The sequence below is a fragment of the Sediminicola sp. 1XM1-17 genome, assembly GCF_037203765.1.
Lineage (GTDB): Bacteria > Bacteroidota > Bacteroidia > Flavobacteriales > Flavobacteriaceae > Sediminicola.
The window spans coordinates 57,672-115,342 of record NZ_JBBCAS010000009.1; the positions used below are offsets into that span (position 1 = coordinate 57,672).

At 41.0% G+C, this 57,671-nt stretch carries 61 protein-coding genes (1 of these 61 only partly in view); 35 read left to right on the plus strand and 26 right to left on the minus strand.

The window, feature by feature from the left end:
* The first annotated feature begins 14 nt into the window (after positions 1-14).
* A complete protein-coding gene (locus tag WAA86_RS13540) occupies positions 15-143 on the plus strand; it encodes a 30S ribosomal protein THX (RefSeq protein ID WP_337301550.1) in 129 nt (42 codons plus the stop codon).
* Position 144: 1 nt separating this feature from the next.
* On the opposite strand, the gene WAA86_RS13545 is transcribed toward WAA86_RS13540, so the two are convergent.
* From WAA86_RS13545 to WAA86_RS13560, 4 genes are all read right to left on the minus strand, one after another.
* Positions 145-516: a hypothetical protein gene (locus tag WAA86_RS13545; protein WP_337301551.1), complete on the minus strand. Its 372-nt coding sequence runs from the start codon at positions 514-516 to the stop codon at positions 145-147.
* Positions 517-568: 52 nt separating this feature from the next.
* Positions 569-1,330: a peroxide stress protein YaaA gene (gene yaaA, locus WAA86_RS13550; RefSeq protein ID WP_337301552.1), complete on the minus strand. Its 762-nt coding sequence runs from the start codon at positions 1,328-1,330 to the stop codon at positions 569-571.
* A gap of 105 nt (positions 1,331-1,435) precedes the next feature.
* On the minus strand, positions 1,436-2,467 hold the full coding sequence (locus WAA86_RS13555) for an RluA family pseudouridine synthase (protein WP_337301553.1): 1,032 nt from the start codon (positions 2,465-2,467) through the stop codon (positions 1,436-1,438).
* Between the two features lie 3 nt (positions 2,468-2,470).
* A complete protein-coding gene (locus WAA86_RS13560) occupies positions 2,471-3,070 on the minus strand; it encodes a PASTA domain-containing protein (protein WP_337301554.1) in 600 nt (199 codons plus the stop codon).
* A gap of 143 nt (positions 3,071-3,213) precedes the next feature.
* Between WAA86_RS13560 and WAA86_RS13565 the strand changes: the two genes are divergently transcribed.
* The 5 genes from WAA86_RS13565 to WAA86_RS13585 all read left to right on the plus strand — a co-directional run bounded on the left by WAA86_RS13565 (position 3,214) and on the right by WAA86_RS13585 (position 9,034).
* Positions 3,214-4,194: a D-alanine--D-alanine ligase gene (locus WAA86_RS13565; protein WP_337301555.1), complete on the plus strand. Its 981-nt coding sequence runs from the start codon at positions 3,214-3,216 to the stop codon at positions 4,192-4,194.
* Positions 4,195-4,224: 30 nt separating this feature from the next.
* Positions 4,225-4,683: a pantetheine-phosphate adenylyltransferase gene (coaD, locus tag WAA86_RS13570; protein WP_337301556.1), complete on the plus strand. Its 459-nt coding sequence runs from the start codon at positions 4,225-4,227 to the stop codon at positions 4,681-4,683.
* A gap of 276 nt (positions 4,684-4,959) precedes the next feature.
* Positions 4,960-6,810, plus strand: a complete 1,851-nt coding sequence (locus WAA86_RS13575) for a PAS domain-containing sensor histidine kinase (protein WP_337301557.1) — start codon at positions 4,960-4,962, stop codon at positions 6,808-6,810.
* On the plus strand, positions 6,797-7,201 hold the full coding sequence (locus WAA86_RS13580) for a response regulator (RefSeq protein WP_337301558.1): 405 nt from the start codon (positions 6,797-6,799) through the stop codon (positions 7,199-7,201). Before WAA86_RS13575 ends, WAA86_RS13580 begins: the two co-directional genes overlap by 14 nt.
* 69 nt (positions 7,202-7,270) lie before the next feature.
* The gene (locus WAA86_RS13585; RefSeq protein WP_337301559.1) at positions 7,271-9,034 is read left to right on the plus strand and encodes a M14 family metallopeptidase; all 1,764 of its coding nucleotides are present in this window, start codon (positions 7,271-7,273) and stop codon (positions 9,032-9,034) included.
* Here the strand turns inward: WAA86_RS13585 and WAA86_RS13590 are convergent, their stop codons facing one another.
* On the minus strand, positions 9,035-9,622 hold the full coding sequence (locus WAA86_RS13590) for an NUDIX hydrolase (RefSeq protein ID WP_337301560.1): 588 nt from the start codon (positions 9,620-9,622) through the stop codon (positions 9,035-9,037).
* 7 nt (positions 9,623-9,629) lie between these two features.
* Here WAA86_RS13590 and pyrE point away from each other — a divergent pair, with 7 nt between their 5' ends.
* Both pyrE and WAA86_RS13600 read left to right on the plus strand, forming a co-directional pair.
* Complete coding sequence (pyrE, locus tag WAA86_RS13595) at positions 9,630-10,271, plus strand: orotate phosphoribosyltransferase (RefSeq protein WP_337301561.1); 642 nt, start codon at positions 9,630-9,632, stop codon at positions 10,269-10,271.
* Between the two features lie 6 nt (positions 10,272-10,277).
* On the plus strand, positions 10,278-10,670 hold the full coding sequence (locus WAA86_RS13600; protein ID WP_337301562.1) for an SRPBCC family protein: 393 nt from the start codon (positions 10,278-10,280) through the stop codon (positions 10,668-10,670).
* Here WAA86_RS13600 and WAA86_RS13605 read toward each other — a convergent pair.
* The gene (locus tag WAA86_RS13605) at positions 10,667-11,407 is read right to left on the minus strand and encodes a biotin--[acetyl-CoA-carboxylase] ligase (RefSeq protein WP_337301563.1); all 741 of its coding nucleotides are present in this window, start codon (positions 11,405-11,407) and stop codon (positions 10,667-10,669) included. The two genes, WAA86_RS13600 and WAA86_RS13605, sit on opposite strands and share 4 nt — an antisense overlap.
* Before the next feature lie 93 nt (positions 11,408-11,500).
* Here WAA86_RS13605 and rsfS point away from each other — a divergent pair, with 93 nt between their 5' ends.
* From rsfS to WAA86_RS13635, 6 genes are all read left to right on the plus strand, one after another.
* The gene (gene rsfS, locus WAA86_RS13610; RefSeq protein WP_337301564.1) at positions 11,501-11,878 is read left to right on the plus strand and encodes a ribosome silencing factor; all 378 of its coding nucleotides are present in this window, start codon (positions 11,501-11,503) and stop codon (positions 11,876-11,878) included.
* Positions 11,879-11,887: 9 nt separating this feature from the next.
* The gene (gene ftsH / locus WAA86_RS13615; RefSeq protein ID WP_337301565.1) at positions 11,888-13,870 is read left to right on the plus strand and encodes an ATP-dependent zinc metalloprotease FtsH; all 1,983 of its coding nucleotides are present in this window, start codon (positions 11,888-11,890) and stop codon (positions 13,868-13,870) included.
* 71 nt (positions 13,871-13,941) lie between these two features.
* Positions 13,942-14,553, plus strand: a complete 612-nt coding sequence (locus tag WAA86_RS13620; RefSeq protein ID WP_337301566.1) for an LUD domain-containing protein — start codon at positions 13,942-13,944, stop codon at positions 14,551-14,553.
* 3 nt (positions 14,554-14,556) lie between these two features.
* The gene (locus WAA86_RS13625; protein WP_337301567.1) at positions 14,557-15,360 is read left to right on the plus strand and encodes a phosphatidate cytidylyltransferase; all 804 of its coding nucleotides are present in this window, start codon (positions 14,557-14,559) and stop codon (positions 15,358-15,360) included.
* Positions 15,350-16,018, plus strand: coding sequence for a phosphatidylserine decarboxylase family protein (locus WAA86_RS13630; RefSeq protein ID WP_337301568.1), 669 nt, complete (start codon positions 15,350-15,352; stop codon positions 16,016-16,018). The genes WAA86_RS13625 and WAA86_RS13630 overlap by 11 nt, the downstream gene beginning before the upstream one ends.
* On the plus strand, positions 16,008-16,289 hold the full coding sequence (locus WAA86_RS13635) for an acyl-CoA-binding protein (RefSeq protein WP_337301569.1): 282 nt from the start codon (positions 16,008-16,010) through the stop codon (positions 16,287-16,289). Before WAA86_RS13630 ends, WAA86_RS13635 begins: the two co-directional genes overlap by 11 nt.
* 5 nt (positions 16,290-16,294) lie before the next feature.
* On the opposite strand, the gene WAA86_RS13640 is transcribed toward WAA86_RS13635, so the two are convergent.
* From WAA86_RS13640 to WAA86_RS13650, 3 genes are all read right to left on the minus strand, one after another.
* Positions 16,295-17,563 carry a sterol desaturase family protein gene (locus WAA86_RS13640; RefSeq protein WP_337301570.1) on the minus strand — a complete coding sequence of 423 codons (1,269 nt, stop codon included), beginning with the start codon at positions 17,561-17,563 and terminating at the stop codon, positions 16,295-16,297.
* A gap of 80 nt (positions 17,564-17,643) precedes the next feature.
* The gene (locus WAA86_RS13645; protein WP_337301571.1) at positions 17,644-18,345 is read right to left on the minus strand and encodes a response regulator transcription factor; all 702 of its coding nucleotides are present in this window, start codon (positions 18,343-18,345) and stop codon (positions 17,644-17,646) included.
* Positions 18,329-19,609: a sensor histidine kinase gene (locus WAA86_RS13650; protein ID WP_337301572.1), complete on the minus strand. Its 1,281-nt coding sequence runs from the start codon at positions 19,607-19,609 to the stop codon at positions 18,329-18,331. The genes WAA86_RS13645 and WAA86_RS13650 overlap by 17 nt, the downstream gene beginning before the upstream one ends.
* A gap of 279 nt (positions 19,610-19,888) precedes the next feature.
* On the opposite strand from WAA86_RS13650, the gene WAA86_RS13655 reads away from it, so the two are divergent.
* The gene (locus tag WAA86_RS13655) at positions 19,889-20,329 is read left to right on the plus strand and encodes a doxx family protein (RefSeq protein WP_337301573.1); all 441 of its coding nucleotides are present in this window, start codon (positions 19,889-19,891) and stop codon (positions 20,327-20,329) included.
* Positions 20,330-20,383: 54 nt separating this feature from the next.
* Here the strand turns inward: WAA86_RS13655 and WAA86_RS13660 are convergent, their stop codons facing one another.
* From WAA86_RS13660 to WAA86_RS13675, 4 genes are all read right to left on the minus strand, one after another.
* Positions 20,384-21,949: an SDR family oxidoreductase gene (locus tag WAA86_RS13660; RefSeq protein ID WP_337301574.1), complete on the minus strand. Its 1,566-nt coding sequence runs from the start codon at positions 21,947-21,949 to the stop codon at positions 20,384-20,386.
* 174 nt (positions 21,950-22,123) lie between these two features.
* Complete coding sequence (locus WAA86_RS13665; protein WP_337301575.1) at positions 22,124-22,717, minus strand: hypothetical protein; 594 nt, start codon at positions 22,715-22,717, stop codon at positions 22,124-22,126.
* A gap of 150 nt (positions 22,718-22,867) precedes the next feature.
* Positions 22,868-23,941, minus strand: a complete 1,074-nt coding sequence (locus WAA86_RS13670; protein ID WP_337301576.1) for an L-dopachrome tautomerase-related protein — start codon at positions 23,939-23,941, stop codon at positions 22,868-22,870.
* 163 nt (positions 23,942-24,104) lie between these two features.
* Positions 24,105-26,735, minus strand: a complete 2,631-nt coding sequence (locus tag WAA86_RS13675) for a valine--tRNA ligase (RefSeq protein ID WP_337301577.1) — start codon at positions 26,733-26,735, stop codon at positions 24,105-24,107.
* 196 nt (positions 26,736-26,931) lie between these two features.
* On the opposite strand from WAA86_RS13675, the gene WAA86_RS13680 reads away from it, so the two are divergent.
* Positions 26,932-27,309, plus strand: coding sequence for a DUF1573 domain-containing protein (locus tag WAA86_RS13680; protein ID WP_337301578.1), 378 nt, complete (start codon positions 26,932-26,934; stop codon positions 27,307-27,309).
* A 45-nt stretch (positions 27,310-27,354) separates the two neighbouring features.
* On the opposite strand, the gene WAA86_RS13685 is transcribed toward WAA86_RS13680, so the two are convergent.
* Positions 27,355-28,614 carry an aspartyl protease family protein gene (locus WAA86_RS13685; protein ID WP_337301579.1) on the minus strand — a complete coding sequence of 420 codons (1,260 nt, stop codon included), beginning with the start codon at positions 28,612-28,614 and terminating at the stop codon, positions 27,355-27,357.
* 226 nt (positions 28,615-28,840) lie between these two features.
* Here WAA86_RS13685 and WAA86_RS13690 point away from each other — a divergent pair, with 226 nt between their 5' ends.
* From WAA86_RS13690 to WAA86_RS13730, 9 genes are all read left to right on the plus strand, one after another.
* Complete coding sequence (locus tag WAA86_RS13690) at positions 28,841-30,031, plus strand: pyridoxal phosphate-dependent aminotransferase (RefSeq protein WP_337301580.1); 1,191 nt, start codon at positions 28,841-28,843, stop codon at positions 30,029-30,031.
* Positions 30,031-31,047 (plus strand): UDP-N-acetylmuramate dehydrogenase, encoded by a 1,017-nt coding sequence (gene murB, locus WAA86_RS13695; protein ID WP_337301581.1) that lies wholly within the window; start codon positions 30,031-30,033, stop codon positions 31,045-31,047. The genes WAA86_RS13690 and murB overlap by 1 nt, the downstream gene beginning before the upstream one ends.
* A 210-nt stretch (positions 31,048-31,257) precedes the next feature.
* Entirely contained in the window at positions 31,258-31,824 is a 567-nt protein-coding gene (locus WAA86_RS13700; RefSeq protein WP_337301582.1) for an RNA polymerase sigma factor, read from the plus strand.
* Positions 31,821-32,579, plus strand: coding sequence for an anti-sigma factor (locus WAA86_RS13705; protein ID WP_337301583.1), 759 nt, complete (start codon positions 31,821-31,823; stop codon positions 32,577-32,579). The genes WAA86_RS13700 and WAA86_RS13705 overlap by 4 nt, the downstream gene beginning before the upstream one ends.
* A 76-nt stretch (positions 32,580-32,655) precedes the next feature.
* Positions 32,656-32,865, plus strand: a complete 210-nt coding sequence (locus WAA86_RS13710; protein ID WP_337301584.1) for a membrane or secreted protein — start codon at positions 32,656-32,658, stop codon at positions 32,863-32,865.
* A gap of 31 nt (positions 32,866-32,896) precedes the next feature.
* The gene (locus WAA86_RS13715) at positions 32,897-33,463 is read left to right on the plus strand and encodes an RNA polymerase sigma factor (protein ID WP_337301585.1); all 567 of its coding nucleotides are present in this window, start codon (positions 32,897-32,899) and stop codon (positions 33,461-33,463) included.
* A gap of 130 nt (positions 33,464-33,593) precedes the next feature.
* Entirely contained in the window at positions 33,594-34,469 is an 876-nt protein-coding gene (lipA, locus tag WAA86_RS13720; RefSeq protein ID WP_337301586.1) for a lipoyl synthase, read from the plus strand.
* A 53-nt stretch (positions 34,470-34,522) separates the two neighbouring features.
* Complete coding sequence (gap, locus tag WAA86_RS13725) at positions 34,523-35,533, plus strand: type I glyceraldehyde-3-phosphate dehydrogenase (RefSeq protein WP_337301587.1); 1,011 nt, start codon at positions 34,523-34,525, stop codon at positions 35,531-35,533.
* The gene (locus WAA86_RS13730) at positions 35,530-37,755 is read left to right on the plus strand and encodes a tetratricopeptide repeat-containing hybrid sensor histidine kinase/response regulator (RefSeq protein ID WP_337301588.1); all 2,226 of its coding nucleotides are present in this window, start codon (positions 35,530-35,532) and stop codon (positions 37,753-37,755) included. Before gap ends, WAA86_RS13730 begins: the two co-directional genes overlap by 4 nt.
* Here WAA86_RS13730 and lpxK read toward each other — a convergent pair.
* Positions 37,750-38,742 (minus strand): tetraacyldisaccharide 4'-kinase, encoded by a 993-nt coding sequence (gene lpxK, locus WAA86_RS13735; protein WP_337301589.1) that lies wholly within the window; start codon positions 38,740-38,742, stop codon positions 37,750-37,752. The two genes, WAA86_RS13730 and lpxK, sit on opposite strands and share 6 nt — an antisense overlap.
* 49 nt (positions 38,743-38,791) lie before the next feature.
* Between lpxK and WAA86_RS13740 the strand changes: the two genes are divergently transcribed.
* The gene (locus WAA86_RS13740; protein ID WP_337301590.1) at positions 38,792-39,886 is read left to right on the plus strand and encodes a Nif3-like dinuclear metal center hexameric protein; all 1,095 of its coding nucleotides are present in this window, start codon (positions 38,792-38,794) and stop codon (positions 39,884-39,886) included.
* A gap of 3 nt (positions 39,887-39,889) precedes the next feature.
* On the plus strand, positions 39,890-40,669 hold the full coding sequence (locus WAA86_RS13745; protein WP_337301591.1) for a zinc ribbon domain-containing protein: 780 nt from the start codon (positions 39,890-39,892) through the stop codon (positions 40,667-40,669).
* 70 nt (positions 40,670-40,739) lie between these two features.
* Here the strand turns inward: WAA86_RS13745 and WAA86_RS13750 are convergent, their stop codons facing one another.
* Positions 40,740-42,080: an FAD-dependent oxidoreductase gene (locus WAA86_RS13750; protein ID WP_337301592.1), complete on the minus strand. Its 1,341-nt coding sequence runs from the start codon at positions 42,078-42,080 to the stop codon at positions 40,740-40,742.
* A gap of 159 nt (positions 42,081-42,239) precedes the next feature.
* Here WAA86_RS13750 and WAA86_RS13755 point away from each other — a divergent pair, with 159 nt between their 5' ends.
* The 4 genes from WAA86_RS13755 to WAA86_RS13770 are packed head-to-tail and all read left to right on the plus strand — an operon-like array spanning position 42,240 to position 45,871.
* The gene (locus tag WAA86_RS13755; RefSeq protein ID WP_337301593.1) at positions 42,240-42,884 is read left to right on the plus strand and encodes a flavin reductase family protein; all 645 of its coding nucleotides are present in this window, start codon (positions 42,240-42,242) and stop codon (positions 42,882-42,884) included.
* Entirely contained in the window at positions 42,874-43,008 is a 135-nt protein-coding gene (locus WAA86_RS13760; protein ID WP_337301594.1) for a DUF2256 domain-containing protein, read from the plus strand. Before WAA86_RS13755 ends, WAA86_RS13760 begins: the two co-directional genes overlap by 11 nt.
* A gap of 6 nt (positions 43,009-43,014) precedes the next feature.
* Positions 43,015-44,316, plus strand: a complete 1,302-nt coding sequence (locus tag WAA86_RS13765) for a DASH family cryptochrome (RefSeq protein ID WP_337301595.1) — start codon at positions 43,015-43,017, stop codon at positions 44,314-44,316.
* Positions 44,317-44,338: 22 nt separating this feature from the next.
* The gene (locus WAA86_RS13770; protein WP_337301596.1) at positions 44,339-45,871 is read left to right on the plus strand and encodes a cryptochrome/photolyase family protein; all 1,533 of its coding nucleotides are present in this window, start codon (positions 44,339-44,341) and stop codon (positions 45,869-45,871) included.
* A 147-nt stretch (positions 45,872-46,018) separates the two neighbouring features.
* Here the strand turns inward: WAA86_RS13770 and WAA86_RS13775 are convergent, their stop codons facing one another.
* Positions 46,019-46,567, minus strand: coding sequence for a ClpP family protease (locus WAA86_RS13775; protein ID WP_337301597.1), 549 nt, complete (start codon positions 46,565-46,567; stop codon positions 46,019-46,021).
* A 121-nt stretch (positions 46,568-46,688) separates the two neighbouring features.
* Here WAA86_RS13775 and WAA86_RS13780 point away from each other — a divergent pair, with 121 nt between their 5' ends.
* Positions 46,689-47,369, plus strand: coding sequence for a hypothetical protein (locus tag WAA86_RS13780; protein ID WP_337301598.1), 681 nt, complete (start codon positions 46,689-46,691; stop codon positions 47,367-47,369).
* Positions 47,370-47,378: 9 nt separating this feature from the next.
* Here WAA86_RS13780 and WAA86_RS13785 read toward each other — a convergent pair whose 3' ends face one another.
* From WAA86_RS13785 to WAA86_RS13795, 3 genes are all read right to left on the minus strand, one after another.
* Positions 47,379-48,524 carry an MFS transporter gene (locus WAA86_RS13785; RefSeq protein ID WP_337301599.1) on the minus strand — a complete coding sequence of 382 codons (1,146 nt, stop codon included), beginning with the start codon at positions 48,522-48,524 and terminating at the stop codon, positions 47,379-47,381.
* Between the two features lie 31 nt (positions 48,525-48,555).
* The gene (kynU, locus tag WAA86_RS13790) at positions 48,556-49,824 is read right to left on the minus strand and encodes a kynureninase (protein ID WP_337301600.1); all 1,269 of its coding nucleotides are present in this window, start codon (positions 49,822-49,824) and stop codon (positions 48,556-48,558) included.
* Between the two features lie 67 nt (positions 49,825-49,891).
* Positions 49,892-50,362 (minus strand): GNAT family N-acetyltransferase, encoded by a 471-nt coding sequence (locus WAA86_RS13795; RefSeq protein ID WP_337301601.1) that lies wholly within the window; start codon positions 50,360-50,362, stop codon positions 49,892-49,894.
* Between the two features lie 87 nt (positions 50,363-50,449).
* Between WAA86_RS13795 and WAA86_RS13800 the strand changes: the two genes are divergently transcribed.
* Positions 50,450-51,091, plus strand: coding sequence for an O-methyltransferase (locus WAA86_RS13800; RefSeq protein ID WP_337301602.1), 642 nt, complete (start codon positions 50,450-50,452; stop codon positions 51,089-51,091).
* Here WAA86_RS13800 and WAA86_RS13805 read toward each other — a convergent pair.
* The 6 genes from WAA86_RS13805 to WAA86_RS13830 form a co-directional block, all read right to left on the minus strand.
* On the minus strand, positions 51,054-51,629 hold the full coding sequence (locus tag WAA86_RS13805; protein WP_337301603.1) for a phosphatase PAP2 family protein: 576 nt from the start codon (positions 51,627-51,629) through the stop codon (positions 51,054-51,056). The two genes, WAA86_RS13800 and WAA86_RS13805, sit on opposite strands and share 38 nt — an antisense overlap.
* 8 nt (positions 51,630-51,637) lie before the next feature.
* Positions 51,638-51,919: a Sec-independent protein translocase subunit TatA/TatB gene (locus WAA86_RS13810; protein WP_337301604.1), complete on the minus strand. Its 282-nt coding sequence runs from the start codon at positions 51,917-51,919 to the stop codon at positions 51,638-51,640.
* 185 nt (positions 51,920-52,104) lie between these two features.
* Positions 52,105-54,414: a M1 family metallopeptidase gene (locus WAA86_RS13815; RefSeq protein ID WP_337301605.1), complete on the minus strand. Its 2,310-nt coding sequence runs from the start codon at positions 54,412-54,414 to the stop codon at positions 52,105-52,107.
* Between the two features lie 61 nt (positions 54,415-54,475).
* Positions 54,476-54,988 carry a DUF6702 family protein gene (locus WAA86_RS13820; protein ID WP_337301606.1) on the minus strand — a complete coding sequence of 171 codons (513 nt, stop codon included), beginning with the start codon at positions 54,986-54,988 and terminating at the stop codon, positions 54,476-54,478.
* Between the two features lie 62 nt (positions 54,989-55,050).
* Positions 55,051-55,794, minus strand: a complete 744-nt coding sequence (locus tag WAA86_RS13825; RefSeq protein ID WP_337301607.1) for a carboxypeptidase-like regulatory domain-containing protein — start codon at positions 55,792-55,794, stop codon at positions 55,051-55,053.
* 25 nt (positions 55,795-55,819) lie between these two features.
* Complete coding sequence (locus WAA86_RS13830; protein ID WP_337301608.1) at positions 55,820-56,572, minus strand: carboxypeptidase-like regulatory domain-containing protein; 753 nt, start codon at positions 56,570-56,572, stop codon at positions 55,820-55,822.
* Between the two features lie 190 nt (positions 56,573-56,762).
* Here WAA86_RS13830 and pepE point away from each other — a divergent pair, with 190 nt between their 5' ends.
* Together pepE and WAA86_RS13840 are read left to right on the plus strand one after the other, a co-directional pair.
* A complete protein-coding gene (pepE, locus tag WAA86_RS13835; RefSeq protein WP_337301609.1) occupies positions 56,763-57,455 on the plus strand; it encodes a dipeptidase PepE in 693 nt (230 codons plus the stop codon).
* A 125-nt stretch (positions 57,456-57,580) separates the two neighbouring features.
* On the plus strand, positions 57,581-57,671 hold the 5' portion of the coding sequence (locus tag WAA86_RS13840; RefSeq protein WP_337301610.1) for a beta strand repeat-containing protein. It continues 3,569 nt past the right edge of the window; 91 of the gene's 3,660 nt are visible here — the first part of the coding sequence; its start codon is at positions 57,581-57,583; its stop codon lies off the right edge, out of view.

Sequence of the window (57,671 nt, forward strand, 5' to 3'; positions counted from 1 at the left end):
AAAATAAATGAATTATGGGTAAAGGTGATATCAAATCCAAAAGAGGTAAAATTTCAAATAATTCCTATGGGGCCAGAAGAAAACGCAAAATTAAAAAACGCCCAACCGTTGAGGAAAAAATCAAAATTGACAAAAAGAAATAACCTAGTCGACCACGAACTTCAACTGTACTTCTCCAGATTCCAACACATTGAGTTCATAAGTATAAAAACCAGGTGAAAGCGGAGTCTCCCCAACAAAATCGATCGGTTGAAGAATAAAAACACCTTCTTCTCCCGAGGTTATCTTAATATAGTCATAGGTGTAGGCTGTTTCATATTCCAAATAATCGGAAAACCCATTGGGCGCCACATTCTCATGGATCTTGTCCTCTCCACCGACCTGTACAGAATCAAAATTTATAGCACTTACGTTCTTTACCCTGATATTGGCCATGGTAACGGAGTCATCCCTATCACTACAACCCAAACAAACCAACACAACAAGTAATACCGCTGAAATTACTTTCCCCATCATTTGATCATTTAAAAATTAGTATCAAATAATAAACGTTTTTTGGAAGGATATATTATCGTACAAAAACGGGTTCTTGAACATTTTCGGTGAACTGCTCACTATAGGCATAACCATCTACATTGAATGCCTTGATATCTTCCAGAGTCTCAGCATTGTTGTCTACAATAAAGCGCACCATGGATCCTCTTGCCTTTTTGGCAAAAAAGCTGATCACCTTGAGTTTGTCATTCTTCCAATCCTTAAAAATAGGAGTAATCACGGGGACCTTGAGGGCCTTTTTATCCAAGGCACTGAAATATTCGTTACTGGCCAGATTCACAAACAGTTCATTGTCCACCAATTCTTCGTTCAGGTGAGCCGTCAGCTGTTTTTTCCAAAAATCATAAAGGTTTTTCTTGCTCCCTACTTTTAATTGGGTGCCCATTTCCAAACGATAAGGCTGCATCAGGTCCAACGGTTTTAAAATACCATATTGTCCGGATAGAATTCTAAGCTTATCCTGTAAATCCTGCAGCTTCCCTTCTGGAAGTGAATAGGCATCCATACCGAGATAAACGTCCCCACTGAAGGCATAGATTGCAGGTCTTGCATTTTCCTTGGTAAATGGAATACTGAATTTTTGGTTCCTTTCCCAGTTCAATTCGGCAAGATTATCCGAAATATCCATTAATTTGGATAAGGCTTTTGGCTTTTTTTTCGCCAATACCGCATTCAGTGTTTCGGCTTCCTTCAAAAAGACTGGTTGCGTAAATTTATCCGTGGGCAATTCACTTTCAAAATCGAGCGATTTTGCTGGTGATACTACAATTTTCATTCCTTGCTTAAATTAAAATTCCTAAACGAACGGTAAAAATAGGGTCTTCCCTCTAAGGAAGCACCGTAATCCAAATGGACTTTTCAATGATATTATCGATGAAATTTATTCTTCCTGGCTATGCTTGGCATATTGACGCCATTTATCTATACAATTTGCCATATCCTCTGGAATCTCAGAGTCGAAACGCATAAATTCTCCTGACACGGGATGAACAAAACCAAGGGTCTTGGCATGAAGTGCCTGCCTTGGCAAAATCTTAAATGCATTGTCAACAAACTGCTTGTATTTGGTAAAGGTGGTTCCCTTTAATATTTTCTCGCCCCCATAACGCTCATCGTTGAACAGGGTGTGTCCAATATACTTTAAATGTACCCTGATCTGATGGGTCCTTCCCGTTTCCAGCTTGCAGGAGATGACCGTAACATAGCCCAAACGCTCCAACACCTTGTAATGGGTCACCGCTTCCTTACCTTGATCGCCCTCAGGAAAAACTTCCATCTGGAGTCGGTTTTTAGGGTTTCTGGCAATATGGCCTTCAATAGTACCACTTTCATCCTCCACATTTCCCCAAACCAGTGCAATGTACTCCCTTTCCGAGGTTTTGTCATGAAACTGTTTGGCCAAATGCGTCATAGCGGCCTCTGTTTTGGCCACCACCAAGAGTCCGGAAGTATCTTTGTCTATACGGTGTACCAGCCCAGGCCTTTCATCACTGTTCAAGGGCAAGGACTCAATGTGGTGCAGCAGTGCATTGATCAAAGTCCCGGAATAATTTCCGTGACCGGGATGCACCACCATTCCCGGAGGTTTGTTCACTACCAAGAGTACTTCATCCTCATAAACGATTTCTAACGGGATATCTTCGGGGGTCAATAAAAACTCATAAGGCGGATGCTCGAACATTACGCGTACCTCATCCCCAGCCTTTACCTTGTAATTGGACTTTACAATGGAATCATTTACCCAGATATGCCCTTCTTTGGCAGCTTGTTGGATTTTGTTCCTCGTGGCATTTTCAATAAAATTCATTAGAAATTTATCTACCCTTAGCGGAACCTGTCCTTTTCCGGCGACAAATTTATAATGTTCAAATAACTCATCATCATTCAATTCTGGCCCATGTACCTCTTCCATATGTTATTCTTCAAATTCTTCAGATTCATCTTTTATGATTGCCCTTTCTGGTATTTCTCCCCTTCCACAGACAAGCTCAATTTTGGAAGTCTTTGGCAATTGGTCCCCTGGCTTGATGTATTTCCCTTTAAATCTTATCTCATAGACCATATCCTTACCCAATTCCTCGATATAGGTGATACGTTGCACATCAAGACCTACTGCCCTTAATTTAGAGGTAGCATTACGGATGGAATTTTGGATAATATCAGGAACTGTGACCTTGTTGTAGCCAGAAGGGTTTACGGTAACGTAAATTTTCCTGTTGTACTTCACCTTGTTACCAGCTGGAGGATCTTGTTCTATAATGGAAAATCTTGGGTATTCCGGATCGTAATTCGCCGAATCCAACACTTCATATCTTAGATTGTTCTGCTCAATCACATTTCTCATTTCAGAAACCGACAGTTTTGACAGATCGGGAACAGTGACGAATTCACCGTGATTGGTTGAACTTTTCAACCACTGCATGATTCCAAAGACCAACACCACTGAAACCAATACGGCCAACGCCAGTTGTTTAAGAAAAACCTTACTTCCCAAAAAACGGAAAAAACCCATCATAATTTATTTAATAATCCCAACAAATATATGAAACCCAAAGCTTTTTTCTTTACTTTAAAAAAATGATATTTGTTTTGTTGGCCTAAGTGTATATTGACTCAAGAAATACACCTATCCATCATAAAAAGCATAGCACAATAAAGATGAAAAAGAACATAGCCATTATCATGGGCGGGTATTCCAGCGAATATAAAATATCCCTTAAGAGTGGAGGGGTTGTCTATACATATTTGGACAAGGATAAATTCAATGCCTATCCCATCCACATCAGCAAGGACAAATGGGTGCACATAAATGAAAATCAAGATGAATATCCCATCAACAGGAATGATTTCACCTTGGACATGCCTACCGGCAAAGTGGTGTTCGATTGTGTTTTTAACGCCATTCACGGTACCCCAGGGGAAGATGGATTGATGCAGGGTTATTTTAAATTGATGGGAATCCCACAAACTTCTTGTGATTATTACCAGGCCGCGCTGACCTTTAACAAAAGGGACCTTTTGAGCGTCCTGAAACCTTATGGCATCAAATCTGCCATATCATATTACCTCAATTTGGGAGATCCGATCAATGAAGATGAAATTGTCAAAAAAGTTGGTCTACCCTGTTTTGTAAAGGCGAACAAGGCCGGTAGTAGCTTTGGAATTTCCAAAGTTTACAGCAAGGAAGACCTTTCCGAAGCCATAACAAAAGCATACAAGGAGGATGATGAGATCATCATTGAAAGTTTCCTTGATGGGACTGAAGTTTCCGTAGGTGTCATCACCTATAAAGGAGAGACCAAGGTTTTGCCCATTACAGAGATCGTTACGGAGAACGACTTTTTTGATTACGAGGCCAAATACGAAGGCAAATCCAAAGAAATAACGCCTGCCAGAATTTCCAAGGAACAGGAAAAGAAGGTGACGGAAGCGGCAAAGCGCGCTTATGAAGTCCTTAAAATGAAGGGATTCTCCAGAAGTGAATTCATCTTTGTGGGGGACAAACCTTTTATGTTGGAAATGAATACAACACCGGGCCTCACAGAAGAAAGTATATTGCCACAACAGGCCAGAGCCGCAGGGATATCCTTGCCCGAGCTCTTTGAGAGCGCTATCATGGAGGCCCTTAAAGAAAAATAAGTACCTTTAAACATTGCAAAACCAACCCTAATGAGACGCGCCATATTCCCAGGTTCCTTTGATCCACTTACCCTAGGCCATTATGACATCATACATAGGGGGATCACCCTTTTTGATGAACTTGTTATAGCTATAGGTATCAATGCCGACAAAAAGTATATGTTCAGCTTGGAAGAAAGAACACAATTCATAAAAGAAGCATTTAAGGATGAGCCAAAGATAAAGGTAATGACCTATGAGGGCTTAACGGTGGACTTCTGTCGAAAAATAGATGCCAGCTTTATTTTACGTGGGCTACGGAACCCCGGTGATTTTGAATTTGAAAAAGCTATTGCGCATACCAATCGTAAACTCTCCGAAATTGAGACCGTTTTTCTATTGACATCTTCCGGCAAATCCTATATAAGTTCTTCCATAGTAAGGGATGTGATCAGAAACGGTGGGGATTATACCGGTTTGGTACCAGATAGTGTTAGGGTCAGCAAATAATCCAAACCTAAAAATATTGACCGCCTTAAAAAAGGGCCTGTTGGAGTCTTTTTTTTAGATGTTATCTCTAGTTGAATACTGTGGATATCAGCCCAATTGCAAACCTAATACCACTGAACCACAAGTAGGAATATGTAGTATTTTCCTGCAAATCATCGATCTTTCAAGACAGTACACCTTAGAATTAGGTGCCAACACCACTAGTTTGGTCCGATTCACAACAAACTCTTAGTCAAGACGTAAAATCCGTTTACTTTAGTAAGAAATTTCAACTACATGCTGCGGGAGTCCCAAGTTCAATCCAATAATTACCTCATAAAGCAATTGCCTGGTGCAACGGTTTTTGTGAACACCAAGTTCGAGGTAGTTCATGCTTCGGATAAATGGATATCTTATTTTGATTTCAATCCTTCCACAGTTTTTGGCAAAACCCTGCACCAACTATTTTCAAGCGTAGGTCTAGGATGGCAAAAAGCACTTGATGGATGCCTTTTGGGAAATCACAGCGAGGCTCATGTAGAGCGAATTATAGACAAGGACAACACAGAACGCTGGTTCGAATGGTCCAATATCCCGTGGTATGATGACAAGGAAAATGTCATTGGTGTTATACTGAGCACCGAGGATGTCACCGAAAGGATTTTGAACGAATTGAAGCTGGAAAAACTCGAAGTGCTCTTCAAGGAAAAATCTGAAATTGGAAAAATTGGCCACTGGGAATACGATGCCGAAAAAAATGAACTTCTTTGGTGCAATATTACCAAGGCCATCCACGAGGTACCCATGGATTACATTCCTTCCATTGAGAAGGGCCACACCTTTTACAAGGAAGGCTATAGGGGAGAAACCATTGCCAATATGGTCCGTAAGGCCGTAAGCACAGGAGAACAGGTAAGTGGCCGAATTCCATTGGTAACCGCAAAGGGCAAAGAGATATGGGTGTTGGCTGCGGGCCAACCTATACAAAAAAATGGTGTTTTCATTGGTCTTATTGGAACATGCCAGGATATCACGGAAATAGTAACTGCAGAGGCAAAGACCAAAGAAAGCGAAGAACTCCTTCGTACCGTATTGGACAATCTGCCCCTTAACGTATACATTAAAGATCTAGAATCCCGAAAAATATTGGTCAATCAATCGGAATGCGAATACCTGGGAGCGAAAGATCCCAAAGAACTGTTGGGCAAGAGTGATTTTGACCTTTATGATAAAAAGATTGCACAAATTTCAAGAAACGAGGATCTAAAGGTCCTCAACACCATGAAACCAATCATTGGCAAGGAAACGGTTAATATCACCAAAGATGGCAAGGCCACCTATTTTCTGACCTCAAAAATTCCCTTGAAGGGACCCGATGGGAAAGCAAATGCTTTGGTTGGATTCAGTTTGGATATTTCCAAACTAAAGCAAAAAGAAGAAGAACTAAGGGATCTGATCAATGTGACTTCCCTACAGAATAAAAAACTGATCAATTTTGCCCATATCGTTTCCCATAACCTCAGATCTCACACCGCCAATTTTTCCATGTTATTGGATTTTTTGGTCAATGAGACCGATGAAGAGGAAAAGCTTAAAATAGTCAATATGTTGACCGACGCCTCAGACAATCTATTGGAAACCTTGGACAATTTAAATGAAGTGGTGGCCATTAACACCAATGTCAACCTGGGCAAACACCCGATCCATTTAAACTCAAAAATAGAGGGAGTTCAGCAAAATCTTCTGGCATTTTTAAAAAACAACAACGCCACCATAATCAATAACATCTCAGATGACATATATGTAAGGGCCATACCTGCTTATCTGGATAGCATTTTGATGAATTTTATGACCAATGCCGTCAAATACAAGGACCCCGACAGGTCCCCGGTTATTACGTTGACAGCAAAAAGAAACCAAGATTATATGGTCCTGAGTATAACTGACAATGGGCTTGGCATCGATCTTAAAAAATATGGCAGCAAACTATTTGGCATGTACAAAACATTCCACAATAATACCGATGCCAGAGGAATAGGCCTATATATCACAAAGAATCAGGTAGAGGCCATGAATGGAAAAATAATTACCACTAGTGAGGTTGGCGTAGGCACCACTTTTAACATACATTTCAATGAAAAAAATTAATTCTGTCTGCATCATAGACGATGATCGAATTGTAGTATTTGGTATCAAAAAAATGCTTGGATCTGTAGTAGATTGTGAAAACATCTTCACTTATGGCAATGGAATGCTCGCCTTGGAAGGCATTCGGGAAATGATCAGGGAAAACAAGGAGATTCCGAGTATAATTTTCTTGGATATCAACATGCCCATTATGGATGGATGGCAGTTCTTGGAAGAATTTATAACCTTAAAATTGGACAAAAAAGTTTTCATAAACATTGTCACCTCCTCTATAGACCCCTCGGACAAACAAAAGTCGGAAACCTTTAAATCAAGGACACACCACACCATAGAATACAAGACCAAACCTATTCGCAGAAATGAAATTGAAGAAATAACAAATGCCGCTTAGCCTTTAAACTTATAATTTGCTTAATTTTGGCAGGACATTGCTGATGATGTCCGTTATTAATTCAAATAAATGAGATATTTTTTAGTCTTTTCTATCCTTTGCCTCCTACTTTCCTGTGATAAAAAAATAGAAGACAAAATAGCGGAATATCCCACACCATTTGAAAAATCGAATGGCAACCAAACCGCTACCTACCAAGAGGTCATAGATTTTTACATGCAATTGGCCAAAGAGTTTCCGGCCATCAATGTTCAGACCATAGGGGAGACCGATAGTGGCAAACCACTGCATATTGTAACCTATAATATGGACAGTGATTTCAATTTTGCAAAGATTGGCAAGGACAAGACCATCATATTGATCAACAATGGCATCCACCCTGGAGAAAGTGATGGGATCGATGCTACCATGAACTTGTTCCGAGATTTGGCCGTGGAAAAAATAGATCCTCCAAAAAATACGGTCATTACCACCATACCCATTTATAATATAGACGGTGCCCTAAACAGGAACTCCACAACACGCGCCAATCAAAATGGTCCGGAGGTCTATGGCTTTAGAGGGAATGCCCAAAATTATGATCTCAACAGGGATTTTATCAAATCGGATACCAAAAACGCTATAACCTTTGCAGAAATTTTTCATTTGGTCAAACCGGATATCTTTATAGATAACCATGTAAGCAATGGTGCTGACTATCAATACACCCTTACCCATCTATTTACCCAGCACAATAAGCTTGGCGGAGATATAGGGAGGTATTTGAACATGGAACTGAGACCCAAGCTAGAAAAATCTCTGGCAGCATCAAACTGGGATATTACTCCATATGTAAACGTGTTCAATGAAGTACCTGAAAAAGGTTTTTCACAATTTATGGATTCGCCCAGGTATTCCACCGGTTACACAACCTTATGGAACACCCTTGGAATGATGGTCGAAACCCATATGCTCAAACCCTACAAAAAAAGGGTGGAGGGCACTTACCAACTCATGGTCAAGATGATAGAAATAGCAGATTCGGATACCGAAAAAATAAAGGAAATAAGAGAGTTGGCATTTTCCAAACAACTGGAAATGAACTCTTATCCCTTGCAATGGGAAATAGACACTACCAAATTTAGGACCTTAAATTTCAAAGGTTTTGAAGCGGACACCCTTATTAGTGAGGTCACTGGATTTCCCCGCTTAAAATACGACAGAAACAGACCTTTTACAAAAGCAGTGACCTACCGGGACCGTTACAAACCCACAGTAATTGTAGAGGTCCCCAAAGCCTATATCATAAAGAAAGGCTGGACAAAAGTAGTTGACCTTCTTGCCAAAAACCAGATTGACTATAAAACCCTGCAACAGGACACCACCCTATCGGTAGAATCCTATAAAATCGCCGCCTATAACACCTATGAGCGCCCTTATGAAGGTCATTATCCACATTATGGGACAACAATCACAAAAAAATTGGATACCATTACCTTTTCTCAGGGAGATTATCTGGTCCCCACTAACCAACCAGGCATGAGGTATCTATTGGAAACCTTGGAGCCCGAAGCAGCTGATTCCTTTTTCAACTGGAACTTCTTTGATGCTATTTTAAGCAGAAAAGAAGGATTTTCCCCTTACGTTTTTGAAGATGAAGCCCTAAAAATGTTACGGGAGAACCCAGCTTTGAATGCGGAATTTCAGCTCAGGAAGGAAATGGAACCAGATTTTGCACAAAATTGGTATGCACAACTGGATTGGCTATTTACCCATTCCAAATATTATGAAGCCGCGCATATGCAATATCCGGTGTACCGCTTGTTAAAGGACAGCGGAATTGTGACCAAATAGTTAATCCTCGAAAAGTATTTTGATATTGGTATAAGAGTTCTGAAGGGCCTTTTTAATTTTTTCGGGCCCCTTCCATTTAACTTTTACGATACCTTCATCGGCCTGGCCAATCAGTGGTCCTTTATAGGCCGTACGCATGGCGTACCAATGAACCTCCTTTAGTTTATATGTACCGTTTCTTTTAAATACATGGTAGGTGGTCCTAAGAAAGTTCTCGATTTTCAGTCCACTTACCCCTGTTTCTTCCTCAACCTCGCGAATGGCGGCATCTGGCAAGGTTTCACCCTTATCTACCTTTCCTTTCGGCAGATCCCACTTATCATTCCTGTAAATAAAAAGCACTTTCCCCTCCTTATTGGTCACAACCCCTCCTGCTGCTACTACCAGAGGTATTTTTTTGGTGAACTTTTTAAGGATTTCCTCGTGATTGGGATGATAGATATAAGCTTCGCTTATTTTATTTTTTGCCAACGCATCAATGGCCTCTTTAACAGATTTGCCATTCAGCAAAAAATATTTGCTGTTGGCTGTTTCTGATAGTTTATTTGTTAAAATAAGAGCAGACTCATTAACAAAAACTTTATACATTTGCGTCATGGTTTTAAATAAAGACACCGCAAAAAAAACAGCAGAGCTTTTGATGCAAATTAATGCAATAAAGTTGACACCTGAAAATCCATTTACATGGGCTTCTGGTTGGAAATCTCCAATCTACTGCGATAATAGAATAATTCTGTCCTATCCCGCCATCAGAAATTATGTCAGGGATGAAATGGCCAAACAAGTAGAAAACCTGTATGGAAAACCAGATGTGATAGCAGGTGTGGCTACTGGCGCCATAGGTATTGGAATGCTGGTGGCAGAATCTTTGGGACTTCCTTTTATATATGTAAGACCGGAGCCGAAATCGCACGGGAGACAAAACCAAATTGAGGGTTATTTGGAACCCAATCAGAATGTTGTCGTGATTGAAGACCTCATCAGCACTGGAAAAAGCAGTCTAAATGCCGTGGACGCCCTTAAGGAAAGTGGTGCCAACGTGAAGGGTATGATAGCCATTTTTACCTATGGTTTTTCTGTGGCCACGGAAAACTTTAAAAAGAAAGCCATTGAGCTCCATACACTGAGCGATTACGACCATCTGATCAAACAGGCCTCAGATACCAATTATATCAAAGAAGCACAAATGAATACCCTTCTCGCATGGAAAAACAATCCAGCGGAATGGAAAATATAACATGATATGCATATAGAAACTCCAAAAAAAACAATAGCAAAAAGCGACAAAGAAGTCTATGATTTTTTGCTGGATATCAAAAACTTTGAAAAGCTGATGCCCGAAAACATCAGTAAGTTTGAAGTCTTGGGAGAGGATAAATTTCTATTTGCCTTAAAGGGCATGCCCGAAATAGTATTGAAACTAAAGGACAAAAACCCTCATAACAAGGTGATCCTTGGTGCTGCCAGCGACAAACTTCCATTCACGTTGACCGCCGATATCATCGCTATTTCAGCCAATGAGAGCGATGTTGTCCTAAGTTTTGAGGGTGAATTCAATGCCATGATGGCCATGATGATAAAAACCCCAATCACCAATTTTATGGGGACCTTATCCGATAACCTTCGCAAAATTTAATACATCAATTTAATTTCCTTTAGATCAAATTCTTTCTTGATATCGTCCTCTAAGGTCACGATAAGCTTGCCCTCCAGGGAAACATCGGTGATAAAACCCATAAACAGCTCATCGTCCTGATTTTTAAAGGTGGAAGGCTTGTCTTTTCTAAAAAGCACCTTTTTATACTGTTCCAGAAGGGAATCTCTCATTAACGTCCTTTTGGACTTCAAAAGTGCAAATGTTTCCTCCATGGTTTTCATGATGGACAGCAACAGCTCATCCAATTCCAAATTTTTACCCAAAATCAACTTCAAAGAAGACACATTGGGAAGATTGTTAAAATTAATTTGGTTCACATTTAGCCCAATACCTATGACCGAAGCCTGAATTTTATCGCCGGAAAGAATATTTTCAATAAGGATGCCAGCAATTTTGTGATGACCTGACAGAATGTCGTTTGGCCATTTTATACTAAGATCGGGTACCTGGAGCTTCTTTAACTGCTCATAAAGCGCCATGGATACCAAAACATTGATCATAAATTGGTGTGCAACCTCAAACCCTTCATACCTCTTCAACACGCTAAAAGTCAGGTTTTTACCGGGTTCAGCCTCCCAAGTCGTCCCCATTTGCCCCCTCCCCTTGGTCTGTTCGTGGGCCACGACAACTGTAAAGTCTTTCACCATAACTTCTGCCAATAGTTCCTTTAAGTACGCATTTGTGGATTCCGTGGCATTAAGTTTGATTATATTCATTTGTTAGATGTTGTTATCATGCACAATCTTATGTTAAAAACAATAGCTAAAAAAACAAAAAAATAATAACTTTGTAGAATATAAAATTTTTGAATGCAGAATAGTAAAGTTAGTCAAGATGAATTAATCACTTCAATTTTATTCGGAATAGAAGAAGTTAAAGGAAACCATATAAACATCCTCGATCTTAGAGAAATTGAGAACACAGTTTGTGACTACTTTATAATTTGTGATGGTACTTCCAATACGCATGTCAATGCGATCGTCAACTCAATCCAAAAAACTGTTAGTAAAGCCTTGAAGGATAAGCCTTGGCATGTTGAAGGTTCCGACAATTCGGAGTGGATCCTAATGGACTACGTCAATGTTGTGGTACATGTCTTCCAAAAGCAAACCAGGGAATACTATGATATTGAAGGTTTATGGGGCGATGCGAAAGTAACCGCTATTGAAAGTAGTTTTAATAAGTAAAAAAAAAGAATGGCTAAAGAAAATAATACAAGTCCCAAAAAACCAAAATTCAGCTCATGGTGGATTTATGGGTTAATTGCTATGCTGCTGATTGGTTTCCAATTTTTTGGAAGCGGCAATTTCAACAGCACCAAAAAAACTACCTCTTCTGAACTCCAAGAATACCTGAGGAACGGCGATATTTCCAAAATTCTGATCATCACCAACACCCGTCAGGCCAAAGTCTTCCTTACCGAAGAGGCTATGAAAAAGGATGTTCACAAGGATGTGGCAGAGAAATCATTTGCACTTACCCAAGGCGTGACCCCACAATACATCTTGGATTATGGGGATTTGCAGAACTTTGAGAATGAAATAAAAAATATCAAAAAGGAAAATAACCTGGACACCATTGTGGATTACGATACGGAATCCAATGTGTTGGGAGATTTGCTTTTGACCCTTTTACCTTTTGTACTGATCATTGGTATCTGGATCTACCTGATGCGAAGGATGTCCGGTGGCGCAGGTGGAGGTGCAGGTGGCCAAATATTCAATATTGGAAAATCCAAGGCCAAGCTTTTCGACGAAAAAACGGACACGAGAACCTCTTTTAAAGATGTTGCCGGTCTTGAAGGTGCAAAGGAAGAAGTGGAAGAAATTGTGGAATTCCTTAGAAATCCAGACAAATATACCTCTTTAGGTGGTAAGATCCCGAAAGGAGCCCTTCTTGTAGGACCTCCAGGGACAGGAAAGACCTTATTGGCCAAAGCCGTTGCAGGTGAAGCCAAAGTACCTTTCTTTTCCTTGTCCGGATCGGATTTCGTTGAAATGTTTGTAGGAGTTGGTGCCTCTAGGGTACGAGACCTATTCAAACAGGCCAAGGACAAATCCCCAGCAATCATATTTATCGATGAGATAGACGCCATAGGTAGGGCTAGGGGAAAAAACAACTTTACCGGATCCAACGATGAAAGGGAAAATACCTTGAACCAGCTATTGACAGAAATGGATGGATTTGGCACCAATACAAACGTGATCGTATTGGCAGCGACCAACCGTGCCGATGTCTTGGACAAGGCACTGATGAGAGCAGGTAGGTTCGACAGGCAAATCTATGTAGACTTACCGGACATCAATGAGCGCAAGGAGATCTTTGAGGTACACCTTAGACCGATCAAAACCGCCGAAACACTGGACCTTGATTTTCTGGCAAGACAAACACCAGGATTCTCTGGTGCGGACATAGCCAATGTATGTAACGAAGCCGCTCTTATTGCTGCGCGAAAAGAGAAAAAAGCTGTTACCAAACAAGATTTCTTGGATGCCGTAGATAGGATCGTTGGTGGTCTGGAAAAGAAAAACAAGATCATCACGCCAGGAGAAAAGAAGACAATAGCCTACCATGAAGCTGGACATGCTACAGTAAGCTGGATGTTGGAGCACGCAGCTCCCCTGGTAAAAGTTACCATTGTCCCCAGGGGTCAATCCTTGGGTGCCGCATGGTACCTGCCGGAAGAGCGCCTTATCGTGAGACCGGACCAGATGAAGGATGAAATGTGCGCCACCTTGGGAGGAAGGGCCGCAGAAAAGGTAATGTTCGACAAGATATCCACAGGAGCTCTGAGTGACCTCGAAAAAGTAACCAAACAGGCAAGGGCCATGGTCACTATTTATGGACTGAACGATGAGATTGGAAACTTGACCTATTACGATTCCTCCGGTCAGAATGAATACGGTTTTTCAAAACCCTATAGCGAGGATACTGCTCAGAAAATCGACAGGGAAATTTCCAAATTGATCGAGGAACAGTATGCAAGAGCCGTAGAACTTCTTTCTAAAAACAAAGACAAACTTACCGAATTGGCAGAACGACTTTTGGAAAAAGAAGTTATCTTTAAAGACGATTTGGAAAAGATATTTGGCAAACGTCCATTTGACAAAGAGTTTGATGAAAAAGGCCAAGAGAAAATCAATAAAGAAGAATTACCAAAAGAAGAATTAGAATCTTAGCAACAAAAGACGTGTTATTACACGTCTTTTGCTTTACTTTATGCCATAAATTGAAGATCGTATAAATAACTATGGGTCTATTTGATAAACTATTTGGGGGTGGAAAGAAAAAGGCTTCAAAGGAAACTGCTGAGACCAGAGGGCTACACATGCCCGACCTCAATATTCCCGTAGACGAAAAATTCACGATCCACTTCAAAAAGAACGGCGGCAAATTTTTATACTGCGATTCATTTTCCGAAATAGCAGAGACCCTGGACCATATCATTATCGAAAACCAATGGCAAGATCAAGCCTTCTTTTCCATGGATGATAGATTGGAAGCCAAATTTTCAAAACAAGGTCTTATATTTACCAAAAGCCCAAAAAAGAGTACGGTGTTTTTCACCACTTGCGAACAGCTAATCGCCCAAAATGGTTCCATTTTAGTCTGTTCAAACCAACTGAAAGAATACAAATTACACGATTTACCAGAAAATTTTATTGTTTTTGCCACGACCAGCCAATTGGTAGATTCCATTGGCGAAGGCCTAAAAAACATTAAGAGAAAATATAAAAACAGCATTCCGGCCAATATTACGACCATAAAACATTTTCAGTCCAACATAGAGGACAAAGATGATTTCCTCTCTTACGGAAGTAGTTCAAAAAATTTATATCTTTTACTTCTGGAAGACCTTTAAACTATGAGAGAAATCCTTAGGCGCCTTATAACGGGTGTCGTTTATGTCTTTTTACTCCTATCCGCTATTTTTCTTAGCACGGATGCTTTCGACTTTTTGTTCATGGCATTCGGATTGGCATGTCTCCACGAATACAAGCGCATTGTAAAATTAAAGGGGTACTATGTCTATATGGCCTATTTGGTCTTATGGTGGGCCTATATTTACATTATCAAGGATAAAGTACTCATCAATATTTTGATGTTACTGACAATTACCATTAATTTTGCACTACTGGTATTTCTTTTCAGCAAAAAAGAAACATTGTTCAATACTTTGCAAAAATTTCTATTTGGCTTATTTTATATAGGTGGTGGTTGCATATTTTTGACCATGATCCCATATAAAGATGACGAGTTCGCCCAATTTTTGATCATGGGAATATTCATCCTGATCTGGGTAAACGATTCTTTTGCCTATCTAGTGGGAAGGAGCATAGGAAGAACAAAACTATACCCAGCGGTGTCACCGAAAAAAACCATAGAGGGTACATTGGGAGGTCTTGTTTTTGCATTGGTCGCCGCTTATATCATGGCACCATATGAAACCAACCTTTCCTTACAGGAATGGTTGATTTTAGCAGTGGTCATCGTGGTAACCGGAAGTTTGGGGGATTTAATAGAATCCAAATTCAAAAGAAGTGCAGGGGTCAAGGACAGTGGCGCCATTTTGCCGGGTCATGGAGGCATGCTGGATAGGCTGGACAGTTTGGTCTACGCCGCTCCATTTGCTTATTTAACGTTAAATATCTTTTCATATGTTTCATAAAGAAGGTCAAAAAATTATCTTGTTTACATTTCTGATAGTTGCTACAATCAGTCTTTTGGCCCATTTTTTTATTGATATTACCTGGGCTCGGGTAAGTATTCAAATCTTTGCCCTCTTTGTTTTGGTAATGATCCTACAGTTTTTCAGAAACCCAAAAAGACGGGTCATTAAAAATTTTGATGAGATATTGGCGCCTGTAGACGGTAAGGTGGTCGTTATTGAAGAAGTTGAGGAAACAGAGTATTTCAAAGAAAAAAGGAAGCAGGTTTCCATTTTTATGTCTCCCATCAATGTCCATGTCACAAGATATCCCGTGAGTGGAGTGGTCAAATACTCCAAGTACCACCCGGGAAAATATCTGGTCGCTTGGCACCCAAAGGCAAGTACCGAAAATGAACGCACAACAGTTGTTATAAAAACTCCAAAATTCGGGGATATCCTATACCGACAAATAGCGGGAGCCATGGCAAAAAGAATTGTAAATTATGCCGTTGAAGGAGACAGTGTTCGCCAAGGTGAGGATGGTGGATTCATTAAATTTGGTTCTAGGGTAGATTTGTTCTTACCTTTAGATTGTCCAATTACGGTAAAATTGAACCAGAAGGTAGTTGGAGCCAAAACTTGCATTGCCATACTTAAAAGCCAGGATGACGAGTGATAAATTAAATATGAAATTTTCTGAAGCAGTTGCCTTCGTGAACCAGTTTACAGAACCCCTCCCCGCTGATCTTCTGCTAAAATTGTATGCGTATTACCGCATAGCCAATGAGAATTTCAACCATCCCGGAAGCAGCACCCCACTTATCAATGCGTTCAAGGCCAATGCCTTGATCCAAGCCAAGGACATCAAGCCAAAGCAGGCCATGAAACTTTATATCGCCCTTGTGGACAAAGAGCTTCGAAACAAGTCACAAAGCGCCAAAAAATAAAGGGTTTATGCCATCACCTGGGTTTCCGACCCCTCCCCTTCCAGAAATGTGAAGTATATTCCACAAAATATGGTGATCAGAAAATATACGACCATGACTACATTGCCAAATGGCAAAAAGCTGTCCAGCCCAAACCAGTCTCCCAGATAGTACATGGTTCCAAGTCCTAGGAGACCTCTACCCATTTCTACATATACGGCAATTTTACTTCTGTCCATCAAGGATGAGTAACCGTAAATACCAACAAACACAAAGGCACCAAACCATAACAGTCCATCAAAACCAATATCTGAATAGCTGTAGAACATGTACATCAACAATAATACACTGAACAACATCTGAAAAATCACATACGCTTTTAGACTCCGGGATGCCACGGTATCATACCTTTTAAATTGATAAACATCCTCTATAATGGTCATAGGATATTTTTCTTGTACATCCTTGGGCCTCCATCCGGTCGGCATAAACCAGATTCTGAGTTTATCCCCATATTTTTTCGTTCTCCATGCATCCTTGAGCATGTTCCAAAAGTGTTGAAAGTTAATATGTACCGGATTCCAAGTAGCTGCTTGTTTCAAAATCCCAAACTGGGGAGGAACATCGTCCAACTCTTCTTGAAAAGTCCCGAACATCCTATCCCATATGCACAAAATCTGCCCAAGGTTCTTATCAATGTATTCCGGATTGATGGCATGGTGAACCCTATGCTGGGACGGTGTAACCAATACCTTTTCTACCCATCCCATTTTACCAATATGCTTGGTATGGTACCAAAATTGGGCAAATAAATGAACAGGGGCCAAAATGGCGATTACTTCATAAGGGACTCCCAATAATGCCGCGGGCAACAACAGTATTGAAAAGTAACCGATCAAATTTGAAATGGGCTGCCGAAGGGCACAGGCAAGATTAAACTCCTCACTACTGTGATGGATAACATGTTGGTTCCAAAAAATGTTGACCCTGTGACTTAACCTATGGTTCCAATAGCCGGCAAAGTCCATTACCACAAAGGCAATTACCCAAACCAGCCAAGTTGCTTTGATCTCTGTCAAAGCCAAATGTTCCAATAAAAATGGATAACTGACTACAATAAATGCCAGGCCAAGGGAATCCTTTATGATATTGGTGAGACCGGAACTGATACTGGAAACGGTATCGAGGGTTTTGTGCATTTGCTTTTTTATGAAATACCCATAGGAGATCTCAACTACCAACAAAAGGATAAAAAAGGGAATTGCATAAAGTAATGCATTTGCATATGTTTCCATGACAGGATGTTAATTCAAACTCCTTAAATATAATAAATCCTATTTAACCTTTATGAAATACATCAAGAGGAAACCCATTCTCAAGGTACCGATACTTTTAAAATAAAACCTTGACCGTGAACATTGTCAATTTTTATATTCGGGTCCTTGCTGAGATACCCCCTTAAATGGGAAACAAAGACATTCAAACTCTTTCTATTGAAGTAATCATTCTTTCCCCATAAACGTATTAGAATATCTTTATGGGTACAGAGTTGGTTTATATTCTGAACCAGATAAACCAAGAGCTCATTCTCCCTCCCAGTTAAAGATATTACCTCCTTATCATAAATTAGTTCTTGGTTGATGCTGTTCAATTGATATTTGCCAATGTCGTACTTTTTACTTTCAACGGCCACAACCGGTTTTTTCCCAAGTCTTGACAATAGGCTATGGATTCGCACCACCAGCTCTTCCTCATCAATTGGTTTTTTAAGATAGTCTACAGCACCCAGTGCAAACCCTTTCAAAACATCAATTTTTAAGGATCTCGCCGTTAAAAATAAAAATGGCAGGTCCGGGACCGACAATTGGATCTTCTCGGCCAGGGTAAACCCATCCATTTCTGGCATCATCACATCCAAGATGGCCAGATCGAAATGGTTGGTTTCAGCATGCATTAATCCTTCCTTCCCGGACTTCGCCCAGGTGAGCTCAAACCCCTTCATTTTTAGATACTCAGTGAGCAAATATCCCAATGACGGGTCATCTTCAACCAACAATAAACTATATTCTTTTTCCATTTTTCCTGAACGGGATTAGTAGGGAAATGGTAGTTCCCGAACCTATTTCACTTTCTACTTTGATTTTACCTTTGTGACTATGAACCACATGTTTCACGTAATGCAACCCAAGTCCATAACCTTTGACCGTATGAAGATTTCCTTGGGTGACCCTATAATATTTATTAAAAATCCGCTGTTGGTCCTTTTTGCTCAAACCTATTCCATTATCCGTAATACTGATGACCAGATGGTTTTTAACTTTTTTTGCTCTTAGGTGAATTATGGGGTTTTCAGAGTACTTTTTGGCATTTTCAAACAAATTGATGATCGTATTTTCAAGATGGGAGACCGCAGCAAACAGTGGATACTCCCCTGCCTCCAGTTCATATGTAAATTGAAGCGGCTCCAAAGCTCCCAATGTATGAAACTCGTCACATAAGTCTTGTAAGATTGGCCGGAAATCGACCTTCTCAAAAACCAGTACCTTTTTATTGTTCTCCATACTGCCCAACTCCAAGACCTTGTCTATATGAACCTTCAAGCGCTCTACCTGCTGTCTGATTATTGCGACTATGGGTTTGTGCTTCCCATCCAAATCGTCTTCCAATATTTTGGTTGCCAGTCCTATGGAGAAAACCGGAGTCTTCAGTTCATGGGTAAGATTATTTATAAATTCGTTGGTTGTGGTGATAAGCTTGCCCTGCCAATAAAAGGAGCGCAGCACCCAAATAACCACCACAATTATGGCAAATATGAATATAAGACTAGGAATGGTGAGGCCATTCAATTGAAACAGGAAGTAGGTGTTGATATCTTTAAACTGCAGTTCCAATACCAAGCCTTTTCCCATGAGGCCAGGTAGGTAACCTTCCAAGGCTATGGGATAGGAATTCAATTTATCCCCCTTCTGAAAAACCACGGGAGATGACAGGTAGTCCGTGGAATCCCTAGAAAACAACTGATAGGAAAAATCGGCAGCGATACCATTCACCGCCAATCGATCAATTAAGAAGTCATTCAAAAAATGACCCGTGGCACTTTGTACACTGTCCAGGCTCAGGTTAAAATAAGTATCGTCCTTGGTGAGCGACTTCCCGATCAAAAATGTCAGTTCATTTTCTTCAGACAAGTCTTTTTTAATGGCCTGACCGGCCGTGCCCATATTCTTGTTGAACTGCACCTTTGCCAGATTTAGTCCAATCTTCAAATATTGGTACTGGACAATAAACAAGCCCAGAACTGCTATTACAAATACAATGATATGTAGTTTTCGCCTTTTCAATTTAAATATTGAAAATAACACAAAATTGGACTATTCCACCTTCCTTAATGATTTATTAATCCTATTAACTTTTCATTAATCTTCTTTACCTATCATTAATCCCTTCCTAAGCTTAAACGGGCTAACTTGGACAACAGTTAATTCCAATTCAATTTTATTGCAAGTTCATTCATAAATAATTAGTCATCAAAAGCTAACCTGAACAAGGTTAGCTTTTAATTATTGGCAATTACACAGAAAGAGGGCTTCCCTCCCATTGTTAAAAAAGAGTATCAATCCGTGAGAGCGATTTATTTACATATAACCAATAAAATATCCAAGGAACAGATTCTCGCAATCAGCATTGGGATGGTCTATATATGGTTTGGCTCTTTGAAATTCTTTTCAGCTCTGAGTCCGGCCGAAGATTTGGCAATCCACACCATTGCCCGTATTACCCACAACCTTGTACCCTCATCGATCGCCATTTTTGCTTTGGCTTTTTGGGAAGTTCTTATAGGGCTTCTCCTAATTTCGAACCTATACCGTAGAACTATCATTTCCATGGCCTTGATCCACATGGGCATGACATTTACCCCTTTCCTTTTCTTTCCGGAACTCACCTTTAACAATAGCATATTTGTCCCCACCTTATTAGGTCAGTATATTGTAAAGAATATTGTGATTATTGGGGCATTGCTCAGCTTGATGCCCGAGAAAAACGAGACTATAGGCCGATAGCCGCAGAGACCATCTTAGAGCCAAGCCCTATCCATATGTCTTGATCCCAGGAAACTACCAGTCGATTGGGCGGTAATCCTTTAAGAATTTTCCGGTCCAGTGCTTTCCGGTATTGATCCCATCTATCAGGGGATCCAAAACCCTTGCTGCCCCGTCAACGATATCCAAAGGAGGCTGAAAATCATGAAGCTCCACTTTTCTTTTGGACAGTTCCACCGGATCCTCATCTGTGACCCAACCTGTATCTACCGCATTCATATAAACCCCGTCTTTGGCAAAATCGAGGGCAGAGGTATGAGTCATCATGTTTAAGGCGGCTTTGGCCATATTGGTATGTGGATGACGGTCTTCCTTATAGAAACGATGGAACTTGCCTTCCATGGCCGAAACGTTAATGATATGCTTTTTACCTGTGTTTTCCTGGCGCATTAACCGTGATAATCGGTTGCACAAAACAAATGGTGCTATCGCATTTACCAATTGCACCTCTATCATTTCCGGGGTTTCGATCTCCCCCAATTTCAATCGCCAGCTATTGGTCTTGCGCAAATCTACCTGTTGTAGATCGGCATCAAACTCCCCTTCTGGAAATACTTCCTTGGAGGAAAGTGAATTGTCAAAACTATAGGGAATCTGTGATAATTTGGCGGAAGCTCTAATTCCTATTCCAGGTTCCGGGGCATGCCAGTTTACTGGAAGAGCGTTATTTTGTTCGGTAGATGTGCCTTTGCCCAATGATTTTAATTCCTGTAGACAGTAATTATGATCAGAAAGCACCTCTTGGGCAAATTGAGGCAATTGCGCTATGGGCAATTCCTCATTTTTTATAAGATGCTGGTAAAAGCCTGCGGGCCTTCTAACAGTTTGCGCGGCATTGTTGATCAGGATATCCAACCTGCTATACTGCTGTTCTATAAAATTACAGAAGATCTCCACACTAGGGATATGTCGCAGATCCAGGCCGTGGATCTTCAATCGGTTTCCCCACTCCATAAAGTCTTCTTCCTTGGAAAAACGCAGGGCAGCGTCCACAGGAAATCGGGTTGTTGCCACCACGGTGGCTCCGGATCGCAACAGAATTAGGGCGATATGGTAACCTATTTTCAGTCTGGAACCGGTAACGATGGCCACTTGTCCGGATAGATCGGCCGTTTGGAAACGCTTGGCATAATTGAAGTCGCCACAATCCTGGCACATGGTGTCATAAAAATGGTGCAATTTGGTATAAACCGTTTTACAGACATAACAATTCCTTGGGGATTCCAATTCCCTTTCCTCGGCATGTTTCTTGGGAGCAGCCAATAACTTAGGGGCAACAAAAACAGCAGCTTCCCTAGCACTTCGAATCCCTGTTTCTTTCCGGGCATGTTTATCACGCTCTATCATCTTTCGCTTTGCAGCTTTGGCAGAATCCTTTTTGCGCTGTTTAAATAGGTGCCTGTCAGGTCTGGAGAGTATTCCCGCAGCCTTTAACAAAGCAATCCTTTTTTCTTCCGGCAATTGCAATACCTGATGTGCATTGTCCACCAACTTATCCAAAATGGAGATACATTGCTCTATTTCCTCCAGGCTAATATCGGATTTCGCATCTTGTGTATCTTTCGGGTTCTTAATACTCATATAATCAGGATTATTGCACTTTTATAAAACGGTGCAAATGTACAGTTAAAATCATATGAAAGAGCAATAAAAAATCATCAAAACTTAATGGAATGACATACGAAGTGCTTGATAATGGACCACAACACCCTCCCTTATGGCCTATGAACAATTATCTGATTATCAGACCAAATATTAAAAGGGGCCTATCATAATATGTGCCCTATAGGTACCTGGATCCATCAGCCATGGCATTCCAGGAGCGTGAGGCTTATCTGGGAGTCCCGTAGATTCAACGGTTGCAAAGGGAATATAAACAACATATCTAAACTTACCATCGGACAAGGTGCCCGTAGCCTTATCATACCCCTCTTCACTGCCATAATAGATGTACAACATGCTGGGATCTTTGGGCATCATTAATTTTCCCGCAGCCACTTCCGCTCCCCTAATATCAAATTTTTCCTTGGCGTCCATTCCCTCGGCCCCCAACTCCCGCCCTCGTTTCATAAAAGGTTCCAATTGAACAGAATAACAGGCTACACTAATTCCTTCCTGGTTTGGATTATCAGCAATACATACCAGGTTATTGGTTCCTTCCCTCAAAACGGTGAATTTTCCATTGGCATCGTACCCATAAACCATGGCGTCACTCTTTTTTTGATCAGGCGCGGGTATCACTGCCGTTTTTATCTGAATTTCCCTTGGCAATATTTCAGTTGTCACCTCCTGTGCCGACACCAATGACGGCATCATTAGCCCTAACGATAGTATTAAGAGAGTTTTCATAGGTATAGTGTTTCCCTAAAGATACTTATCCTTATGAATTTTTCAAAAAAATACATGGCGTAAAAAAATATAACAAACTACGAATCAGGTACTTCATAACATTTGAATTTATACCCCACATTTGATCGGAATTTCCTCCTTTCTAATTTCTCAAAGAGCTACCCTATTGATAGTAAATTCCATTTCCGAAATATCCCCTTGCACTTCGTTGATCCTGGAATTGGTATAATACAGATACCCCTTGTAAATACTAAAGGTATCTGCCCATTTTACCGCATCTCCCTCCAAAAGCGTTTTGGTTTCCCCTGTCGGGGTCAAATAATCGATGCGGTTATTTTCCAGATCCGCAAAATATAGGTTGCCAGCATCGTCAAATATCATCCCATCCGGGGCCCCCGTTTTCTTGATGAACTGCACATGGGCATCGGAAGGGTTTTCCTCAGACACCAACACCTTGGTATCAATGGCATAGAGGCTGTAACCCGTTAGCGCATGGTAATACAATTTGTTGTTTTTGGTATCCAATGCAATCCCATCTGAATGGATGGTATTGTTCCATTTGCCATTGTCAAAGGTAAGATGATCCATTTCTGCCATGGTAGAGGGATGATTGTCGAGAATCCTTTTACTTTTTCCCGATGCCATATCCAACACCAAAAGCCCTCCGGCACCGGAATCGGTGAAATATATTTTACCTTTTTCCTTATCAATCCTAAGATCGTTGATATAGCTATTTGGTTTTGCAACGCCCTTGGGAACCACATAGGTTCTTTCCAAACTGTCGGTATCCAAATTGAACACAAATATTCGAGGTTCATCCAAAATAGGCCCGAACAGGGCGCTCCTTGTATCCAGAACATACAAATGGTTTTCAAAGGCTACAACAGATTGTACCCCCACAAAAACATCGGGGAACAATGCTGATCCAATTTCCCATCGGTTCATTTCTTTATTTGGATAGGGTGCATAGGAACCATCGTTTGCATTGACCTCCACTACTGCCAATGGAATTCCCCTGCGCCATCTGGGAAAATTGGCAAATATGCGACCCTTATCGGTCACGGTGACCCCTGTGACCTGCATACCCTTGAAGGTAGCCACATTTTCTACCTTTGGCAACGCTACGGATACCGTTTCAGCTTCTGTTTTCGGTTGTTCTTTCTTTGTTTTATCTCCGCAGCCGCCAAGAACTATTGCTGCCAGTAATAGGACTATTTTTTTCATAGTTCTAAGGTAATAAGAACTACAAACACAATTTTGAATTGGCACAAAACTTAACGTAGTTTTAGTATTAACCAATAGGGAATTGCCCTCTTGATAAAAACAAAAAATGCGCTTATCCCGCTACACCAGAGCTGATAAACGCATTCTCAAAAACCCAGTCTTTTTATCCCAGATTTGCCAAGCTCTTTTCCAAGGTTTCTATCTTGGCCATGGCATCGGCTTCTTTTTGTTTTTCCAAGGCGATGACCTGTTCCGGGGCATTGCTCACAAAACGCTCATTGGATAGTTTTTTCTGTACCGAAACCAAAAATCCCTTGGTATAATTCAATTCCTCATGTATCTTTTTTATTTCCGCCTCAATATCAATGGCGCCGCTCATGGGAATAAAATATTCATTGGATTTCACCCTAAAGGTCAGAGCACCCTCCAATGGGCTTTCCACGTAGGATATTTTGGATACATTGGTAAGCTTGCCAATGATCACATCCCAATCCACGGCAATTTTTCCTTCGTTCAACACAGATAATTCCAGGGAGTCCTTCATGGGAATATTCTTTTCTTTCCTAATGGTACGGATTCCGGCTATGACCTCTGCAGCAAAATCAAAACCCTCTATAAGGTCTTCGTTCACCGCTTGTTGTTCTGGCCATTTCGCCACCACAAGTGCTTCCTGAGGGGAACGCTCCGCAATATGCTGCCATATCTCCTCGGTAAGGAAAGGCATAAAGGGATGTAATAATTTAAGGTTGTTCTCAAATATGCCGATGACGGCATCAAAAGTGATCATGTCTATAGGCTGTTGGTAAGCTGGTTTGATTATCTCCAATAACCAAGAGCTGTAATCGTCCCAGACCAACTTATAAATGGCCATTAGCGCATCCGAAATTCGATATTTGCTAAAATGGTCCTCTATCTCCACTAAGGTCTTGTTGAATTTTGCATGATACCACTCGATCCCCAATCTTGAAGATTCGGGTTGTGGCAAGTCTGCCACCTCCCAGCCTTTCACCAATCGGAAACCGTTCCAAATCTTATTGGCGAAATTTTTCCCTTGTTGGCACAAGGCCTCATCAAACATAAGATCGTTACCTGCCGCTGAACTCAATAGCAGTCCAACACGGACACCATCGGCACCATAATCCTCTATCAACTGAAGGGCATCGGGAGAATTCCCGAGGGATTTGGACATTTTTCGTCTTTGCTTGTCCCTAACCAAACCTGTGAGATACACATTCTCAAAAGGCTTTTCATCCCTGTACTCATAACCTGCCACGATCATTCTGGCTACCCAGAAAAATAAAATATCCGGGCCGGTGACCAAATCATTGGTGGGATAATAATATTCAATTTCTTTATTCTCTGGCTCCAATATACCGTTGAACACGCTAATGGGCCACAACCATGACGAAAACCAGGTATCCAAGGCATCTTCATCCTGCCTTAAGTCCTTTTCGGTCAAACTGGTATTTCCAGATTTGTTCTTGGCAAGGGTCAAGGCCTCTTCTTTGGATTCCGCCACTACAAAATCATCCTGACCGTCCCCAAAATAATAGGCTGGTATTTGTTGCCCCCACCATAACTGTCTTGAGATATTCCAATCGCGGATATTTTCCATCCAGTGCCTATAGGTATTCTCAAACTTTTTTGGAAACAACTTTATCTCTTCATCCTCCAAAACCGCTTTGATAGCAGGCTTTACCAGATCTTCCATCCTAAGGAACCATTGGTCGGACAAACGGGGCTCAATCACCGCTTTGGTCCTTTCTGAAGTCCCCACCTTATTGAGGTGCTGTTCTGTTTTTATCAAAAAACCCTTCTCTTCCAATTCTTTGGAAATCTCCTTTCTTACTACGAAACGGTCCTTGCCCTCGTAGTGAAGACCATAACTGTTCAGACTGGCATCATCGTTGAATATATCTATGGTTTCCAGGCCATGCTTCTCCCCAAGAGCCTTATCATTAATATCATGGGCCGGGGTTACCTTGAGGCACCCTGTTCCAAACTCCACGTCCACGTAATCATCCTCAATGATGGGAATTACCCTATTGCAAATGGGCACTATGGCCTTTTTTCCCTTGAGGTGGCCGTATCGTTCATCGTTGGGGTTGATACAGATGGCAGTATCTCCCAAAATGGTCTCCGGTCTTGTGGTCGCTATGGTCACCGTTTCACTGGATCCCTCTATCCCATATTCCAGGTAATACAGCAGACCCTGTTTTTCCTCATAGATCACTTCTTCATCGGAAAGGGTCGTTTTCGCTTCCGGATCCCAGTTTACCATTCGGTATCCTCTGTAGATCTGGCCTTTATTGAATAAATCGACAAATACCTTGATCACGGAAGCGGACATATTGTCATCCATGGTAAATTTGGTCCTATCCCAATCACAGGAACATCCCAATTTCTTCAATTGCTCCAATATAACACCTCCGTATTCATTGGTCCAATCCCAGGCATGGCCCAAAAATTCCTCTCGGGAAATATCGGCCTTATTGATGCCCCTTTCTTTTAATCTGGCAACCACCTTAGCTTCCGTGGCAATGGAAGCATGATCTGTGCCCGGAACCCAGCAGGCATTTTTGCCCATAAGTCGCGCCCTACGGATCAAAACATCCTGTATGGTATTGTTCAGCATATGCCCCATATGCAAGACCCCAGTAACGTTTGGTGGGGGTATTACTATGGTATAAGGCTCTCTTTCATCCGGCACGGAGTGGAAATATTTATGTTCCATCCAGTAGTCATACCAGCGGTTTTCGGCCTTTTGGGGCTCGTATTTTGATGGGATCTCCATTATTTGGTATAGTTTTTGTCTTTCCTTTACAGGTATTGTTCAATTTATGTCAACAAGCGATGTCAACCTTAATAAATCCATTGCTCTTTTATAAGTTGGAAATACGAAACAAAAATAAGTAACGTTATTACATAACAAAAGAATTTTGGAGGTTGATGTGAAAACATTTACATTTGAAATTTACCCAAAACGAAAAATGATGAAAAAAATAGTACTATTATTATTTATTGGACTATTAGGAATTAGCCTAAATGCGCAGGACAAAACTGCAAAAATCAAGTTTACTACGGATACCGTAGATTATGGAATGGTTGAAAAAGGAAGCGATGGTGTTCGTGTTTTTGAATTCACCAATACTGGAAATGCTCCTTTGATCATCAGCAAGGTAAGTTCTAGTTGTGGCTGTACCATCCCTAAAAAACCGGAGGCTCCGATCATGCCGGGGGAGAAAGGTGAAATCCAAGTTAAATATGACACCAATAGGGTTGGCCCCATAAGAAAGGCCATTACCGTTATTTCCAACGCGGATGAGCCCACAATTATTTTAAAGATCAAAGGTGAGGTTAAAGCCTAACACTTTTTTTATAAAAGTATGAAAGCCCGCAATTGCGGGCTTTTTTTATTTAAATACTTTTTTCAGTACAAAGGAAAACAACAAATCCTGATTGTAACGCTCAATAACCAGCTTTACCCTTTTCCCTTCTCGTTCATTGAGCATTTGAAACACTTCTTGCAACTTATATTCATGTACGCTTTTCCCGTTTACCATGAGAAGCAGGTCACCTTCTTGGAGTCCGGCCTCATGTGCAGGACTGCCCGCACGTATGGAGGAGACAACAATTTCGGGAACCAGACTTAATCTTGTTCTGCCCTCCATGAGCAATTGGACATTGCCAAAGGACTTTTCGTCACTTTTCACAATACCCCTAGCATCCGTCAGTCTTTCCGCTATATATCGCATTCCGTTATGCATTAGTTCTATTCCACTAAGATTATAATGAAAGGGTTCCTTAAAATTGCCATTCCTTTTTATGACAACTTCATTTTTGGAATAGTTGAACACCAAGTTGAATCTTTTGAGGATTTCTCCCCCAATACTTCCGTTTCTGTCCCCAAGATCCTTAAGGGCACTGAATGATTCCATATCAGGGAATGCCGCCTTCGGTCCCTGCAAGGAGCTACTTCCCAATCTAAAACCTTCGACCCTGGTCCTTTTCCCAAAGATATTACCGCTGAGTCCTTTTCCCAAATAATCGTCATAGTGTTTTTCGGGTATATCCAACCCTTTCTCACCATTCTCAAAGAGCCAAATGGCATCGGAGCTACCGGTATCGACCAATAGCCTGACCGGAATTTCTTCCTCATTTCCCAAAAAAACATTTCCGTCCACATATGCCTTTTTATTCTCGATGATCAAGGGGAGTTTTTCATGGTTTTTACCATACTTAGGTTTGTAGGTCAGTGGATCGTGAAATTTTATCACTTTGGCACTGTAATTTATTTCCACCACAAAATCCTTGAACAGATCATACCCGATGATGCCATGAACTGGTATACCAAGACTGGGAGAAAAGTTAATATCCTTATCAAGGACCACATAAAGTTTTTGATTTCTATTTGAAATGGAATTGATCTCAAAGGTGTTACCTTCAGAACTGAGGCCTTTCATAGGAGTGCCCTCTCCCAACCCTTTTATGGCAATTTCGGTAACATTGTTGATCTGAATCGAATCTTGATCTGAAAGGTTGAACAATATCGGAGTTCCCACTCCGGAATCAAGAAGAAATGAAAGCTTGGCCCCATTTACCTCTACAGGAATGATGATCAGGTTGTTGATGAGCTCAAATTTTACCTTTTGGAATTTCTCTCCTTGTTCCAATTTAAATCCTTGAGCGAAGGAAAAAAATGGAAGGCAAAAAATTATTAAAGCGATATTTTTAACAAATCGTACCAATATGCAACATTTCATCATCGTAAACCTCCTTAAATTAAGCAATTAACCAAATCCCTCATAGTATATTAACATTTAATACATGACATAAATTAAACTTAATGCTATTGCTTGGTATGGTTTGATTTCTCATTTTTGTTGAAAATTTGAATTCATGCCGAATATTTCTCAAAAAGGGCTCTCCATGCCCGAATCCCCTATTAGAAAATTAGTACCCTATGCCGAAGACGCCAAAAAGAGAGGTACTAAGGTCATTCACTTGAATATAGGGCAACCGGATATAAAAACTCCAAAAGTAGCCTTGGACGCAGTGAAGAACAATACCTTGGAGGTATTGGAATACAGTAGAACCGAAGGGTCTGAGATCTATCGCGAAAAATTGGCCGGCTATTATGCCAAAAACGACATTCATGTTACGGCACCAGAAATAATCATAACTACCGGCGGGTCCGAGGCCTTGGCCTTTGCCATGGGAAGTATCATGGACAATGATGATGAAATCATTATCCCAGAACCGTTTTATGCCAATTACAATGGCTTTGCCACAGCGGCAGGCGTTACCGTGATACCGGTGGTTTCTAAAATTGAAAATAATTTTGCTTTACCGCCTATAGCGGAATTTGAAAAATTGATTACCCCAAAAACCAAGGCTATTTTGATCTGTAATCCAGGGAACCCTACAGGCTACCTTTACAGTAAGGATGAGATTGAAAAGCTGGCGGACATCGTAAAAAAGCACGACCTGTTCCTTGTGGCCGATGAAGTATATAGGGAATTTACCTATGAGGGCAAGGAACACTATTCCGTTTTGCAGGTAGCAGGATTGGAAGAGCATGCCATTGTGGTGGACTCGGTTTCCAAAAGATATAGTATGTGTGGGGCACGGATTGGATGCTTGGTTTCCAAGAACAAAAATGTGATCAAAACGGCACTGAAGTTTGCACAGGCAAGGTTATCCCCGCCCACCTATGCACAAATTGCCTCGGAAGCGGCATTGGAGACGCCACAAAGCTACTTTGATGATGTTAAGGTAGAATATGTGGCCCGCAGAAACCTCTTGATCTCCGAATTGGAAAAAATAAAAGGATTAAAAGTTGCCAAGCCCCAAGGGGCATTTTACTGCATCGCAGAACTACCCATTGCAGATGCCGACCATTTTGCACAATGGTTATTGGAATCTTTTGAACTTCATGGTGAGACGGTAATGGTGGCTCCTGCAGCAGGATTTTACGCTACAGAAGGCTTGGGCAAGAACCAAATCAGGATTGCCTATGTTTTGGACAAGGAAAACATTACCAGGGCCGTTCAAATATTAAAGGCAGCTTTAGAAGCCTACCAAGGATAATGACCGTACAAGAGAACATATCCTTAAAACCATACAACACCTTTGGTATTGATGCCAAAGCGCGTTTCTTTTGTGAGATCACCTCCTTGGAAGAATTGCGCAATGCCCTTAAACTAAAGGATCATCAGGAAAAATTCATCCTCAGTGGCGGCAGCAATATGCTGATCACCAAAGACATTGACGCCCTGGTACTTTATATCCATATCAAGGGCATACATGTAAATTCGGAAAATGAAAACCATGTGACTGTAGAGGTCATGGCCGGGGAGAACTGGCACGATATGGTACTCTGGACCTTGGATCAAAATTACGGGGGTCTTGAAAATTTATCCCTGATTCCGGGATATACGGGCACTGCCCCTATTCAGAACATTGGTGCCTATGGCGTGGAGCTGAAAGATTGCTTTGTGAGCTGTGAGGCCATGGATATGGAAACTCTGGAACTGAAGACTTTTTCCAAAGAGGCGTGCCAGTTTGGATATAGGGACTCCTATTTTAAAAATGAGGGCAAGGGCAGGTACATTATTACCTCCGTAAAATTTCAATTGACCAAGAAAGACCATAAGCTCAATACCTCATACGGGGCCATTGAGACAGAAATGGAACAACAACAGGTCACAAACCCCACCATAAAGGATGTTTCCGATGCCGTAGTGGCCATACGCAAAAGTAAGCTTCCCGATCCCAAGGAATTGGGAAACAGCGGTAGTTTTTTTAAAAACCCCGTATTGACCAAAAATGAGTTTGAACTATTTATCAAACACAATCCAGAAGCCCATTACTTCAAGGTCTCCGAGGAGGAATATAAGGTGCCCGCAGGTTGGCTGATAGAACAATGTGGCTTTAAGGGAAAAAGATTTGGGGATGCAGGTGTCCATAAAAACCAAGCCTTGGTTCTGGTCAATTATGGGAATGCCAGTGGAAAAGAAATTATTGAATTGGCCCATACCATACAAAAGAAGGTCTGGGACAACTTCGGTATAGAAATAGTACCAGAGGTTAATATCATAAAATAACCCCCGAAGAAAAATCAACGGGGGTCAAACCAAACCAAACTAACCAAACATAAATGTGCAATTACCAGTTGCACACTTAACTTATTAAAAACGGGTAATAAAATTATGTTTAACCATCAATTTTATACCTTAGCGTTCAGATGTATTTACGGTACTTAAGTATCCTTGGATTTTTTGATAGCGTTAAAATTCTCTAAACGCAAAATATGTATGAGCGTACTTCTTGAAAAACATATTGTTGAATTACTGCAGGAGCGGAATGAAAAAGCCATCTCTCTCCTATACGAACACTATGGTGATACGTTGTTCGGGGTTGCGTACAAGGTGGTCAAGGACCATGACCTAGCCCAAGATATTGTTCAAGAAAGTTTTGTCAAGATTTGGAAAAAATCGGACTCCTATGATTCCTCCAAGGCCAAGCTTTTTACCTGGTTGTTTCGCATCACCAGAAATACTGCCATCGACAAATTAAGGAGTGTAAATACAAAAACTGATAAGGAAATCCAAATAGATGTTTCCGACGTATATAGAATAGGCGTAGATAGCACTAGGCCAGAGTTAATGGACGTTCAAGAGAATTTGGACAAATTGGAACCTAAGTATCAGATTGTTTTGGATGCCCTTTTTTTCCAGGGCATGACACAACAAGAAGCCAGCGAAGAACTGGATATACCTTTGGGAACCATAAAATCCAGACTAAAGATTGGGCTTCGGGAATTAAAGAAAATTTACGGCTCTTCGATGGTGCTATGGCCTCTAATAAGTATGTTGTCATGAAAGAAAAAATTAAATTATTCCTAGATTCCGATTTGTTGGAAAAGTACCTATTGGGGGCCACTAAGAAGGAAGAAACTTTACAGGTTGAAAGATACATAGCCATGTATCCAGAGGTTAGGGCCATGTACCTTGAACTACAGGACAACCTTGAGGCTTATGCTAAATTGCATGCGATAAAATCTCCGGACGGACTAAAAGAAAAGATTTTGGGTACCATTAAGGCCCAAAATTCCATTCGCAAAAGATTTACAAGATATGCGATCGCCGCCAGTGTGGCCGTTTTCATATTTGCAGGTTCTTCCTATTTCTTTTGGGACCAGAATAAAAGTCTGATGGAAGAAAACACTATTGTTTCCAATAAAATAAAAACGTTGGAGGCTGACATGAGGGAACAATTGGAAGATGTTAGGAACCAATTTATTGTCCTGAACAATCCTTTGACCAAAAAATATACCGTTAAAGGCAATAAAAATGCCAAGGACTTAAAAGCTATCGCTTATATCAACCCCGTAAAAAAACTATCTTATATCAACGTAAGGAATTTACCCCAACTACCTGAGGACAAATGTTTCCAAATGTGGGCAGAGGTGAATGGCGAAATGGTAAACCTTGGGATTATCAAAGAAATAACAGACAAAGATAAAATGTTGGCCCTGCCATATGCCGATAATGCCATTGGATATATCACCATTGAACAAAAAGGAGGCAACATGGCTCCTACCGTGGAAAATATAGTGGCCAATATCACCTATTAAAAAGTTCAAATCTTAAAGTAGTTCTAATTCCCCTTTAAAAGGTCATTAATTTTATATCTTTGACCAAAATTTAGATATGAAACTATTACTATTGACTATTGGTCTATTAGCTATAGGATTTGCTGGAATAGCCATAAAAATCTGGTCTAAGAAAGATGGGAAATTTGCAGGCACCTGTGCCAGCCAAAGTCCGTTTTTAAATCAGGATGGAGAAGCCTGTGGCTTCTGTGGCAAACTTCCCAGCGAGCAAGATTGCAAAAAGGATTCAGGTACGGAACTTCAATAGAGTGCCTTCTGCTTCTTATTAAGAACTCTATTTGGACAAAACTAAGGACACGTTAAACACTACCATTGAGAAGGCTAAACTGGGAAATCAGATAGCCTTTAGCACCTTGCTGGATACTTTTTGGAACGATGTCTATGGCTTTCAACTCATCAGGACCAGAAATGAGAACGACGCCGAGGACATCACCATACAGACGTTTTCAAAGGCATTTGACAAAATCGACACCTACGATGACAACTATGAGTTCAAAACTTGGTTGATCACGATTTCAAAAAACCTACATGTTGACCTTATCCGCAAGCGCAAGCGGAATATCTTTGAGAATTCCGGTGACAGCAGCAGTGACGCCATCAAAAGGGTATTGGACGATGCCCCTTCGCCAGAGGATCAATTGATCCGGGAACAAGATTTGGCTACCCTACTCTACTACATCAAAAAATTGAAGCCCCATTACCAAAAGGTCATCAACCTGAGGTATTTCAATGAGATGAGCTATGCCGATATTGCCCTAGAACTCAATGAACCCCTCAATAATGTGAAGGTGAAATTGCTGCGTGCAAAAAAACTTCTGGCAGAGGTCATCCAAAATAAAAAATAACAGAGGACCCTACTGGTCCGGAAAAATAATAACACATCATACATAAAATAACAAAGTATTATGATTTTGGTTCCTGTCCCAAAATGAAATAATACAAATCCCATTTTGTATCTTTGTAAAAAATTAGAGCATGAGCATTGAAACCGTAGAAAGTGTAAGCCCACCTAAAGGAAAACCAAAATGGCTACGTGTAAAACTCCCTACCGGTAAAAAATATACCCAATTAAGGGGACTGGTAGACAAATATAATCTCCATACCATATGTACCTCTGGAAGCTGTCCCAATATGGGCGAATGCTGGGGTGAAGGAACCGCAACTTTCATGATTTTAGGTAATGTATGTACCAGATCCTGCGGATTCTGTGGTGTTAAGACCGGAAGACCAGAAGATGTGGATTGGGAGGAACCGGAAAAAGTTGCCCGTTCCATCAAGATTATGGGTATAAAGCATGCCGTAATAACCTCTGTGGATAGGGACGACATCAAGGACATGGGTTCCATAATTTGGGCAGAAACGGTGAAGGCCATCAGACGAATGAACCCCAATACCACATTGGAAACCCTAATTCCTGATTTCCAGGGAATAGAAACCCATTTGGACCGTATCATTGCCGTATCTCCAGAAGTGGTCTCCCACAATATGGAAACCGTTAAAAGGTTGACCAGAGAAGTTCGCATCCAAGCCAAATACGAAAGAAGTTTGGAAGTCTTGAGATACCTAAAGGACAATGGGGCCAGAAGGACCAAATCTGGAATCATGCTTGGACTTGGTGAATTGGAAGAAGAAGTCATAGAGACCATGGAGGACCTAAGAAAGGCAAATGTGGATGTTATCACCATTGGCCAATACCTTCAACCATCCAAAAGACATCTTCCGGTCAAGGAATTCATTACTCCCGAACAATTTAAAAAATACGAGGAACTCGGATTGAAAATGGGCTTTAGGCATGTGGAAAGTGGGGCTTTGGTGCGCTCTTCCTACAAAGCCCATAAGCATATCGATTAACAAAAAGCTACATATAAAATAAATCCATCCCGCTACGGCGGGATTTTTTTCAAATGAAAAAAGTAAATATTGGTATAAATGGTTTTGGAAGAATAGGAAGAACGGTTTGCAGATTGATGCTGGGCAATCCCCACTTCAATATTGTTGCCATCAATGACCTGGCCGACTCCAAGACCTTGGCCCATTTGTTAAAATACGACAGTATCCATGGGGTATCCACCAAGAATATTGGACATGATGCCGACCATATCCTGGTTGATGACAAAAAAATAGTCCTATCCAATCATGACCATCCGCAACGGATCGATTGGGCAACTTATGGGGTCGATATTGTGATTGAAGCCACCGGCAAGTTCAAAACGCAGAAAGACCTGCAATTTCATTTGGACAATGGGGCAAAAAAGGTCATTCTATCCGTACCTCCCGTGGATGATAGTATTAAAATGGTTGTCTATGGTGTAAACGAAGGTATCATCACACAGGATGACCATATTATTTCCAACGCCTCCTGTACCACCAACAATGCTGCTCCGATGATCAAGGTCGTCCATGAGCTCTGCGGGGTAGAACAGGCCTATATTACCACGGTCCACTCCTACACTTCGGACCAAAGCCTGCACGACCAGCCCCATAGGGACTTGAGAAGGTCTAGGGCGGCCTCACAGTCGATCATTCCAACAACCACAGGAGCAGCTAAGGCCCTGACTACCATATTTCCGGATTTGGCCAATGTAATTGGAGGATGCGGGATCCGTGTACCTGTACCAAATGGATCTTTGACAGACATTACTTTGAACGTTAAAAAAGAAACTTCCATTGCGGAAATCAATGCGGCATTTGAGGAAATTTCGAAAAAGGAATTAAAAAATATACTTTTTTACACTGAAGACCCAATAGTTTCTATTGATATAAACAATAGTTCCTATTCTTGTACGTTTGATTCTCAGATGACTTCCGTAATAGGGAAAATGGTGAAAATCATAGGATGGTATGACAATGAAACCGGATACAGTTGTAGAATAGTTGACCTAATTAATTTATTGATTAAGAATAAGTACGTTTGAGAATTAAATACAGATACAAGAGGATTGCACAAATCCTGCTGATGGCGGTGGTCATGTCCGCCTTCCAATTTGTTTCCGCTCAGGACAGTTCAACTCCTGTGAAGGACATAGACACCTATTTCTCCGAAGCTATAAGGTACAAGAACGAAAATAAAATAGACCTTGCCATTAAGGCCATGACCAAGGCTGCCAATCTTGCGGAAGAAAAAGAGGACATTAAGACCATCATTGACAGCTATCACGAAATTTCCCTTTTGAATCTGAAACTCAACAAAGAGGACAATGCCATTTTCTACTATGAACGCGCTGACATTTATCTCAATGTAATAACCTATCCCCACGGTACGGCCACCCATAAGTACATAGACGCCCTAAATTTATTCAGGAACGGAAAGCCCTACCAAGCTACCAAACTATTGTCAGAGGCCAGGGAGTTGAGCAATGACAGGCATCTTTTGAACGAAATATCATTATTGGAAGGGAACATATCCCTCAAAATGGAAAAATATCGTATAGCCTCCAAAAATTTCAATTCTTTGGTGGTCAATAGTGACAAATACGAAAAGACCTATTTGACCACAAAAGCCTATTTGGGACTAACGGAATTGAATATCCTATTGGACAGCTTGGAATCGGCAGCCAAAAATGGAAAAAACGCGTTATCCCTGGCTAGGGAAAACAATTTCCACCAGGAAGTATTGGAAGCCAATGAGCTATTGGCGAAAGCCTTTGAAAAATTGGGAAAATATGATTCCGCCTTGGTCTACAACCAAAATCTTCTCCGGATCAAAGACTCCTTATTAGCGTTTGAAAAAACTAGTGCACAAATCAAAACTGCCGATCAATTACGCGGGGAGTTGATGGAAAGCACCATTAAAAAACAGGATATTGAGATACAAGATCTGAACGAGTCTTCGAGTCGTTCGGAGATTACGGCCATCTTGACCTCTGCGTTTTTGACCATCATATCACTTTTGGCGGTTTCCTTATATAGGAACAATCAGATCAAACTAAAAACAAATGACCTACTGCACACCAAAAATAGGGAGCTGCAGACCGCCAGGGACGCCGCAGTGCAATCCATGGAGGCCAAAACCAACTTTCTTTCAACGGTAAGTCACGAATTGCGGACGCCATTATACGCAGTAACCGGACTCACCCACTTGCTCTTGGAAGAAAACCCAAGCAAAAAACAGGAAGAGCATTTAAAGGCCTTAAAATTTTCAGGGGACTATTTATTGAATTTTATCAATGATATCCTACAGATCAATAAAATTGATGCAGATAAGCTGGAACCTTTAAATATTGAGTTCAGCCTTAAAAAGGTCTTGACCGATGTTATCAATTCGCTGCAGCAGAGTGCCAAGGCGAACAAGACGGTCATTAACTTGGACTACGATCCAAACATCCCTTCCCACCTGCTGAGTGATCCTTTAAAATTGTCACAGATCTTTATCAATTTGGTTGGCAATGCCCTTAAGTTCACTAAAAAAGGAGAAGTTACGGTGATCACCAAACTCCAGGAACAGCACGAGGATGAGGTAACCATATATTTCGAGGTTAAGGATACCGGAATTGGAATTGCACCGGAAAAGCAAGAAAATATCTTTGACAGTTTTGAGCAGGGATCTATTCAAATCAACAGGGAGTATGGTGGGACAGGCCTTGGCCTTACCATTGTTAAAAGCTTACTTGGCCTATTTGGAAGCAAGATCAGGTTAAAGAGTGAACTTGGGAAAGGCAGTTCCTTCTTCTTTGAGCTTACCCTGAAGACAGCCGAAGGAAGTGACATAGAGGATATGAACTTCCAGATCACAGAAAAGGATTACGACCTTACCGGGTTGCATATTTTGATCGTGGAGGACAACAAGATCAACCAAGTCATCACTAAGAAAATGCTGCTTAAAAAGGAAGTGACCTGCGACATCGCCAGTAATGGAACCGAGGCCATTGAAATGGTGAGGAACAACACCTATGATGCCGTATTGATGGATATTCACATGCCGGGTATTAGTGGGGAAGAGGCAACCATAGAAATCAGAAAATTCAACACCACCTTGCCCATCATCGCATTAACGGCCATTTCCCTAGACGATAGCTTGGAGAGTTTCTATGCTGCGGGCGTCAATGATGTGGTAACAAAACCGTTTAAGCCAGAAGTGTTTTATCAAAAAATTGGTCAGAATATCTTTTCTCCCAAAGTAAAGAATCCGGCATCATAACGTAGTTAAAGCGTTCAGCAATTGCTGCCTTCCATCCCCTAAAAAACGGTGCTCTATTCCAATGTAATAAAGGTTGTTTACCTTGCCTTTTAACCTGACATAATCCTTTTCGGTGGTCAGGATCATTTCCTTGGAATTAAAAAGTGCGATTTCCTTATCTGTAAAAAAGTGATGGTCCCTAAATTCCAGATGGTCAAAGATCACGGATGCATCATTGAGATAGGCGAGCAAAGGTGCCGGATTGGCAATACCCGTAACCAACAACACCTTCTTACCCCTCAGCTCTTCCAGTTCCAAACTACCCCCCTCTCCTTGCAAAAGGGTATCATACACAAGCGTACTGAACAACACTTGCTGATGTTTTAATGGTTGAAGTTTACTGGTAATCTGCCCCTGATCTCCCAAACTTAAATTAGGAGGACATTTGGTTACCACGATAAGGTCGGCTCGGCCTGCCTCTTTCTTCCCATCCCTTAAATTTCCACTTGGCAAATACCAGTCATCCACATATAAATTTCCGTAGGCGGTTAAAAGAATAGAGAAGGCAGGTTTTACCTTTCGATGTTGAAAGGCATCATCCAATAGGATCAGATCAGGCTTTTCGTCTTTTTCCAATACCGCTATGCCATGCCTCCTATCGGCGTCCACGACCAAGGAGATTTGAGGGTATTTCTTAAAAATCTGAAAAGGCTCATCGCCAATATGTTCTACTGAGGTAGAGGGTCCCGCTTTTAAAAACCCCTTGGTTTTTCTTCCATAACCCCTGCTGAGGACTGCCAACCTTCGATTATCCTTTAAGAGCGCAATTAGATATTCGATCATGGGGGTTTTTCCTGTTCCCCCAACACTTAAATTACCGACACAAATGGTTGGAGTGTCATATGAATTGGATTGAAATAGTCCATAATCGAACATCATATTTCTTATATAGACCACCAATCCATAGATCAGGGAAATTGGAAACCCTATTTTTCTAAGTAGCTTCATCGGAACGAAAATATAATATTTTATCTTTGAAGGGCTATAAAATTCAAAAATGATCGTAAACGAAGTTACCGGAATACTTGAGGAATTGGCGCCTTTGGCCTATGCAGAAGATTTTGACAACGTAGGCCTTCTCATTGGCGACAAAAATATGGAGGTCACTGGGATCTTAGTGACCTTGGACACGTTGGAAAATGTGGTTGACGAGGCCATAGAAAAAAACTGCAACCTTATCATCAGTTTCCATCCCATTATATTTAGCGGTTTAAAGAAAATTACGGGTAAAAACTATGTGGAACGGGTAGTTCTCAAATGCATCAAAAATGATATTGCACTATATAGCATGCATACCGCACTGGACAATGCACGAATAGGCGTAAACTCTAAAATATGTGAAGTTTTAGGGATTCAAAATCCAAAAATCCTGATCCCTCAAAAAGGGACCATTAAAAAATTGACAACCTATGTTCCAAAAGCCCATGCCCAAGAGCTTAAGGAAGCCCTATTTAGGGCGGGCGCAGGCAATATTGGAAACTACAGCAATTGTAGTTTCTCCGTGAATGGCACTGGAAGCTATAAAGCAGGAGAAAATGCCAATCCGACCATAGGAGAAATTGGACAGGTGCACTACGAGGAAGAAACACAGATCAGCGTTACCTATGCCAAGGCAGACCAGTCCCATATTATCAACGCCCTTATACAGACACACCCCTATGAGGAAGTCGCCTACGAAATCCACACCCTGGAGAACAAAAATCAGCATATTGGCATCGGTATGGTAGGAATCCTGAAAAAACCTATGGACGAAGAGGAATTTATGAAATGGGTTAAAAAACAAATGAACGTCTCTTGTATCCGACATTCCAATTTAATGGGGAAAAAGATCAAAAAAGTAGCCGTTTTGGGAGGCAGTGGCTCATTTGCTATTGCCGCCGCCATTGGGGCAAAAGCCGATATTTTTATCACGGCCGACCTTAAATATCATCAATTTTATGAAGCGGAGAACAAAATAGTACTTGCAGATATTGGACATTTTGAAACAGAGCAGTTTACAAAAAATCTATTAGTTGACCATCTTACAAAAAAAATTCCTAATTTTGCAATCTCTTTAGCGGAGAGCATAACAAATCCCATCAAGTATTTTTAATATATGGCAACAAAAACAGAAGCAACAGCAGAAGAAAAATTAAGAGCATTATACGACTTGCAATTAATTGATTCTCGGGTTGACGAAATACGTAATGTTCGTGGAGAACTACCTTTGGAAGTAGAAGATTTAGAAGATGAGGTGCTTGGCCTTAAAACAAGATTGGATAAGTTAAAAACCGATGTTGAAACCATCAACTATGAAATAACTGCCAAAAAGAACCTTATTGACGAATCTAAAGCTTTGGTTAAGAAATATACCGAACAACAAAAGAACGTTAGGAACAGTAGGGAGTTCAATTCCTTGACCAAAGAGGTGGAATTTCAAGAACTTGAAGTTCAATTGGCCGAAAAGAACATCAAAGAATTCAAGGCCCAAATTGAGCAAAAGAAAGAAGTTATTGCCCAAACCAAAGAACGTTTGTCTGAAAGAGAGGCCCATCTAAAACACAAAAAGAGTGAATTGGATGCCATCTTGGCCGAGACTGAAAAGGAAGAAAAGGCTTTGATCAAGAAATCTGCTGAATATGAAGATATGATTGAAGAGCGTTTGGTAAAAGCTTACAAACGTATCCGAAACAATGTTAAGAACGGATTGGCCGTAGTTCCGATCGAAAGGGGAGCCTCTGGAGGTTCTTTCTTTACCATACCACCACAGGTGCAGGTAGAGATCGCTTCACGTAAAAAGATTATCACTGATGAACACAGTGGAAGAATCTTGGTAGATCCTGTTTTGGCAGAAGAAGAGCAAGAGAAAATGCAAAAATTGTTCTCCAAGTTATAAGAAGAACATTTTATAGCAAATAAAAAAGCCAGCATTATCAAGCTGGCTTTTTTTATGAAGTACAATCCCACTACAACAGCTCCAAAATGCGCTGTTCTACTTCTTGGGAATCCCATTTTTCCTCTATTTGGGGCATTTGCATGATTTGTTTCATGATTTGTTCCTGAGCGTCTCCAATGGCCAGTGCTTCGGCATACGTTCCATCAGAAAAGGTCACCCTGGAATAGCTTGGAATCCATTTTTCAGGATACTTTTCGGAAAATCGACGTTCTATCTTCTTCTGCAACAAAAACATGGGATCGGCCGTTTTACTGCTCATTTCCATGAAATTGCGATAGCTCAATTCTGCTATGGCATCTGCATTGGGCTTGCGCAGTTCCTGATAAGCTTGGAAAGCTGCACTCCAATCGTCCCCACTTTTTTCCAGTAACTCACATAGAACATAAATATCCTCAAAGCCAGCGTTCATGCCCTGACCATAAAATGGAACAATCGCATGGGCCGAGTCCCCCACCAAAGCAACTTTATCCCAATACGTCCAGGGATAACATTTGGTAGTGACCATGGCGCTGGTAGGATTATTAAAGAAATCATGGGTTAGGTTTTCTATATCCTGCATCACATTCGGGAAATAGGCCGTAAAGAACTTTTTGGCATCCTCTTTCGTCTTAATAGTCTCAAAGGAAACTTCTCCCTCAAAAGGCAGGAACAGGGTACAGGTAAAACTACCGTCCAAATTGGGCATGGCGATAAACATAAATTTTCCCCTCGGCCAGATATGGAAAGAATGCTTGTCTAGCTTGTGTGTCCCATCATCATTTGCAGGAATGGTAAGCTCTTTGTACCCTACATCTATAAATTCTTGCGAATAATCAAAACGGCTACGGCGCTGCATTTTGTGCCTGACCCTAGAAAAAGCGCCATCGCATCCGAATATAACATCATATTCATATTCTTCCCAGGCTCCTTTCTCCGTTTCTCCAGTGAATATTTTTGCATTGGGCAGATCTACATCCCATACCTTCTCCTCGAATCGAAATTCCACTCCGGCTTCCTCCGCCAAATCGATCATCCTTCTGTTCAACACCCCTCTTGAAATGGACCAAATAGCCTCTCCCTCTTTACCGTATTTCTGAAAATACAGTGGTTGCCCAACAACATGCATCGCCCTTTTATCCAATGGAATGGCAATCTTTTTGATCTCATCTTCTATTCCAATTGCTTTCAAAGACTTCCATCCCCTATTGCTCATTGCCAGATTTATGGATCGACCGGAAAATTGAACATTTCTTATATCCGGTCTACGATCAAATACAGTGATGGTATGCCCTGCTTTTCTTAAGTAAAGTGCCAATAAAGAACCCACCAGTCCTGAACCAACTATTGCAATGTTTTTAGGAGTTTGTGCCATGCTTGCCCATAAGGGGATAATGTTAAGTTGTAAAAATACTAAATTTAAAAAACACAACTCCTAGGAATAATGGTATAACCGAAAGGATTTAGGTAGGAATTATAAATACTTCAAAATATTGTTTAATTTTTTATTATTTTTGTTAAACATATTAATTTCATGATGCATTACTCCAAAGAACAGCTATTACAATTGAATTCTAGGTTCAGGGCCAATTTGATCAATAGTTGTACCGGCTATAAATCTTCAAATCTTTTGGCCACCAAATCCCCAAACGGAACATCCAATCTGGCCATTTTCAATTCCGTGGTCCACATTGGAAGCAATCCGCCCATGTTGGGGTTCATTCTCCGCCCCTTGACCGTAAAAAGGAATACTTATGAGAATTTCAAGTCCTCCGGATATTTTACGGTAAACCAAATTCCCAGTAACATCATTAAAAAGGCCCATGAAACATCGGCTAAATACGAGGAGGACATTTCGGAGTTTGCCAAATCACATTTGACAGAGGAATTCATGGAAGGATTCCAAGCGCCTTTTGTCAAAGAAAGCCATATAAAAATGGCGTGCCGTTACTTGAGCGAATATGAGATCAAAGAAAACGGATGTCTTCTTATTATTGGGGAAATATTGGACATTTATCTACCCAAGGATATTGTAAATGAAGATGGATGGGTCCATCTGGACAAGGTTGATACCACCGCAATTATTGGATTGGACGGCTATGCCCTTCCCAAAATTCTGGACCGATTTTCATACGCCAGGCCCGATCAAGAATCCCATTCCATATATCATGGCACATAAAAAACCGAATTTACCCAGTAAAATTTGCGTCACCTGTGGACTACCCTTCCTTTGGAGAAAAAAATGGGAGAAGCATTGGGAAGAAGTAAAATACTGTAGTGAACGGTGTCGCCGCAATAAATAAACGATTATGAATAATTTAGTCTGGTTCAGAAATGACCTAAGAACAAAGGACAATCAGTCACTTTTCAATGCCTGTACCGAAAGAGAAGACCAGGTAATTGGGGTGTACTGTTTTGATCCCAGACATTTTGACCAAGGACCTTTCGGCTTTAAAAAGACAGAAAAGTACAGGGCCAGATTCCTGGTGGAAACGGTTCTGGACTTAAAGAAAAATCTTGAGAAACTCAATATCCCCTTGCTTGTTTACCATCAAAAACCTGAGGTTCTCATCCCTACCTTGACAAAACAATTCAAAATAGACCATATTTACCTTCAAAAAGAATGGACTTCCGAAGAAAACAAGGTTTTGGAAGCTGTAAAATCCTATTTACCATCAACTACTGCCTTAAAAGAAAATTACGACCAGTTCCTTTTTCATCCAGAGGACATACCCTTTGATCGCATGGAACATGTTCCAGAGGTTTTTACGGCATTTCGCAAAAAGTTAGAAAAATATTCCGCCATAAGGCCTTGCCTACATGACCCATCACCAAGGCTACCGGAACATTTGATATCCAATGACACTGCGGTTCCAACCCTTGAAGATTTAGGATTTCAAGCATTTTCCATTGACCAAAGATCTGCCTTCCCATTCCAAGGAGGAGAGACAAAAGCCCTAAGTAGAATTGAGAACTATTTTTGGGAAACCAAGAACTTGGCAACCTATAAGAGAACAAGAAATGGACTTGTAGGTGAGGCCTATAGTTCAAAACTATCCCCTTGGCTGGCCAATGGCAGTATTTCTCCGCGTACCATCTATTGGGAGGTGAAGCACTTTGAACAGGAGGTCCAAAAGAACCAAGACACTTATTGGCTTGTATTTGAACTTATTTGGCGCGATTATTTCAAATATATTTCTCTCAAACACCGCTCCAAAATTTTTCAAATAGGTGGACTCCTCAATAAGAACTACGATTGGGGTACCGATGACCGAAAGAAAGCACAATGGATCAATGGGCACACCAAATATCCGTTTGTCAATGCAAACATGAAGGAGTTGGCCCTTACGGGCTGGATGAGCAATAGGGGCAGACAGAATGTAGCCAGCTTTTGGGCCAAGGAAATATGTCAGGATTGGCGTATTGGAGCGGCCTATTTTGAAAGTATGCTGTTGGATTACGACGTGCATAGCAATTGGGGCAACTGGATGTACAATAGTGGGGTGGGCAATGATCCCAGAGACCGGAAATTCAATATTGGCAGACAAGCTGAAATGTATGACCCATCGGGCAAATTTCAAAAATTATGGTTACAGGAATCCCTATTCTGAGAGAACAAAACAAAAACGAAGCATGAAGACATTACGATTGATATTGGGAGACCAACTGAACTTAAAACATCCGTGGTTTAATGACGTAGATCCAGAGGTAACCTATCTCATGGCCGAGATGCGTCAGGAAACAGATTATGTGACACACCACATCCAAAAAGTAGTGGCCTTTTTCCAAGCGATGAGAGAGTTTTCAAACGAACTAAAAGAAAAAGGGCACCAAGTAATCTACCTTCAGATCAGTTCCTCTGATAACCCTCAGGCATTGGATGAAATTATCCAAAATAACATTGAAAAAATAAAGGCCGATAAATTTGAATACCAATGGCCAGATGAATACCGGTTGGACCAACAATTAATTCAAATTTGCCAAGACCTTTCCATTGATTCCGAAGCATGTGACAGTGAACATTTCTTTACCTCACGATATGAGCTTAAGGATTTCTTTGAAGGCAAGAAGCAATTGGTCATGGAATCTTTCTACCGTATGATGCGTAAGAAGCATGACATCATGATGGTGAACGGACAACCGGACGGGGGAAAATGGAACTACGACCAAAGCAATCGTAAAAAGTGGAAAGGAGACCCAGAAATTCCGCACGAGCGTGGTTTTAGAAAAAACGTCACTTCCTTGGTTGAGGAAATACAGGCTTCAGGAGTAAATACCATAGGTACTATAGCGCCCGAAAACTTTAATTGGCCTACCTCCAGAGCAGATACTCTTTCTGTGTTGAACTATTTCTGCAAGAATCTATTGATCCATTTTGGTGATTACCAAGATGCCCTACATACAGACCAATACTACCTTTTCCACTCCAGACTATCGTTTGCCATGAACAGCAAGATGATTTCACCAAAAGAAGTCATTGACAAGGTATTGGATCATTACTATGAGCATACGGACCAAATCCATATTTCCCAAGTAGAAGGATTTATAAGACAAATATTAGGTTGGCGGGAATACATGCGCGGTATTTATTGGAAAGAAATGCCAGGGTATAAAGACAAAAATGAACTTGATAACCACAATAAGCTGCCCGATTTCTTTTGGACAGGCGATACCAAAATGAATTGCCTGCACCATGCCATATCCCAAAGCCTGGAAACTTCCTATGCCCACCATATCCAGCGATTGATGATTACCGGTAATTATGCCCTACTTACACAAACCCACCCTGATGCCGTGGACGCCTGGTATCTGGGCATTTATATTGACGCCATTGAATGGGTTGAGATTACCAATACCAGAGGGATGAGCCAATTTGCGGATGGTGGTATTGTGGCGACCAAACCTTACGTAAGCAGCGCCAATTACATCAATAAAATGAGCAATTATTGCAGCAGTTGCCATTATAGCCATACCAAAAAAACTGAAGACAATGCGTGCCCCTTCAATGCCCTATATTGGAACTTCTTGGATGAAAAAAAAGAGCATTTCCAAAATAACCAACGCATGGGCATGATGCTGAACCTGCTTAACAAAAAGGATAAAAAAGAACTGGCTGCTTTAAAGGAAAGGGCACAACAAATAATAGCGCATCCTGAAAACTTCTAAGTCCCCATTCATTTTTTTGACGTTCCTTCATCCAAAATCAGAAGATGAAACGTATGTATATTGTTCATTCCGCTTAGGCGCCTATATATAGAAAAAGTCCTTCCCAATGATTTGGAAAGGACTTTTCACTTTTATTTATAACTGGAATTATTTTAAAATTCCATCTACAATACCGTAAGCTATGGACTCCTCGGCATTCATCCAAAAATCCCTATCAAAATCTTTCCTCACCTTTTCAAAATCCTGACCACAGTTATCTGCCAAAATTTGGGCACTTAGGTCACGTGTTTTTAATATTTCACGTGCTTGGATTTCTATGTTTGAAGCTTGTCCCCTTGCCCCACCACTTGGTTGGTGGATCATTACTTGGGCATGTGGCTGAATAAAGCGTCTCCCCTTTTTTCCTGCCGACAACAGGATAGAACCCATTGAAGCCGCCAATCCCGAGCAAACGGTAGAAACAGGGCTTTTCAATGATTTGATGGTATCGTAAATTGCAAAACCAGCGGTTACATATCCCCCAGGACTATTGATCACCAATTGTATTTCCTTATTGTTCTGTAAATCCAAATATAAAAGACGATCAATTACATGTTTAGCGGAATCGTCATCAACCATTCCCCATAAAAACACTTTTCTCTCCTCCAGCAATTTTTCGTCTATAGCTTCTTGTATCTTACCCTTTTTTGAACTCATTGTTAGTTTTCTTTATTGCACCCAAAAATAATCAATTTATCGGGATTTGTTATCCGAACAAACCCAGTGATTTCCCAAATATATACCTAAAAGGATTTATATTTGTGAAAAGTTAAATAATATGAGAAAATATACCCTCCTTTTTGCTTTGGCTACCTTGATTTTTATCAGCTGTAAGTCAGATAAAAAAAACGAATCCAAATCTGAAGTAGCCGAACTGACCATCTTGGAAAAAGTGGCCAATGCCCACGGGATCGAGAAATGGAACAGTCTAAAGGAATTGGAATTTACCTTTAATGTGGATAGGGACACTACCCATTATGAACGTTCTTGGAAGTGGAACACAAAGTCCAATGATGTTACCGCCATGAGCGCCACCGATACCATTGTATACAATAGAAAAAGTGTGGATAGTCTTACCATAAAGACTGATGGTGGATTTATAAACGACAAATATTGGTTGCTTGCCCCTTATAATCTTGTGTGGGACAAGGACAATTTTACCTTTGAACACGAGACTGAGGCCATTTCCCCAATTAGTGGTACGCCCATGCAAAAATTGACCATTGTTTACGGCAATGAGGGCGGCTACACTCCTGGAGATGCTTATGACTTTTATTTTGGGGACGACTACATCATCAAAGAATGGGTTTTTAGAAAGGGAAACAGCCCTGAGCCCTCTACTATGACCACTTGGGAGGATTATATGGACGCAGATGGCTTAAAAATATCCAGAATGCACCAAAACAAGGATAGGGACTTTAAACTATATTTTACCAATATCAAGGCAGTTACGCAGTAGCCCAATGGCCTACTTCTTTTTATTAAAGCCAAATGTTGCAAACAATACCACAATACAACAACCCAACAGGGTCATAAAACTTAACTTCAAAGAGGAAGATTCAGCCAAATAACCTAGGATCACAGGTCCCAAGAGAAATCCCGAGACTCCTGTACCGGCAATAAAAGCAACCCCTTGGGATGTTTTGACACCCTTGATATTGCCTCCAATTCGGAAGAGCTCGGGTACAATGGCGGAGAATCCCAATCCTATAAAGGCGAAGCCTAAAATGGCCAGAAATGTATAGGTAGTCAGAACCAAGAAATATCCCATAATGGCCACCAATGCTCCCAGGGCCACAATCTTTATTGAACCTATTTTGGCACTGATCCCATCCCCCAAAAACCTTCCTACGGTCATGGTGATGGAAAATGCCAAAAAACCGGCACCTATCAAGGAGACCGGGGCGTTGCTGATTTCCTGTAAAAAGATTCCACTCCAATCTACAATAGCCCCTTCGCTTCCCATAATAACGAAAGAGACCACTCCAATTAAAAATAGCGGTCTGAAATTCTTCAATTTAAAAGGTTCCTTTTCAATGGGCGGAGAAACTATATGGATATAATTCCTGTAGAAAAACACGTTTACGACAAGGACCAATAGTATTGCCAGGATAATATGGAGCACGGGATTGTCCAATAGGAATATCATAAAACTGCCCAGACCGGCCAATACTCCTCCAAGACTAAAAAATCCATGGGAAGCCGACATAAAATGCTGTCCATCTTCCTTTTCAATCTCGGTCACCAAGGTATTCATGGAAATATCCAAAAACCCATTAGCAGCACCATATAGGTACAGTGCCCCAAGTAAAACATAATAATTAGGCGCCACAAAGGGCAGAAGTGCCGCTATACTGATCAAAAGAACACCATACCAGGTGGCCTTTCCCACTCCAATGGCATTAATGATTTTAGAAGCCAAGGGGAAAATTGTAAAATTTCCCAGTGAAAGAAAAAATAGGGCAAATCCCAAGCTCGCCTTATCTATTCCGAGATCTCCCTTGACCTGGGGAATGTAAATGGCCCAAGTCCCAAATAGGATATTTAAACTTGCAAAAGCCCAGGCCGGGGCAAAATATCTAGGATTTGAAAGAATAAGCCGCAAAGACTTCATAGGCTATGGTACTTTGAACGGCCAAAAATACTTATTTCTTTAAGACTCCCGCTTTTAAAATTTGTCCAAATCTGTACATGTCCTCATAAGAACAATAGAAGGGTGCGGGCGCCAATCGTATTACATTGGGTTCCCGCCAATCCGTGATAACGCCATTTTCCATTAAGTAATCGAACAAGGGCCGTCCTTCCCCATGAAGGAAGACCGATAATTGGCAGCCTCTTTCTTTTGGTGTTATTATTTCGAAAGTACTGTCCACCTCCTTATCGATCTCATGGAGAATAAACTCCAAATAGGCTGTAATCTTATTGCGTTTTTCTATTAGCGCATCCATTCCCACTTCTTCGAAAAGTTCCAAGCATGCCAAATAGGGAGCTACAGATAATATTGGTGCATTGCTCAGTTGCCAGGCATCCGCATTTTCCATGGGCTCAAATTCTGGTTTCATCAAAAAACGGGTATCCCTTTTGGTACCCCACCAACCTTCGAACCTAGGGATATCCTTACGATTCAAATAGCGTTCGTTAACAAAGACCCCGGAAGCGTTGCCAGGTCCGCTGTTCATATATTTATAGCTGCACCAAGATGCAAAATCCACATCCCAATCATGCAATTTCAATTTGATATTTCCTGCAGCGTGTGCGAGGTCCCACCCCACAAAGGCTCCTTGGGCTTTACCTGCTTTGGTAATGGTTTCCATATCAAATACCTGTCCGTTGTAATAATTGACACCACCGATAAGGACCAAGGCCAGTTCATCGCCCACCTCTTCAATAGTCTGCAAAATATCCTCGGTCCTCCAAAAATTCTCCCCTTCCCTTTTCTTTACCTCTACAATGGCATCATTACTATCAAACCCATGAAAGCGAACCTGACTCTGTAACATATACTGATCGGAGGGGAATGCTTTTTCCTCGCAGATTATCCTATACCTTTTTTTGGTAGGCCTGTAAAAAGAGACCATCAATAAATGAAGGTTTACGGTAAGTGTGTTCATTACCGTTACTTCTTCGGGTTTTGCGCCCACTACTTTGGCCAATGGGGCGGCCAATCTTTCATGGTAATCCCACCAAGGCTTGTCCGCATAAAAATGCCCTTCCACAGCAAGCTCCTTCCAATCGGTCATAACCTCATCCACAAATTTCTGTGTACGTTTCGGCTGAAGCCCCAGAGAATTTCCCGTAAAATATATGACCTGTTTCCCATCTACCTTTGGAAAATGAAACTCGTCACGATATTTGCGAAGCTTGTCTTCTGCATCCAATTGTTGAGCGTATTCGAGGGTATTTTTAAATTGCATAGGGTAGTTTTTCGGTAAAAATACGATATCAAAAAAGAATTAATTCTTAATATTACGGTAAGATTCGTCAGGATTTATGGGTGTTCAATCTCATTTCAATGATGTGCTTTTTAAATCCAACCCGTTCATAAGCCTTGATAGCCGGAATATTATCATCATAGACCGTTAACCTGATCTCTGTCATTCCTTTGGCGGAAGCCCATTTTTTTAATACTTCAATGATCAATTGATTAACACCCTGCCCCCTGTATTCGGGAGCCGTATACATAAATCCCAAATAGGCATATTCCTTGTGGTCCAAATAGGGTCGTGCCTGTTTGATCAGGGCATAACCTGAGGCAATCACCACTCCATGGATTTCCACTACTACAACCTCTATATCGTCCGAGAGGATATATTCCTTTAAGTCGTAATAATGTACCGGATCCTGTTTAATAGTTGGGTCAAAAGGACGTTCAGCTACAATAATACCTTGTTCAAAACCCAATAAGGTTTCCAGATCATCAATAGTGGCCTTTCTACATGTAAAATCTTTCATGGTCTCTAACTTGGTTTGGCAAACGAATCAATCGCGGGTCCTGCTCAAAAATAGCATATAATTACATAATTTTGCAAAAACGTATCCATGCATTTCTTATCCCCTTTATTGGAAAACTATATTGCAGAACATTCCGAACCGGAACCTTTGGTACTCCAAGAACTCACTAGGGAAACCCATCTAAAAGTTATACAGCCCCGGATGATCACAGGACATTTTCAGGGTAGGGTTTTGAGCGCGCTCTCCAAAATTATTTCTCCCAAGAACATCCTTGAAATAGGTACTTATACCGGGTATTCGGCCATATGCCTTGCCGAAGGTTTACAAAAGGACGGGGAATTGCATACCATTGATGTCAATGAAGAACTGGGAGGCATACAACGGCGATATTTTGATAAGAGCGGGTATGGACATCAAATTGTCCAGCACGTAGGCGATGCCGTTAAGGTGATCCCGACATTGGATGTGGTTTTTGACCTTGTTTTTATAGATGCCGGCAAGACCAGCTACGATGCCTATTTTGAAGCCGCCCTTGCAAAAACAAGACAGGGAAGTATTATCCTTTCGGACAACGTGCTCTGGTCAGGCAAGGTGGTTGAACCGTTGCAACCCAATGACAAAGCTACCAAGGTGTTGTTGGACTATAATAAAAAACTGAAGGAAGACCCACGGGTAGAAACGGTATTGCTACCTATAAGGGATGGGTTGACGCTAAGTAGGGTGTTATAAATTTATGGTACAGCCAATAAAACAAAAAGGCCGATAGGGTGCCTACCGTTGCCCCGACCAAAATATCTATTGGGTAATGCACCCCAACATAGATCCTACTGAACGTAAACAACAGGGGCCAGATATAAAAGAATGAAACCCATTTATATTTAGGTCTCAAAAAAAGGAAAACCAGGGTTGTTATGGAAAAAGAACTGGAAGCATGACCAGAGAAAAAGCTGTATCCGCTTGGACTTCGCAAAATCCGGATCACCTTATTTATTTCCTCGTTGTTGTTGGGTCTTAACCTTGCCACAAATTCCTTTGTAAGATCTGTAAACCCCATAACAAAAGCTACCAAGACCAACACGGTCAGTGTCATGAACATAGCTTCCTTTTTAGGATACTTGATCCAGAGCAATATAAAAAACAAAACAAACAAAGGGGTCCATGTGCTGATATTGGTTACTGTGGACCAAAACACGTCATAATCTTCAATCCCCAGACTATTAAGGTAGATAAAGATATTACGATCCCATTCCGCAATTTTCTCGAGCATCAATTAACTTACTTTCTCTTGATAACACCAGTGACTTCGTCCACGCTGTCCTTAACCTTATCAATTTCACTCTTGATGTCCTTGGTAAAGCTTGTGTCGATGCCCTGCTTATCCGCAGTTTTATAAATTTCTTGTTTGATATCTTCGGTTGCGTCTTTCAATTGTCGCATACCTTTCCCCAGACCTCTAGCGATATCCGGTATTTTGTCAGCACCAAATACCATTACCACAATAAACATGATAAAGAATATCTCGCCACCGCTTATGAACAATAATACATTTGCATACATACCACAAATATAATGAGAAGTTTGGCAGCTAAATAAAAAAGCCCTGCCAAATTAGTTAAAATTTACTTCGTCCGAGCTAGGCTCCCAACCCTGCGGTAGGAGAAGATCAGTTCCGTTGGCATCAACCATAAAAAAAGCCCCAACTACATTAAAAGCAATTGGGGCCTTATTGGTACTATTTAAAATTACTCTCCTTTGATACTATCCTTGAACTGATCAAAGTCTGATTTCTCATCTTTTTTAGGCCATGAGTTGTTGGTTGTATCTATATCTGCAGTTTCTGCTTTTGGATCTACCACAATGCCCACCAATTCTTTTTGTGTGGCCATTACCCTTTTTACCTCTTTATCACTTTTTCTCCAAATTTCTGGCGGATAGGTAATATTTTCCTTGGAACCATCAGCATAGGTATATTCCACGATGATAGGCATTGGAATCCCTCCCGGTTTGTCAAAGGTGATCTCATAGAAGTACTTTGGCTCCTTAACGGCAGCTCTTTCGGTAGCTGTCATATTGTCCATCATGTACTCATTTAAGGTCTTTGAATTTTCTGAAGGCGCCTTTCCTTTAAGTGCAGCATTGGCATCCTCACTATCTTCTTCGGCCAAATAAACCAATGGTGGCAAATCTGCCTCCGTGATGTTCCTTTCGGCCATATATTCCTGCATCTTCTTGGTAGGTCTATCAGATACAAAGAATTTTTTCACTTCTTTCACTCCTATATCCACATAGTCCGTGGTATAGAACCAACTTCTCCAGAACCAATCCAAATCTACTGCCGAAGCATCTTCCATGGTACGGAAGAAATCTTCAGGTGTTGGGTGTTTGAACATCCAACGGTGTGAGTAGGTCTTAAATGCATGGTCGAACAATTCTTTGCCCATAATAGTTTCCCTAAGAATATTCAAGGCTGTAGCCGGTTTACCGTAAGCATTGTTACCCAATTGGTATACATTTTCGGGATTTTCCATGATCGGGGCAATAGTACTTTGATCGCCACTCATGTAAGGTACGATCTTGGACGGTTCACCCCTTCTCGAAGGATATTTTTCATTGGGGGCAATCACTTCTGGAAAAGCCTCTCCAAATTCCTGTTCTGCTATGTACTGCATAAAGGTATCCAAACCTTCGTCCATCCAGCCCCATTGACGCTCATCTGAATTCACGATCATAGGGAAGAAGTTATGTCCAACTTCATGTATGATCACACTGATCATACCATATTTTACACGGTCAGAAATGTTTCCATTTTCATCGGGTCTTCCGTAGTTCCAACAGATCATAGGATATTCCATCCCTTGATTTTTGGCGTGGACAGAGATTGCTTTGTGATATGGATAATCGAAGGTGTGTGCGGAATACGATTTTAACGTATGCGCCACGGCTTTGGTTGATAGGTCTTCCCACAATGGATTCCCTTCTTTGGGATACATGGATACCGCCATAACGTCCCTAGCACCAAATTTAACGGCCTGCATGTCCCAGATAAACTTTCGTGAAGTGGCGAATGCAAAATCCCTAACATTCTGGGCCTTTAATTTCCATGTTTTTGTCTTCTCTGAAAAGCCTTTTTCTGCTTCCTCAGCTTCTGCTTGAGAAACAATAATTACAGGCTTGTCGTATGATTTTTTGGCTTTCTCATAGCGTTCCATCATCGTTTTGGTGAAGACCTCTTTCCTATTCTTAAGCTCTCCGGTACCATCTAAAATGTGGTCTGCAGGAACGGTTATGTTCACCTCATAATCCCCGAAGGTCAATGCGAACTCCCCACTGCCCCAAAATTGATGGTTCTGCCATCCTTCCACATCGCTGTAAACAGCCATTCTCGGAAAGAATTGCGCTATAACATACGCCCTATTGCCATCGGCAGGGAAATACTCGTATCCTGATCTCGCCCTATTCACGGTATGGTCAGGTATGTTGTACCACCATTTAACAGAAAAAGAAACTTGGGCCTTACTTTTCAATGGCTGCGGTAGGTCTACACGCATCATTGTTTGGTTTATCGTATATGGCAAATCCTTTCCAGAAGCGTCCTTTACATATTCTATGTTGAAACCTCCATCGAAGTTTCCTGTCAAATACTTTTGTACGAATCCTTCTGTAGGCTCCGCCAAAGGAACCCCTTCCCCATCTTTTAAAAGGGATTTGGAATCTTTGGTCCTAACGTTCTGATCCAATTGAAGCCAAAGGAATTCAAGATCATCAGGTGAATTATTGATATAGGTAATGGTTTCTGTACCGTAGATTTTGGCATTTTTGTCGTCCAACAAAATATCCATCTTATAATTGGCCTGCTGCTGGTAGTAGTCGGGGCCAGGAGCACCTGATGCAGACCTATAGGTGTTGGGAGTGGCAAACTCTTGGTACATTTGCCTAAATTTACTTTGGGCCGTATGCCCTGGTTCCCGTTCTTTCTTCACTTCTTCCTGTGCGGTCACTGTGGCCGCGAACAAAAACAAAAGAGAAGCAAAACAATACTTTAGTTTGTTCATTTTCTTAAAAAATTTTTAGTCGCGGGAAATTACCCATTTTTTAAGAAATCGATTGAAGAAGTTATAATTTTAACATTCCTTTATTATTATCCTTCATCAGCACAAAACTTTTCTTGTTGCCATTGATTTTAAAATGCAATACATTTTGCTGCTCTTCGAACAAATCTGTGAGCACTTCGTTTTGGAGTTCTATGGTTTTAATTTTGGATAATTTGATTTTAGGAACCTCAAGATAGCAGACCATGACATCATTGTCATATTTTTTACCCAAAAATTTATACGCTATCTGCTTCCCGTCTACCCAAATGAGCATTTTGGACCTCAGGTATTTTTCGATATGGAAATCGGCGGTTTTTGATTCCAGAGGTGTTGCCAGATTCGTATGCACACCATAACGCTCTTCCAAAATATCCTCAAAATCATCGATAAAGATCCTCGATGTAATTTGAAGTGCCTCGTCTTTTTCTGAATACTGCACATTAGTGACACTCAGGTAAAACTTATGCGCCGCCGTAAAGGCCAGTAATGGCAACAATAGCAGTAAAAATCCTTTTTTTATTCCTTGTAACCTCATTATATTTTATTATTAAACAATTTATGTGCCAAAACATGTTGCATGACAAGTTGAACATTTGACTAGTCCAAATCGTTATTGGCTCTATACACTACGCTCTTCTTTTTAAAGAAACTCCATATTTTCAATCGGTCTTGGGTATCCACCAGACCGCTAAATTCGGCATCAACTTCACAGAAATACATAAAGTCATCAATTCTGGAAATTGGAATTTTTAAATCCTGAACAAAAAGGGAATCCGCGTAGAAGGCCTTGACCCGCTCTGTCCTGGCATAAGTTTCCTCCAATTTCAATTGTTTCTTCAACATTTTGGTCCTACCGGAGATGCCGTTCAAGATGGGATTCAATGGCACAATTCCCCCTCCCGAGGTAGCCTCATGCAGAATTCTTTCGGTCTGTGTCCAGGTCTTGGCGTAGGCATTGGGCAGATTCAAAGTAGATGCCGTGACTACTGGTTCTGTTTTCAATTCTTCCAAATCCTTGGTAATATCGCCCGATAGGCTATACGGCCTTACCACTACTTCGTCCAATTCTGTTAGGGCATCTTCCATGGTTATAAAAAGGCTTTTGCTATCCAAGACGGACTGGGTGACGACCAATTCTTTTTTTTTGAACTGCACTGCAGAAAAAACCAAGGTGTCGTTCAGGGCGACTGCAATCTTAAAAAAACCTTCCGCACTGGTTATGGTGGCCCTATTTGTTGTGGTATTGATCACATGGGTAGCGGCCACATCTCCGCTTTCGTTCAGGACACGGCCTTCCAATTCCTTGGAAAAAAAAGTCTGTGCTCCTGCAGAAACACCCATCAGGAAGAAACTTATGATTACAACCTTACTTCTCAGTGTCCAATTCTTTAAGATACAATTTACTGTAGGTCACCAAGAAATCGATCAACTGAAACTCGTTGTCCTTTTTCAACAGGGCTTGGGTAGGGATCTTATCATCGCAATAGACCAGGAAACTATCAATTTTATCCTGCGGCAGGTTTAGGTCTTCCACAAAAAAGCGGTCATCATATACTTGTCGCATTACATCGCTCAATTTAATCGGCGCTTTTGATTCCACTTCCCCCTTTTCGTTGGACTTGAACAGCGCTTTGAAAATATTGACAAAATTAAGTCCGTACTGCATCCCTCTATCCTGTTGTGATAATGCTATATTCTCCACTTCTGTTGAACGGTCTATTTCATAATCATACTGTTTTTGCAATCTATCATTCTGTAATTGCAGAAATTTTTCTTGGTTCTCGGGACTCACTATTACTTCATCCAACTCGGTCACCTTTTCATTTACCTCTACCACCAATCTATTGTTATCTATCATTTCTTGCGTCACCTTCACTTGTAATATTTGGTAATTGACAGCGGTAAAGACAAGCTCGTCCCCAGCTTTTACCCGAATCGCAAATTCTCCATCATCATTGGTGATGGTAGCATATTCAGAAGTTGTATTGATCACGTTCTCATTGGGCACGTTGGAACTTCTGTACAGCACCTTTCCCCTTAAAAGGGTACGGCCATCATCCTGTGCATTTGTTATTCCAAAACCAAGCAAAAGAAAGGCAAATATCATTAGATTTTTCATAGTAGCAATTTAGTGTATCTTATCGGTTGGGCGATTGTCACTAAAACAATATACGTCCTAATTAAAGTTACAAAAAAGAATGTTGAACACCGATATTAACATGGATAAAGAAAATGTAAGTTGTGTTCAAAAAAAAATATATCCCCATTAAACTTTTGTTAATTTGTATCCTTAAAGCGAATCCGAAACCATGAAAAAGTTATTATTGGCAAGCACCTCTACCCTCTTCGGGGAAACCTATCTATCCTATCTTACCAAGGATTTGGAAATATTTTTCAAAGATGTGGACACCATAACCTTTGTCCCGTTCGCCAGACCTGGTGGTATCACCCATGACGCCTATACCGAAGTGGTCGTTAAAGCCTTTGCCAAAATCAACAAAAAAGTGGTGGGACTGCACACTTATGCAGATCCAAAGGAAGGACTGGAAAAGGCCGAGGCTATATTTACGGGCGGGGGAAACACCTTCCTGTTGGTAAAACAGCTTCATGATCTGGGATTGATAGCCGTCATCAAGGAAAAAGTGGAGAGCGGCATCCCTTATATGGGTTCCAGTGCTGGCAGCAATATTGCCGGACCTACCATGCAGACCACCAATGATATGCCCATAGTATACCCTTCAAGTTTTAAAACCTTGGGGTTGGTCAATTTCAATTTAAATCCGCATTATCTGGATCCCAATCCCAATGGACGTCACAATGGGGAAACCCGTGAGACAAGGATCAAAGAATTTCACTGTTTCAATACCACTCCGGTGGTTGGCCTTAGGGAAGGCAACTTTATTTGGGTGGAAAATGGAAAGACACTCTTGAAAGGAAAAGGAACTGCCCGCATTTTTGAAGCCGGAAAAACCCCTTATGAGTCCGAAAGTATTCCGTTTTAGCACCGTTTAACCGATAAGTTCTCCGTTAAACGTTTGTAAGGGTATTTTGGCCCTATAATTTAGGGAAATGGTCAAATCGTTTTATTTTTATAGACTTGGCAATACCAAGGATAAATTCTTTGTCTATGAGATTAAAAGATGCCCTTTTTATTTCCCTAATATCCATTGGCACTTTGACTTACGGTCAAATAAAAATTGGTGACAACCCTCAAAATA

Coding starts and splice junctions, on each gene's coding strand:
- WAA86_RS13585 (WP_337301559.1), top strand. CDS start 7,271: ATGAGATATTTTTTAGTCTTTTCTATCCTTTGCCTCCTACTTTCCTGT.
- WAA86_RS13705 (WP_337301583.1), top strand. CDS start 31,821: ATGAAAGAAAAAATTAAATTATTCCTAGATTCCGATTTGTTGGAAAAG.
- WAA86_RS13710 (WP_337301584.1), top strand. CDS start 32,656: ATGAAACTATTACTATTGACTATTGGTCTATTAGCTATAGGATTTGCT.
- WAA86_RS13605 (WP_337301563.1), bottom strand. CDS start 11,407: ATGAATATAATCAAACTTAATGCCACGGAATCCACAAATGCGTACTTA.
- WAA86_RS13560 (WP_337301554.1), bottom strand. CDS start 3,070: ATGATGGGTTTTTTCCGTTTTTTGGGAAGTAAGGTTTTTCTTAAACAA.
- ftsH (WP_337301565.1), top strand. CDS start 11,888: ATGGCTAAAGAAAATAATACAAGTCCCAAAAAACCAAAATTCAGCTCA.
- WAA86_RS13810 (WP_337301604.1), bottom strand. CDS start 51,919: ATGTATGCAAATGTATTATTGTTCATAAGCGGTGGCGAGATATTCTTT.
- WAA86_RS13680 (WP_337301578.1), top strand. CDS start 26,932: ATGATGAAAAAAATAGTACTATTATTATTTATTGGACTATTAGGAATT.
- WAA86_RS13580 (WP_337301558.1), top strand. CDS start 6,797: ATGAAAAAAATTAATTCTGTCTGCATCATAGACGATGATCGAATTGTA.
- WAA86_RS13765 (WP_337301595.1), top strand. CDS start 43,015: ATGAATAATTTAGTCTGGTTCAGAAATGACCTAAGAACAAAGGACAAT.
- WAA86_RS13675 (WP_337301577.1), bottom strand. CDS start 26,735: ATGGAGATCCCATCAAAATACGAGCCCCAAAAGGCCGAAAACCGCTGG.
- WAA86_RS13755 (WP_337301593.1), top strand. CDS start 42,240: ATGATGCATTACTCCAAAGAACAGCTATTACAATTGAATTCTAGGTTC.
- WAA86_RS13630 (WP_337301568.1), top strand. CDS start 15,350: ATGTTTCATAAAGAAGGTCAAAAAATTATCTTGTTTACATTTCTGATA.
- rsfS (WP_337301564.1), top strand. CDS start 11,501: ATGCAGAATAGTAAAGTTAGTCAAGATGAATTAATCACTTCAATTTTA.
- WAA86_RS13660 (WP_337301574.1), bottom strand. CDS start 21,949: ATGAGTATTAAGAACCCGAAAGATACACAAGATGCGAAATCCGATATT.
- WAA86_RS13665 (WP_337301575.1), bottom strand. CDS start 22,717: ATGAAAACTCTCTTAATACTATCGTTAGGGCTAATGATGCCGTCATTG.
- WAA86_RS13775 (WP_337301597.1), bottom strand. CDS start 46,567: ATGAGTTCAAAAAAGGGTAAGATACAAGAAGCTATAGACGAAAAATTG.
- WAA86_RS13745 (WP_337301591.1), top strand. CDS start 39,890: ATGGCAACAAAAACAGAAGCAACAGCAGAAGAAAAATTAAGAGCATTA.
- WAA86_RS13820 (WP_337301606.1), bottom strand. CDS start 54,988: ATGAGGTTACAAGGAATAAAAAAAGGATTTTTACTGCTATTGTTGCCA.
- WAA86_RS13825 (WP_337301607.1), bottom strand. CDS start 55,794: ATGGGTGTTTCTGCAGGAGCACAGACTTTTTTTTCCAAGGAATTGGAA.
- yaaA (WP_337301552.1), bottom strand. CDS start 1,330: ATGAAAATTGTAGTATCACCAGCAAAATCGCTCGATTTTGAAAGTGAA.
- WAA86_RS13800 (WP_337301602.1), top strand. CDS start 50,450: ATGCATTTCTTATCCCCTTTATTGGAAAACTATATTGCAGAACATTCC.
- WAA86_RS13795 (WP_337301601.1), bottom strand. CDS start 50,362: ATGAAAGATTTTACATGTAGAAAGGCCACTATTGATGATCTGGAAACC.
- WAA86_RS13750 (WP_337301592.1), bottom strand. CDS start 42,080: ATGGCACAAACTCCTAAAAACATTGCAATAGTTGGTTCAGGACTGGTG.
- WAA86_RS13540 (WP_337301550.1), top strand. CDS start 15: ATGGGTAAAGGTGATATCAAATCCAAAAGAGGTAAAATTTCAAATAAT.
- WAA86_RS13830 (WP_337301608.1), bottom strand. CDS start 56,572: ATGAAAAATCTAATGATATTTGCCTTTCTTTTGCTTGGTTTTGGAATA.
- WAA86_RS13555 (WP_337301553.1), bottom strand. CDS start 2,467: ATGGAAGAGGTACATGGGCCAGAATTGAATGATGATGAGTTATTTGAA.
- WAA86_RS13640 (WP_337301570.1), bottom strand. CDS start 17,563: ATGGAAACATATGCAAATGCATTACTTTATGCAATTCCCTTTTTTATC.
- WAA86_RS13600 (WP_337301562.1), top strand. CDS start 10,278: ATGCATATAGAAACTCCAAAAAAAACAATAGCAAAAAGCGACAAAGAA.
- WAA86_RS13565 (WP_337301555.1), top strand. CDS start 3,214: ATGAAAAAGAACATAGCCATTATCATGGGCGGGTATTCCAGCGAATAT.
- WAA86_RS13785 (WP_337301599.1), bottom strand. CDS start 48,524: ATGAAGTCTTTGCGGCTTATTCTTTCAAATCCTAGATATTTTGCCCCG.
- lpxK (WP_337301589.1), bottom strand. CDS start 38,742: ATGAAGCTACTTAGAAAAATAGGGTTTCCAATTTCCCTGATCTATGGA.
- murB (WP_337301581.1), top strand. CDS start 30,031: ATGACCGTACAAGAGAACATATCCTTAAAACCATACAACACCTTTGGT.
- kynU (WP_337301600.1), bottom strand. CDS start 49,824: ATGCAATTTAAAAATACCCTCGAATACGCTCAACAATTGGATGCAGAA.
- WAA86_RS13780 (WP_337301598.1), top strand. CDS start 46,689: ATGAGAAAATATACCCTCCTTTTTGCTTTGGCTACCTTGATTTTTATC.
- pyrE (WP_337301561.1), top strand. CDS start 9,630: ATGGTTTTAAATAAAGACACCGCAAAAAAAACAGCAGAGCTTTTGATG.
- lipA (WP_337301586.1), top strand. CDS start 33,594: ATGAGCATTGAAACCGTAGAAAGTGTAAGCCCACCTAAAGGAAAACCA.
- WAA86_RS13645 (WP_337301571.1), bottom strand. CDS start 18,345: ATGGAAAAAGAATATAGTTTATTGTTGGTTGAAGATGACCCGTCATTG.
- gap (WP_337301587.1), top strand. CDS start 34,523: ATGAAAAAAGTAAATATTGGTATAAATGGTTTTGGAAGAATAGGAAGA.
- WAA86_RS13740 (WP_337301590.1), top strand. CDS start 38,792: ATGATCGTAAACGAAGTTACCGGAATACTTGAGGAATTGGCGCCTTTG.
- WAA86_RS13635 (WP_337301569.1), top strand. CDS start 16,008: ATGACGAGTGATAAATTAAATATGAAATTTTCTGAAGCAGTTGCCTTC.
- coaD (WP_337301556.1), top strand. CDS start 4,225: ATGAGACGCGCCATATTCCCAGGTTCCTTTGATCCACTTACCCTAGGC.
- WAA86_RS13760 (WP_337301594.1), top strand. CDS start 42,874: ATGGCACATAAAAAACCGAATTTACCCAGTAAAATTTGCGTCACCTGT.
- WAA86_RS13815 (WP_337301605.1), bottom strand. CDS start 54,414: ATGAACAAACTAAAGTATTGTTTTGCTTCTCTTTTGTTTTTGTTCGCG.
- pepE (WP_337301609.1), top strand. CDS start 56,763: ATGAAAAAGTTATTATTGGCAAGCACCTCTACCCTCTTCGGGGAAACC.
- WAA86_RS13770 (WP_337301596.1), top strand. CDS start 44,339: ATGAAGACATTACGATTGATATTGGGAGACCAACTGAACTTAAAACAT.
- WAA86_RS13575 (WP_337301557.1), top strand. CDS start 4,960: ATGCTGCGGGAGTCCCAAGTTCAATCCAATAATTACCTCATAAAGCAA.
- WAA86_RS13590 (WP_337301560.1), bottom strand. CDS start 9,622: ATGTATAAAGTTTTTGTTAATGAGTCTGCTCTTATTTTAACAAATAAA.
- WAA86_RS13805 (WP_337301603.1), bottom strand. CDS start 51,629: ATGCTCGAGAAAATTGCGGAATGGGATCGTAATATCTTTATCTACCTT.
- WAA86_RS13545 (WP_337301551.1), bottom strand. CDS start 516: ATGATGGGGAAAGTAATTTCAGCGGTATTACTTGTTGTGTTGGTTTGT.
- WAA86_RS13625 (WP_337301567.1), top strand. CDS start 14,557: ATGAGAGAAATCCTTAGGCGCCTTATAACGGGTGTCGTTTATGTCTTT.
- WAA86_RS13700 (WP_337301582.1), top strand. CDS start 31,258: ATGAGCGTACTTCTTGAAAAACATATTGTTGAATTACTGCAGGAGCGG.
- WAA86_RS13690 (WP_337301580.1), top strand. CDS start 28,841: ATGCCGAATATTTCTCAAAAAGGGCTCTCCATGCCCGAATCCCCTATT.
- WAA86_RS13620 (WP_337301566.1), top strand. CDS start 13,942: ATGGGTCTATTTGATAAACTATTTGGGGGTGGAAAGAAAAAGGCTTCA.
- WAA86_RS13670 (WP_337301576.1), bottom strand. CDS start 23,941: ATGAAAAAAATAGTCCTATTACTGGCAGCAATAGTTCTTGGCGGCTGC.